General features: G+C 67.9%; 50 protein-coding genes (1 of these 50 cut by a window edge). 23 read left to right on the forward strand and 27 right to left on the reverse strand.

The features are described from left to right. The 4 genes from C7416_RS27000 to C7416_RS29025 all read left to right on the forward strand — a co-directional run. Window positions 1-285: DUF2345 domain-containing protein (locus C7416_RS27000; protein ID WP_146604309.1), on the forward strand; the 285-nt coding region annotated here is incomplete at its 5' end. A 13-nt stretch (window positions 286-298) separates the two neighbouring features. Then, on the forward strand, window positions 299-2,551 hold the full coding sequence (locus C7416_RS27005; RefSeq protein WP_111521722.1) for a M23 family metallopeptidase: 2,253 nt from the start codon (window positions 299-301) through the stop codon (window positions 2,549-2,551). Further along, the gene (locus C7416_RS29255) at window positions 2,539-3,210 is read left to right on the forward strand and encodes a hypothetical protein (protein WP_198035608.1); all 672 of its coding nucleotides are present in this window, start codon (window positions 2,539-2,541) and stop codon (window positions 3,208-3,210) included. The genes C7416_RS27005 and C7416_RS29255 overlap by 13 nt, the downstream gene beginning before the upstream one ends. Window positions 3,211-3,369: 159 nt before the next feature. Then, window positions 3,370-3,966, forward strand: coding sequence for a hypothetical protein (locus C7416_RS29025; protein WP_146604310.1), 597 nt, complete (start codon window positions 3,370-3,372; stop codon window positions 3,964-3,966). Between the two features lie 226 nt (window positions 3,967-4,192). On the opposite strand, the gene C7416_RS27015 is transcribed toward C7416_RS29025, so the two are convergent. Then, on the reverse strand, window positions 4,193-5,605 hold the full coding sequence (locus C7416_RS27015; RefSeq protein WP_111521724.1) for an amidohydrolase family protein: 1,413 nt from the start codon (window positions 5,603-5,605) through the stop codon (window positions 4,193-4,195). Window positions 5,606-5,609: 4 nt separating this feature from the next. After that, the gene (locus C7416_RS27020) at window positions 5,610-6,959 is read right to left on the reverse strand and encodes a nucleobase:cation symporter-2 family protein (protein ID WP_111521725.1); all 1,350 of its coding nucleotides are present in this window, start codon (window positions 6,957-6,959) and stop codon (window positions 5,610-5,612) included. Between the two features lie 370 nt (window positions 6,960-7,329). Between C7416_RS27020 and C7416_RS27025 the strand changes: the two genes are divergently transcribed. Continuing rightward, the gene (locus C7416_RS27025; RefSeq protein ID WP_111521726.1) at window positions 7,330-8,367 is read left to right on the forward strand and encodes an AraC family transcriptional regulator; all 1,038 of its coding nucleotides are present in this window, start codon (window positions 7,330-7,332) and stop codon (window positions 8,365-8,367) included. A 31-nt stretch (window positions 8,368-8,398) separates the two neighbouring features. Here C7416_RS27025 and C7416_RS27030 read toward each other — a convergent pair whose 3' ends face one another. Genes C7416_RS27030 through C7416_RS27050 form a run of 5 tightly spaced genes read right to left on the reverse strand, consistent with a single transcriptional unit; the run spans window position 8,399 to window position 13,829 of the window. Next, window positions 8,399-9,508, reverse strand: coding sequence for a CobW family GTP-binding protein (locus C7416_RS27030; RefSeq protein WP_111521727.1), 1,110 nt, complete (start codon window positions 9,506-9,508; stop codon window positions 8,399-8,401). A gap of 55 nt (window positions 9,509-9,563) precedes the next feature. Further along, window positions 9,564-10,160 (reverse strand): UbiX family flavin prenyltransferase, encoded by a 597-nt coding sequence (locus C7416_RS27035; protein ID WP_111521728.1) that lies wholly within the window; start codon window positions 10,158-10,160, stop codon window positions 9,564-9,566. Next, window positions 10,157-12,445: a xanthine dehydrogenase family protein molybdopterin-binding subunit gene (locus C7416_RS27040; RefSeq protein ID WP_111521729.1), complete on the reverse strand. Its 2,289-nt coding sequence runs from the start codon at window positions 12,443-12,445 to the stop codon at window positions 10,157-10,159. Before C7416_RS27040 ends, C7416_RS27035 begins: the two co-directional genes overlap by 4 nt. Next, window positions 12,445-12,957, reverse strand: a complete 513-nt coding sequence (locus C7416_RS27045; protein ID WP_111521730.1) for a (2Fe-2S)-binding protein — start codon at window positions 12,955-12,957, stop codon at window positions 12,445-12,447. The genes C7416_RS27040 and C7416_RS27045 overlap by 1 nt, the downstream gene beginning before the upstream one ends. After that, entirely contained in the window at window positions 12,945-13,829 is an 885-nt protein-coding gene (locus tag C7416_RS27050; protein WP_111521731.1) for an FAD binding domain-containing protein, read from the reverse strand. The genes C7416_RS27045 and C7416_RS27050 overlap by 13 nt, the downstream gene beginning before the upstream one ends. A gap of 223 nt (window positions 13,830-14,052) precedes the next feature. Between C7416_RS27050 and C7416_RS27055 the strand changes: the two genes are divergently transcribed. Continuing rightward, window positions 14,053-14,976 carry a LysR family transcriptional regulator gene (locus C7416_RS27055; protein ID WP_474078300.1) on the forward strand — a complete coding sequence of 308 codons (924 nt, stop codon included), beginning with the start codon at window positions 14,053-14,055 and terminating at the stop codon, window positions 14,974-14,976. Window positions 14,977-15,000: 24 nt separating this feature from the next. Here C7416_RS27055 and C7416_RS27060 read toward each other — a convergent pair whose 3' ends face one another. From C7416_RS27060 to C7416_RS27075, 4 genes are all read right to left on the reverse strand, one after another. After that, window positions 15,001-16,392 carry a nucleobase:cation symporter-2 family protein gene (locus C7416_RS27060; protein ID WP_111521732.1) on the reverse strand — a complete coding sequence of 464 codons (1,392 nt, stop codon included), beginning with the start codon at window positions 16,390-16,392 and terminating at the stop codon, window positions 15,001-15,003. A gap of 237 nt (window positions 16,393-16,629) precedes the next feature. Then, on the reverse strand, window positions 16,630-18,081 hold the full coding sequence (locus C7416_RS27065) for a UbiD family decarboxylase (protein WP_111521733.1): 1,452 nt from the start codon (window positions 18,079-18,081) through the stop codon (window positions 16,630-16,632). Between the two features lie 102 nt (window positions 18,082-18,183). Then, entirely contained in the window at window positions 18,184-19,098 is a 915-nt protein-coding gene (locus C7416_RS27070) for an amidohydrolase family protein (RefSeq protein ID WP_012354043.1), read from the reverse strand. Between the two features lie 44 nt (window positions 19,099-19,142). Then, the gene (locus tag C7416_RS27075) at window positions 19,143-20,045 is read right to left on the reverse strand and encodes an amidohydrolase family protein (protein ID WP_111521734.1); all 903 of its coding nucleotides are present in this window, start codon (window positions 20,043-20,045) and stop codon (window positions 19,143-19,145) included. A gap of 420 nt (window positions 20,046-20,465) precedes the next feature. Between C7416_RS27075 and C7416_RS27080 the strand changes: the two genes are divergently transcribed. After that, window positions 20,466-21,350, forward strand: a complete 885-nt coding sequence (locus C7416_RS27080; protein WP_111521735.1) for an endo alpha-1,4 polygalactosaminidase — start codon at window positions 20,466-20,468, stop codon at window positions 21,348-21,350. On the opposite strand, the gene C7416_RS27085 is transcribed toward C7416_RS27080, so the two are convergent. Both C7416_RS27085 and C7416_RS27090 read right to left on the reverse strand, forming a co-directional pair. Further along, entirely contained in the window at window positions 21,332-21,865 is a 534-nt protein-coding gene (locus C7416_RS27085; protein ID WP_111521784.1) for a M48 metallopeptidase family protein, read from the reverse strand. The genes C7416_RS27080 and C7416_RS27085 overlap by 19 nt on opposite strands. A 49-nt stretch (window positions 21,866-21,914) precedes the next feature. Next, on the reverse strand, window positions 21,915-22,139 hold the full coding sequence (locus tag C7416_RS27090) for a hypothetical protein (protein WP_010812270.1): 225 nt from the start codon (window positions 22,137-22,139) through the stop codon (window positions 21,915-21,917). 149 nt (window positions 22,140-22,288) lie between these two features. On the opposite strand from C7416_RS27090, the gene ettA reads away from it, so the two are divergent. Further along, window positions 22,289-23,956: an energy-dependent translational throttle protein EttA gene (ettA, locus tag C7416_RS27095; RefSeq protein WP_018005229.1), complete on the forward strand. Its 1,668-nt coding sequence runs from the start codon at window positions 22,289-22,291 to the stop codon at window positions 23,954-23,956. A 121-nt stretch (window positions 23,957-24,077) separates the two neighbouring features. Here the strand turns inward: ettA and C7416_RS27100 are convergent, their stop codons facing one another. Continuing rightward, a complete protein-coding gene (locus tag C7416_RS27100) occupies window positions 24,078-25,226 on the reverse strand; it encodes a metallophosphoesterase (RefSeq protein ID WP_111521736.1) in 1,149 nt (382 codons plus the stop codon). 240 nt (window positions 25,227-25,466) lie between these two features. On the opposite strand from C7416_RS27100, the gene C7416_RS27105 reads away from it, so the two are divergent. From C7416_RS27105 to C7416_RS27120, 4 genes are all read left to right on the forward strand, one after another. Beyond that, window positions 25,467-27,908, forward strand: a complete 2,442-nt coding sequence (locus C7416_RS27105) for a carbohydrate-binding family V/XII (protein WP_111521737.1) — start codon at window positions 25,467-25,469, stop codon at window positions 27,906-27,908. A 249-nt stretch (window positions 27,909-28,157) separates the two neighbouring features. Then, entirely contained in the window at window positions 28,158-29,363 is a 1,206-nt protein-coding gene (locus C7416_RS27110; protein WP_111521738.1) for an efflux RND transporter periplasmic adaptor subunit, read from the forward strand. Beyond that, the gene (locus C7416_RS27115; RefSeq protein ID WP_111521739.1) at window positions 29,360-32,548 is read left to right on the forward strand and encodes an efflux RND transporter permease subunit; all 3,189 of its coding nucleotides are present in this window, start codon (window positions 29,360-29,362) and stop codon (window positions 32,546-32,548) included. Before C7416_RS27110 ends, C7416_RS27115 begins: the two co-directional genes overlap by 4 nt. Beyond that, the gene (locus C7416_RS27120; RefSeq protein WP_111521740.1) at window positions 32,545-33,993 is read left to right on the forward strand and encodes an efflux transporter outer membrane subunit; all 1,449 of its coding nucleotides are present in this window, start codon (window positions 32,545-32,547) and stop codon (window positions 33,991-33,993) included. Before C7416_RS27115 ends, C7416_RS27120 begins: the two co-directional genes overlap by 4 nt. Window positions 33,994-34,104: 111 nt before the next feature. Here C7416_RS27120 and C7416_RS27125 read toward each other — a convergent pair whose 3' ends face one another. The 3 genes from C7416_RS27125 to C7416_RS27135 form a co-directional block, all read right to left on the reverse strand. Further along, window positions 34,105-35,463 (reverse strand): MATE family efflux transporter, encoded by a 1,359-nt coding sequence (locus C7416_RS27125; protein WP_111521741.1) that lies wholly within the window; start codon window positions 35,461-35,463, stop codon window positions 34,105-34,107. After that, window positions 35,456-35,980 carry a winged helix-turn-helix transcriptional regulator gene (locus C7416_RS27130; RefSeq protein WP_111521742.1) on the reverse strand — a complete coding sequence of 175 codons (525 nt, stop codon included), beginning with the start codon at window positions 35,978-35,980 and terminating at the stop codon, window positions 35,456-35,458. Before C7416_RS27130 ends, C7416_RS27125 begins: the two co-directional genes overlap by 8 nt. A gap of 132 nt (window positions 35,981-36,112) precedes the next feature. Beyond that, window positions 36,113-37,027, reverse strand: a complete 915-nt coding sequence (locus tag C7416_RS27135) for a LysR family transcriptional regulator (protein ID WP_111521743.1) — start codon at window positions 37,025-37,027, stop codon at window positions 36,113-36,115. Window positions 37,028-37,149: 122 nt separating this feature from the next. Between C7416_RS27135 and C7416_RS27140 the strand changes: the two genes are divergently transcribed. The 4 genes from C7416_RS27140 to C7416_RS27155 all read left to right on the forward strand — a co-directional run bounded on the left by C7416_RS27140 (window position 37,150) and on the right by C7416_RS27155 (window position 42,226). Continuing rightward, entirely contained in the window at window positions 37,150-38,643 is a 1,494-nt protein-coding gene (locus C7416_RS27140) for an acyl-CoA synthetase (RefSeq protein ID WP_111521744.1), read from the forward strand. A gap of 52 nt (window positions 38,644-38,695) precedes the next feature. Further along, on the forward strand, window positions 38,696-39,721 hold the full coding sequence (locus tag C7416_RS27145) for a Bug family tripartite tricarboxylate transporter substrate binding protein (protein WP_111521745.1): 1,026 nt from the start codon (window positions 38,696-38,698) through the stop codon (window positions 39,719-39,721). A 103-nt stretch (window positions 39,722-39,824) separates the two neighbouring features. Continuing rightward, on the forward strand, window positions 39,825-41,315 hold the full coding sequence (locus tag C7416_RS27150; protein WP_111521746.1) for a chloride channel protein: 1,491 nt from the start codon (window positions 39,825-39,827) through the stop codon (window positions 41,313-41,315). Between the two features lie 176 nt (window positions 41,316-41,491). Then, window positions 41,492-42,226 carry a hypothetical protein gene (locus C7416_RS27155; protein ID WP_111521747.1) on the forward strand — a complete coding sequence of 245 codons (735 nt, stop codon included), beginning with the start codon at window positions 41,492-41,494 and terminating at the stop codon, window positions 42,224-42,226. A 45-nt stretch (window positions 42,227-42,271) separates the two neighbouring features. On the opposite strand, the gene dapB is transcribed toward C7416_RS27155, so the two are convergent. After that, complete coding sequence (dapB, locus tag C7416_RS27160; protein ID WP_111521748.1) at window positions 42,272-43,081, reverse strand: 4-hydroxy-tetrahydrodipicolinate reductase; 810 nt, start codon at window positions 43,079-43,081, stop codon at window positions 42,272-42,274. A gap of 45 nt (window positions 43,082-43,126) precedes the next feature. Continuing rightward, a complete protein-coding gene (locus tag C7416_RS27165; RefSeq protein WP_010809873.1) occupies window positions 43,127-43,576 on the reverse strand; it encodes an Lrp/AsnC family transcriptional regulator in 450 nt (149 codons plus the stop codon). A gap of 130 nt (window positions 43,577-43,706) precedes the next feature. Between C7416_RS27165 and C7416_RS27170 the strand changes: the two genes are divergently transcribed. The 3 genes from C7416_RS27170 (at window position 43,707) to C7416_RS27180 (ending at window position 46,737) form a co-directional block, all read left to right on the forward strand. Further along, window positions 43,707-44,888 carry a saccharopine dehydrogenase family protein gene (locus C7416_RS27170; RefSeq protein WP_111521749.1) on the forward strand — a complete coding sequence of 394 codons (1,182 nt, stop codon included), beginning with the start codon at window positions 43,707-43,709 and terminating at the stop codon, window positions 44,886-44,888. Continuing rightward, window positions 44,885-46,402: an L-piperidine-6-carboxylate dehydrogenase gene (gene amaB, locus C7416_RS27175; RefSeq protein WP_111521750.1), complete on the forward strand. Its 1,518-nt coding sequence runs from the start codon at window positions 44,885-44,887 to the stop codon at window positions 46,400-46,402. Before C7416_RS27170 ends, amaB begins: the two co-directional genes overlap by 4 nt. Window positions 46,403-46,545: 143 nt before the next feature. Next, on the forward strand, window positions 46,546-46,737 hold the full coding sequence (locus tag C7416_RS27180) for a hypothetical protein (protein ID WP_111521751.1): 192 nt from the start codon (window positions 46,546-46,548) through the stop codon (window positions 46,735-46,737). A gap of 28 nt (window positions 46,738-46,765) precedes the next feature. On the opposite strand, the gene C7416_RS27185 is transcribed toward C7416_RS27180, so the two are convergent. The 6 genes from C7416_RS27185 to hemA form a co-directional block, all read right to left on the reverse strand. Beyond that, window positions 46,766-47,389, reverse strand: a complete 624-nt coding sequence (locus C7416_RS27185; RefSeq protein WP_111521752.1) for a UbiX family flavin prenyltransferase — start codon at window positions 47,387-47,389, stop codon at window positions 46,766-46,768. 8 nt (window positions 47,390-47,397) lie between these two features. Next, window positions 47,398-47,709: a Grx4 family monothiol glutaredoxin gene (grxD, locus tag C7416_RS27190; RefSeq protein ID WP_012354019.1), complete on the reverse strand. Its 312-nt coding sequence runs from the start codon at window positions 47,707-47,709 to the stop codon at window positions 47,398-47,400. Between the two features lie 121 nt (window positions 47,710-47,830). Further along, window positions 47,831-48,724: a peptide chain release factor N(5)-glutamine methyltransferase gene (gene prmC, locus C7416_RS27195; protein WP_111521753.1), complete on the reverse strand. Its 894-nt coding sequence runs from the start codon at window positions 48,722-48,724 to the stop codon at window positions 47,831-47,833. Between the two features lie 155 nt (window positions 48,725-48,879). Further along, window positions 48,880-49,209 (reverse strand): hypothetical protein, encoded by a 330-nt coding sequence (locus C7416_RS27200; protein ID WP_018005248.1) that lies wholly within the window; start codon window positions 49,207-49,209, stop codon window positions 48,880-48,882. Between the two features lie 191 nt (window positions 49,210-49,400). After that, a complete protein-coding gene (gene prfA / locus C7416_RS27205; protein ID WP_092317999.1) occupies window positions 49,401-50,483 on the reverse strand; it encodes a peptide chain release factor 1 in 1,083 nt (360 codons plus the stop codon). A gap of 99 nt (window positions 50,484-50,582) precedes the next feature. Next, window positions 50,583-51,887: a glutamyl-tRNA reductase gene (gene hemA / locus C7416_RS27210; protein ID WP_062801867.1), complete on the reverse strand. Its 1,305-nt coding sequence runs from the start codon at window positions 51,885-51,887 to the stop codon at window positions 50,583-50,585. A 167-nt stretch (window positions 51,888-52,054) separates the two neighbouring features. Between hemA and C7416_RS27215 the strand changes: the two genes are divergently transcribed. After that, window positions 52,055-52,300 carry a hypothetical protein gene (locus tag C7416_RS27215; protein ID WP_111521754.1) on the forward strand — a complete coding sequence of 82 codons (246 nt, stop codon included), beginning with the start codon at window positions 52,055-52,057 and terminating at the stop codon, window positions 52,298-52,300. Between the two features lie 72 nt (window positions 52,301-52,372). Here the strand turns inward: C7416_RS27215 and C7416_RS27220 are convergent, their stop codons facing one another. Beyond that, window positions 52,373-53,140 (reverse strand): 5'-methylthioadenosine/adenosylhomocysteine nucleosidase, encoded by a 768-nt coding sequence (locus C7416_RS27220; RefSeq protein WP_111521755.1) that lies wholly within the window; start codon window positions 53,138-53,140, stop codon window positions 52,373-52,375. Window positions 53,141-53,293: 153 nt separating this feature from the next. On the opposite strand from C7416_RS27220, the gene C7416_RS27225 reads away from it, so the two are divergent. From C7416_RS27225 to C7416_RS27235, 3 genes are read left to right on the forward strand one after another with little or no spacing between them, the layout of a single operon-like run. Further along, complete coding sequence (locus tag C7416_RS27225; protein ID WP_111521756.1) at window positions 53,294-54,340, forward strand: DUF2157 domain-containing protein; 1,047 nt, start codon at window positions 53,294-53,296, stop codon at window positions 54,338-54,340. Beyond that, window positions 54,337-55,452, forward strand: a complete 1,116-nt coding sequence (locus C7416_RS27230; RefSeq protein WP_111521757.1) for a DUF4401 domain-containing protein — start codon at window positions 54,337-54,339, stop codon at window positions 55,450-55,452. Before C7416_RS27225 ends, C7416_RS27230 begins: the two co-directional genes overlap by 4 nt. Beyond that, entirely contained in the window at window positions 55,449-55,946 is a 498-nt protein-coding gene (locus tag C7416_RS27235) for a GDYXXLXY domain-containing protein (RefSeq protein ID WP_111521758.1), read from the forward strand. The genes C7416_RS27230 and C7416_RS27235 overlap by 4 nt, the downstream gene beginning before the upstream one ends. Window positions 55,947-56,019: 73 nt before the next feature. Here C7416_RS27235 and ychF read toward each other — a convergent pair whose 3' ends face one another. Beyond that, a protein-coding gene (gene ychF, locus C7416_RS27240; RefSeq protein ID WP_111521759.1) for a redox-regulated ATPase YchF crosses the window boundary here: on the reverse strand, window positions 56,020-56,377 show its final stretch. It continues 734 nt past the right edge of the window; the window shows 358 of its 1,092 coding nt (coding positions 735-1,092); its start codon lies beyond the right edge, outside the window; it ends in the stop codon at window positions 56,020-56,022.

A 56,377-nucleotide genomic window follows, 5' to 3' on the forward strand; every position in this document is an offset into this window, starting at 1 on the left:
CTCCAGGCGCAGCATGATTTGCTGAAGCTGGCGGCGCGGGAGGACCTGACCATTGTCTCGGCCAACATGAATGTGGACTTTGCCGCGGCCAAGCGGATTCGCATTGCGACGGCTGGCGGGGCGTCCATCACCATCGAGGGCGGCAGTATCACCTTCGAATGTCCGGGGCCGATTACCTATAAGGCGGCGCAGAGGAAGTTTGAGGCAAGCATCCGCCATGACTACCCGCTCCCACTGGCCCCTGCGACTCCATGGGAGATACCCGATTCCTTCCCATACTCCTGAGCCGAATCACGCCATGATCATCAGCTATCCCATTCTTACAATGCCGCCGGCAGGCAACGCCATGGAGGAATCGGAGGACGCATGGTTGGCCCGCCTGCTGGCCGAGTCAGACGACCCGAAGGGCGCGTATCCGGCGCGCATGATCGGCAACACGTACTGTTGGCACGGCGGTCTACATATCGGTGCCAATTCGGCCACGCCGGTTCGTGCAATTGCAGATGGCACCATCGTGGCCTACCGGCTGGCGCCGAAGACAGAAATCTATGAAGGTCGGCCCTATGACACCAGTTTCGTACTGCTGCGCCATGAGACCGAGACAGGCGCCGCCACGCCAGTGGTGTTTTATTCGCTGTACATGAACCTTGCCGCCGCCGAGCATTTGCACGGCCGTACCGACACGCTGCCGGCGTGCTATCGAACCCGTACCAGTCCGGACGCGCGGGTCCCGGACGATCCAAAGAATGCCAAGATCTACCGGCGCGACATACTGGGCTATCCGGGAAGCCAGCATCAGACCGGGCGAAGTGGCTTCCATTTCGAAATATTCTGCACCGACGAGGCACTGGCGGGCTTTTTCCGCGACAGCGGCCGCATCACGGAAAACGGCAGCGCCGATATCTACGGCGACGTCCACTTCGTTATCCCCGAAGGCAAGTCATTCGTAGCGGCGCATCCGCGCTTGCCCAAGGGCAACGGGGTATGGCGGACAGCGGACAAGGATGGCAACCTGATGTTTCCGGCTGGCACAGCCGGGAGCAATACGGGGCAACAGCTCTACGTCAGTGTCCGCCTGGACAAGGACAAGCGTATAACAATCGCACGCATACGTACCGCGCAGGGGCAGTACCGCGAACTCGGCCGGGTCGAACAGCCGGGTTATGGCTACGCCATGCTGGCTCTCGCGGAGGCGCTGTATCCAGACAACCCAAGCGCCGGCCTGGAGTGGCTTACCTTCGGGCGTGTGCTGAGCGAAGAGCGCAGCCGCCACACCGACAATTGGCAATTAGTGCCCTATGCGCCCGGCTCGGTGGGCTATATAGACCTATCGCAAGCCGGCATCGTGCGGCTGTCTGACGCGGACTTCCCACATTGGCTGGGATGGAAGAAGGTCGAAGAAGGCGCAATGCTGACCCCGGCCGATGCTATCGTCGACGAACCGGCGACGCTACAGATGCTGAGTGGGAACGGCGATGCGGGTAAGGCGGCGCTGCGTCACCTGGTGGTCGAGCATCCGACTGAATGGGATGTCTCTGATTTGGACGCACGCTTTGCGCGCTTGCGTAAGCCGGGAATGCCCTTGGTATCGGAAGACAGTTGGCAGCGGTTCAAGGACCAGGCGCAGAAGCTCGCATTCTGGCAGCACACAGGACTGCCTCGTGCGGTATGGCATTTTCATCCGCTGCAGTTCATCCGTCATATGCGTCGGGCGATGTGGCTTAGTGTTGATGAGCTCAGGCAGGCCGTGCCGGCTAGGATGCTGCGAGGCATTGGGGCAGGAATTCCGGCCAAGATAGTTTATGAAGCAGCACAGGTTAGGGCCGGGACGTTGATCGCATCCCACTATAAGCAGTTGAACACCATGTGGCGAAAATATGGGGTAACTACGCGGCGGCGTCTTGCCGCCTTCTTAGGCAACTCGGTACAAGAAACGATCTGGCTGAGTACCTTCGTAGAGGTCGGTGGAAAGAACAACTGGTATGCGCCATGGTACGGGCGGGGAGCTTTGCAACTTACGCATCCAGGGAATTACATCGGGTATTGGAAGTTTCGGGGACGGAGCATTGATGCCTCGCTCAGTACGCTGCTCGCCACGGCTCACAAAAAGGCAAAAAAGCTACGGAGTAACGTGCCGCTTGGCGCTGTGGAGGCTCGCATACCAGACGCGGTGGCAAGGTGGCGTGAGGAGATAGTGGACAAGCATTATGAGGCGGCGGACAGCGCTGGCTACTATTGGCTATTGAACCGGGCTAACGAGGAGGCCGACGAGTACACCCCTAACAAGCGGCGGACCTTCAACATTCATCCCAGCAGCCGGCTTAAGAAACAAGAGCCGTATGTATTCTACGAGAACGTGTCGTTCCGGCGAGTGGCCTGCACCGTTAACCTGCCGGATCATTTGGGACGGGATAATCCATCGTTGAACGGCCTTGTGGATCGGTATCACGCCTACGCCTATGCACAAGTATTGCTGTTCGAGCATCCCACCTTTCCCGATGGTGCTGGCACGGAGCAAATCAAACCGGAGGACTATGGATGGAAAAAGTAAAGCTGCAAGACCGCCTAGCGCTGGCTAGACGTTGGGCCGTCCTTGCCTTGCTGCCTGCCGCACTGAACGCCCGCGCTGGCCCGGACAGTGACGCGACCCTGCCCGATGGCATGCAGCGCTACATAATCCCCATGAGCGGCTGTGCGGTCGAGTTCGTAGCCAAAGCCGGTGGCTATGCTGACCTTGCCGAGCCAAGTCCTGCTCTATTCGGCTATTTTCGACACGACAATCACTATCCGAATGATCGATATGCTAGTGATCTGCATTTCTCGATAAGTTGCCATCCTGGCAATGCAAAAGAGATATGCCCTAGGCTGATGGAGGCATACCGTGGGGTTGAAAAGGACTATGCGCGCGATATACAACTCAGACGACTTAGCGAGTTGAATCCACGTTATTACAGCGAGGCGTACATCCAGACATGGAGTGCAATAGCGCCGCCACGCCCGCGCACATTGGGCTTCTGCATAGGAGATGAGCATCGGGCAGTTATGAGTGAGAACGGCGATGTGCTGTTAGGCTACGACCCGCGCGAGATCATCGAAACGCGCGGCAAGCCGATCTTCAAACGATCGGAGCACGCGTTGCCCGACGTGCTAGCCATCATCCGGTCAATGCGGTTCGTACCTGATCCAGCACCAAACCAAGACATTCGGTAGACCTCGGAATGCATGAGATAGCTCAAAAAGCTCGCTGCGCATTGCACGATGGTGAATAATTTTTGCCAACCTTTCTGCCAGCCTGACTGCACAAGCCACGGTGCAAGACCAGGGTGCGTCTGTGCCGAAAGAAATGCAGCGCTACCCATGTTGATACATATGATCGCAGCGTTTGCTGCCTTTGGCGTGCTGCCTCTTGCCAATGCCGCTGTTGCATATGTTTTTGAGTTGGATGCGCAGAGGCAGAATGTCTCGATTTCTGGAAAGGCTGGAGTTCTCCGCGCTTGCCGGTTTCCTCGGCAGGTAGAATTAGCGAACGCTTCGTTTGACGGTTCGGCCCTGATTGTCTCTGCTACCGAGTATGTTCCTGTGCGAGCATTGCTTTTATGTGATCGCAATCCAGTTGACTTAAGACGCATACCATCAAGCGCGGGATCTTTGGTCGATGTGAATATCGAGCATGGACTATATTTGACGGTGGACGTTGTTTCGGCTTCGCCTTTAAGTTTTTTGGTGACCGTTGCAAGGATTGGCAGCTCGCGCAACATCATGAATATTCCAGGAGCGTATCATTCCACCTTGCCCTTAACTAAGCTCCAGGAGTACGGCTTTTCCTATGATGAGTCCCGTGCACGAGGGAAAGTTTCACCGGATGGCAACTATGTCGCACCGAATGGAGAAATAGATTGCAGTGCGCACGCATATCCGGGTGTTTGGGACATCAAAACCGTCGCGTGCGCGTCCCGGAAAGCGTAGATGCACAGGGCGATGATGATAGGAGCGAATGGTGCCGTTCGCTGTTCAGGAATACGGCACCGGTTTCCAAGAAGTCCAATGAGACGATACCGCGGTACAGCCCAACTCCGGGCCTTCGACACTCCCGCTTTGCCCCGGCTGCCATCCGGTCCCATCGGCGCACCGACCAGCGGGACCTCACAAGAGGGGCGGTAGCGTACGTGATGGTGTCGTGAGTTAAGACCGCTTAATCCAAAAGCGACACCAACGCCTCCCGCGCCTCCCTCCGCAACTTCTCCAAGTCCAGCCCCACCACCGCCCCATCCCGCACCACCTGCCGCCCCCGCACCAGCACATCCCGAACCGGCGTAGGTTCCCCCGCCGCGACCGGCGCCGTACCGATGTCATGAAACCCATGAAACCGCAGCCCGCTGACGTCATAAATCGCCAGGTCCGCCGATTGCCCCGGCGCAAGCGTGCCGATACCGGGCAGCCCCAGAACCTGCGCACCGCCTGCAGTGCCCCAATGAATCACCTCCTCGACTCGCGTTTGCGCAGCGCCGCCGAGGGCGCGGTGGACCAGCCAGGCGAAGTTGGCCTCATGCACCATGCTGCCCGACTCGTTGGAAGCGACGCCATCGACGCCGAGTGAGATCGGCACGCCCGCATCCGCCATCGCGCGCACCGGCGCGATGCCGCTGCCGAGCCGTGCGTTGCTGACGGGGCAATGCGCCATGCCGGTGTTGGTCACGGCCAGCATGCGTATTTCCTCCGGGTTGACGGTGACGAGGTGCGCGAACCAGACGTCGGGTCCCAGCCAGTCGTGGTCGGCGACGAACTGGACCGGCGTGCACTGGTATTTCTCGCGGCAGAACCTGACGTAGTTGTCGGTCTCGGACAGGTGCGAATGCAGGCGCAGGTCCATGCCGCGGCCAAAGGCGGCGAGTTCGCGCAGCAGGGCGGGCGGCAGCGAGAAGGTGGGGGTCGTCGGGGCCACCACCACGCGGCGCAGGCCGTCGGGGGCGGCGTCGTGGTAGCGCGCTTTCAGGCGTTCGATATCGGCGAGCATTTCGTCCAGCGTCTCGGGCACCAGCGCGGTGGCGCGCATGCCGGGATGATCGGAGGCGGACTGGATCGCGCCGCCGCGGCACAGCACCAGGCGCATGCCGAGCTCTTCGGCTACCTCGAACAGCACGTCGCCGGTTTCCGCGCCGTGGCCGTGGTGATACAGGTAGTGGTGGTCGGCGCACGTGGTGGTGCCGGACAGCAGCAGCTCCGCCATGCCCAGCCGCACCGCGGTGCGGAAAATCTCGGGCGTGAAGCGCGCGAGGCGCGGGTAGGCGACGGCCGCCAGCCATTGCTCCAGCCCGGCGTTCATGCCGCTGGGCACGGCCTTGAGCAGGTTCTGGAACAAGTGGTGATGGGTGTTGACCCAGCCCGGGTAGACCACGCAGCCGCTGGCGTCGAGCACGGCTTCGCCGTCATGGTGTGGCAGGCTGGCGCCGATCTCGGCGATGCGGCCGTCGCGGATGCGGATGTCGGCGGCGCCGGCGCGTGCGGCAGTGCCGGCACGGCCGGTCATCACGGCGGCGGCGTTGCGGACCAGCAGGGCGCCGGCGGGCGCGTTGGTGGCGGTGGTGGCGTTGGTGTTGTGCACCATGTTGTCAGACCCCTTGGACGTTGTCGGTACTGGCGGGCAGCTCGTCGGCTTCACGGGCTGGCAGGCCGTTGAGAATCAGGTTGAGGACCACGGAAACCACGCAGGCGATGATCACGCTGCTGTGGACGAAGGGCTGCAGGAAGCCCGGCAGCTTTTCCAGCATGCCGGGCAGCATCACCGGCATCATGGCGCAGCCGAGCGTGATGGAGACGATGGAGAGGTTGTTGGGGTTGCGCTCGTAGTCCACCTCGCCCAGCGTCTTGATGCCGGCGGCAACGACCACGCCGAACATCACCATGGTGGCGCCGCCCAGCGCCGCGGCGGGGATCGATGCAAACAGCGCGCCGATCTTGGGCACCAGCGCCACCGCGCACAGCATCACGCCGCAGGTTGCGACCACCCAGCGGCTGCGCACGCCGGTGACGATCACCAGTCCCACGTTCTCCATGAAGGCGATATACGGGAACGCCGCGAACATGCCGCCAATGGCGCTGGCCAGGCCGTTGGCGCGCAGGCCGCGGGTGGCGTCGCGCTCGGTCAGCGGGCGCTTGACGATGTCGCCGACGGCAACGAACAGGCCCATCGATTCGACCATCTGCACCACCATCACGATCACCATGGTGGTGATCGCGCCGATATTGAAGGTGGGCATGCCGAACGCGAACGGCGTCACCATGGTGAACCACGGCGCGCGCGCGACCTCATCGAAGCTGCCCATGCCCAGCATCCACGCCACCGCGCCGCCGGCCAGCAAGCCGATCACCACTGACAGGTTGCGCACCAGCTCGCCGCCGTGCCGGTTGATCAGCAGGATCAGTGCCACCACGCCGAAGGCGACCAGGAAAAAGATGGGCGCGCCGAAATCCGGCGCGCCCCTTCCGCCTCCAAACCAGTGAAACGAAACCGGGAACAGCGACAGGCCCACCGCGGTGATGGTGCAGCCGCTCACTACCGGGGGGAAGAAGCGCTTGAGCTTGCCGATGATGGGCGCAAGGAACATCGCGATCACGCCAGCGGCGATGATGGCGCCGCAGACGCCGTTGAAGCCCAACGTGGGATCGGTGCCAATGGCGATGACCGGGCCCACGGAGCTGAACGCCACGCCCTGCATCAGCGGCAGGCGCACGCCGAACTTCCAGAAGCCGACGGTCTGCAGCAGCGTGGCGATGCCCGAGGTGAACAGCGCGGTGCTGATCAGCATGGTGGTCTGCGCCGGCGTCATCTTGAGCGCGCCGGCGACGATCATCGGCACCGCGATGGCGCCGAGGTAGCTGACCAGCATGTGCTGGAAGCCAAGCGACGCCATCGCGCGTGCCGGCAGGATCTGGTCGACGGGGTGAACCGCTGGTTTCATGATGGGTCTCCTGCCGCGTACTTGGGGGAAAATGCGCCATGCCGGCGGCGGCTGGCTCGGTCTGTGGTTGCCGGGCTCGGTCCGTCACGGTGCCATGCGCGGCGCATGGCCCACGCATGCCTTGCACAGTAGTGCTGCACGGCATGCCGTCATAGCGTTATTGCGAAGGCTGTGGCACGGGGCCGCAAGCGGGCTTGCAAAATGCGCGCCGGAGGGATCAGGGGTTTCCCTTGGGTTGCGTGAGGGCGGGGTCGGCAATACGATGGATGCGCTGGTTTGCTCCCCTCTCCCGCAAGCGGGAGAGGGGAGCAAACAGTCGGATGTTGATGGAGCGGTAGCCGTTGATCCGTTCACTTTTTTTTCCAACGCCATGTCACCCACTGCCGGATGGTTTGCCGCACCCTCCCGTTCGCCCCTTGGCCGCGGCGGTGACCTCGATCGCATCCAGTCGCTGTCCGGCCGCGTGTTCGGCCCCACGCGCCTGCGTGCGGCGGAGGACGATGCGGCGCTCGATGCGCGCATCGATACCAGCACCATCGGCCGGCTGACGCTGGTGACCATCGCCTACAACCAGGCGGTGCAGATCGAGCCGCAGCCGAACAAGGACGAGTTCGTGATCCAGACGGTGCTGGCCGGCACCTGCCGCGTGGAAACGCCACGTGGCGCGATGCTGATGCCGCCGGGCGCGACCTTTGTGTTCTCGCCGACCGTGCCGACCACGCTGTCGCTGGATCCCGGCTGCGAGCGCTTCAGCGTGGTGATCCGGCGCCAGCTGATCGAAGAGGCATTCCGCCAGCAGTTCAGCTTCGAGCCGCCGGCGCCGATCGAGTTCGACATGCAGCCAGTGGTGGACGATGGCCGTGCCGAGCGCTGGCAGGCGCTGGTGGGCTACCTGCGCGCGGAAACGCGGGTGCGGCGCGAAGGCAGCGGTGTGCCGGCGGTCGATGCCAGCATCGAGCGCATCGTGCTGTCGACGCTGCTGCTCGATCGCTTTGCCGCCGACGCCAATATGCTGCCGCGCCGCTTCGAGGCGGTGCTGCCGGATTACGTGCGCCACGCCATTGCCTACCTGCGCGCCAACCTGGACCAGCCGCTGACGCTGGAGCAGATCGCCGCGCATTGCGGCGTGTCGGCGCGCACGCTGCAGCTGGGCTTCCGCAAGAGCAAGGACACCACGCCGATGGAGTATCTGCGGCTGCTGCGCCTGCATGGCGCGCGCGCCGACCTGCAGCGCCTGCATGGCGCGCGCGCCGACCTGCAGCGCGCACGGCCAGAGCAGGGCATGGTTGGGGCGATCGCGCTACGGCACGGCTTTACCCACCTGAGCCTGTTCTCGCGCGAGTACCGGCGCGAGTTCGGCGAGCTGCCGTCGCAGACCTTGCGCGCGGCAGCATCGCAGCGGGACTGACGGCAAGCCAGTCCCGCCGCCGACAGCGCGATCAGGCGGCCTGTGCCACCGGCAGGCACACCTTCAGCAGCGTCTGCAGTCGCAGCTTGTCGAGATGGCGGCCGATGAACACGAACTTGCTTTGCGGGGGTTCCGTGCCCCAAGCGTCGGCGGGATGGAAGTCCATCAGCCGGTGCACTGCCTGCAGCACGTAGCGGCGGTCATCGCCTTCAACCGCGACGATACCCTTCATGCGGAACACATCGTCGCCCTGTGCGGCCAGCAGCGCCTTCAGGCCATGCTCGAGGCGCTGGCGGTCGAATGGCTGGTCGAACACCAGCGACACCGAGGTCACCGACGGATCGTGGCGGTGGCCGTGACTGTCGTCATCGTGCGCGTGGTCGCAATGCTCGTCGCATACGTGGTCGTGATGCTCGTCGTGCCGGTCATGCGCGTGTCCGGCGTGCTCGTGCGCATCGTGGTCATCGTGCGCATCCGCCTGGATCGTGCCCGGCGTGAACCCGCCGATGCCCAGGATCTTGCCCAGGTCCACCTGCGCGAAGTTGGAGCGCAGGATCTGCGCGCCCTCGTTCAGGCGGTGGATGCGCGCTTCCAGCCGGTCGAGCTGCGCGGCGTCGACCAGGTCGGTCTTGTTCAGGATCACGCGGTCGGCGGCGACGATCTGGTCGACGGCCTGGTTGTCGAAGCCGGTCAGCTGGGGGTCGTCGAGATGGCTCTCGATATGCACCGCATCGACCAGCGTCAGGATGCCGTCGAGCGTGACCTGCCTGGCGACTTCGTTGTCCATGAAGAAGGTGGCGGCCACCGGGGTCGGGTCGGCCAGGCCGCTGGTCTCGACCAGGATATGGTCGAAGCGCTCGGGGCGCTCCAGCAGCTTCTGCAGGATGCGCACCAGGTCCGTGCGCACGTCGACCACGCAGCAGATGCAGCCGTTGGTCATCTGGTAGATCTCTTCGTCCGAGGTCATCACCAGGTCGGAGTCGACGTCGACCTCGCCGAACTCGTTCTCGATCACGGCGATGCGATGGCCGTGCTTCTGCGTCAGGATGTGGTTGAGCAGCGTCGTCTTGCCCGAGCCGAGGAAACCGGTAAGGATGGTGACCGGGACGGGCGGCTGTTGTGCGACGGCAGGTGCGTTCATGTTCTCTCCTGATTAGGGTGCTGCGTTCCCCGCGAGCGCGAGGCGGAAGTTCTTGTCAAGCGGTGGCGACGTGGGGGCGCAGGCCTTGCCAGCGTGTCACCAGGCCGTCGTGCGGTACGTCGAACAGGTCCAGCACCCGTCCCACGGTGTGGTCGACGATGTCGTCGACCGACTGCGGATGCGCGTAGAAGGCCGGCACCGGCGGCAACACGATGGCGCCCATCTCGGTCACCGTGGTCATGTTGCGCAGGTGCACCAGGTGGAAGGGGGTCTCGCGCGCCAGCAGCACCAGCCGGCGGCGCTCCTTGAGCATCACGTCGGCGGCGCGGGTGACGAGGTTGTCGGCCAGGCCGGTGGCGATGGCGGCCAGCGTGCGCATGGAGCAGGGCGCCACCACCATGCCGTCGCAGCGGAACGAGCCGCTGGCGATGGTGGCGCCGATATCGCGCACGTTGTGCACCACGTCGGCCATGGCCTCGATCTGCGGGCGCTGCAGGCCCAGCTCATGATGCGCGGTCAGCAGCCCGGACGGCGAGCACACCAGGTGGGTCTCCCAGCCGTCCAGCGCCGCCAGCGCCTGCAGCATGCGCACCCCGTACACCGCGCCGCTGGCGCCGGTGATGGCGACCACCAGGCGTTGCCTGCGGCTCATGCGCGCCCGCCTTCCCGCGCCGCCTTGTCCGCCAGCGCCTGCAGCACCTGCTCGGGCTTGATCGGGTAGTGGCGGAAGCGCACGCCGATGGCATCGAACACCGCGTTGGCAATCGCCGGCCCGATCGCGACAATCGGGTCTTCGCCCACGCCCTTGGCGCCGAACGGGCCGCCGGGATCCGGCGCGGCTTCCAGGATCACGGTGCGGATCTCGGGCATATCCATCGCCAGCGGCATTTTGTAGTCGACGAAGTTGGCGTTGAGCGAGCGGCCTGTGCGCATGTCGATCTGGTAGTCCTCGTACAGCGTGTGGCCGATGCCCTGCTGGATGCCGCCTTCGATCTGGCCCGCGGCCGCGACCGGATGGATCACCTTGCCGACATCGTGCACCGGGACCACCTGGCGCACGGTGATAAAGCCGGTCTCGGTATCGACCGCGACTTCGACAAAATGCGCGGCGAACGAATACGACTTGGTCGGGTGATAGGTGGCGGTGCCGACCAGCTGCGCGGCGGGAATGCCCTTGCGCGGCATCACCGCCTCGCGCACCGTCAGCGTGGGGCCGTCGCGGTCGCGCACGGCGATGATGCCGTCGTCCAGCGTGAGCGCTGTAGGCTCGCACTCCATCAGCTTTGCGGCGCGCTCGAACAGCTGGCGCTTGATCTCGCTCGCCGCCATCTGCGCCGCCTTGCCGACCATGTAGGTGGTGTGGCTGGCGAAGGCGCCGATGTCCCAGGGCACCACGTCGGTGTCGCCATGCACCACCGATACCGCTTCGAACGGCAACGTCAGTTCTTCCGCCACGATCTGCGCGAGGGCGGTGTGCGCGCCGGTACCCAGCCCGGCCGCGCCGGTTAGCAGCACCACGGTGCCGTCCTCGTTCATCTTGATGATGGCGTTGCCCTGTTCCTTGATGCCGGGATAGGCGCTGCTGCCGTGCATCTCGCAGCCCAGGCCCCAGCCGGTGCGGACCGGACCGGTGGTGTTGCGCGGGCGGCGGCGCAGCGCGGGCCAGTCGAGCAGTGCCATGCCTTTCTCGATGCAGGCCTCAAGGCCGTGACCGATCAGCGGATGGTTCGACGGCGCGATATCGCCTTCGCGCACGGCGTTCCTGAGCTTGAGCTCGGCGGGGTCCATGCCCAGGTGCGCGGCGGCCTCGTCCATCTGCACGTCGAGCGCGTAGTAGGTCTGCACCACGCCGTAGCCGCGGAAGGCGCCGGCGATGGGGCTGTTGGTGTAGACGCAGCGGCCCTCGAGCAGCACGTTGTCGCAGCGGTACAGCGATACCAGCGCGGCGGTGCCGACATTGGTCACGCCGGGGCCGTGCGAGCCGTAGGCGCCGGAATTGAACACCACCTTGGCCTGGCGCGCGGTGATGGTGCCGTCGTTGCGGAAGCCCTGCTTCAGCCAGATCTTTGCCGGATGGCGGGTGCGGCCGCCGAGGAAGGTTTCCTCGCGGGTGTATTCCATGCGCACCGGCCGGCGTGTCTCGCGCGCCAGCAGCGCGCACAGGAACTCGTGCTGGAACAGGTCCTGCTTGGCGCCGAAGCCGCCGCCCATGTGGTCGACCAGCACGCGCACCTTGTGCAGCGGCAGCCCCAGCACCTCGGCCATGATGCCGCGCACCATGAAGGCGGTCTGGGTCGAAATCCACACCGTCAGGTTGCCGTTGCCGTCCCAGCTGCAGGTGAGCACGTTGGGCTCCATGTAGGCCGGCGTGGGGCGGCCGCCCTCGTAGATGCCTTCGAGGATGAAGTCGGCCTCGGCAAAGCCGGCTTCCACGTCGCCGCGGCTGACGATCACCGGCGGCAGCACCAGGTTGCCGCCGGGCTCGCGCTCATGGATGCGCGGGGCGTCGGAGCGCTCGGCGTCCTCGGTGGTGAAGACGGCTGGCAGCGTGTCGTACTCGACCTCGATCAGCTCGAGCGCGCGCTCGGCGATCTCTTCGCTGACTGCGGCGACCGCGGCCACGCCTTCGCCCCAGTAGCGCACCTTGTCGTCCAGGATGTACTGGTCGCAGGTCACCGACGCCGAGCGCGGGTGCGGCGAGCCGGCATGCAGCACGCGCGGCACGTTCTCGTGCGTCAGCACGGCCTTGACCCCGGGCAACGCCAGCGCGCGTGACGTGTCGATGCGGCGGATGCGGGCGTGGGCGACGTTGCTGCGCTTGATCTTTCCATACAGCAGGCCGGGGAAGGGCATGTCGGCAACGTACCTGGCGTTGCCGGTGACCTTGTCGAGCAGGTCGGTGCGCTTGACGCTGTGTCCGATCACGGCGTGGGTCATCATGCCTCCTCGCTGGCGCGGGTACGGTGCTCGCATCCGGCCGGGTCCATGGCCGCGGCGGTCTGCTCGATGGCCTCGATGATCTTGGTGTAGCCGGTGCAGCGGCAGATATTGCCGGCAATGGCAAAGCGGATTTCGTCGCGCGTGGGATGCGGGTTCTCGTCCAGCAAGGCCTTGGCCATCACCACGAAGCCCGGCGTGCAGAAGCCGCACTGCGCGGCGCCGCAGCGCATGAACTGCTCCTGCAGCGGGTGCACGGCGTCGGACGCGGGCTGCACGCCTTCGATGGTGGTGATGTGGCAGCCGTGCGCTTCGGGCGCCAGCACCAGGCAGCTGTTCATCGGCCGGCCGTCGATGATGACGGTGCATGAGCCGCATTCGCCCACGTCGCAGCCCTTCTTGGTGCCGGTCAGGCCGGCGTCGTGGCGCAGCGCGTCGAGCAGCGTGCTGTGGGGTTCGACTGCCAGCTCGCGCGGCTCGCCGTTGATGACGAGTTCGATCATTTTTCGCATGATGCTCCGCGCAGGGCGGCCTCCAGGGCTTGTTCGAGGGCGCGGCGGGTCAGCACGCTGACCATCTGCCGCCGGTAGGCTGCGCTGGCGCGCACGTCGCTGATCGGACGGGCCTCGTCCATGGCGGCGTGTGCGGCCTGCAGGACCAGGGCGTCGGTCATGCGCTGGCCGCGCAGCAGCTGCTCGGCGCGCAGCGCGCGCACGGGCGTGGGGCCGACCGCCGCCAGCACAATGCCGGCGTCGGCGCAGTGGCCGTGCTCCAGCGTCAGCGATACCGCCACGCCGACCGTGGCCAGTTCCATCTGCACGCGGCGGCCGTGCTTCAGATAGACCTTGCCGGTGTTGGCGCGCGGTGCCGGTACGGTGATGCGGGTGACGATCTCGTCCGGCGCGATGGCGGTCTTGCCGACGCCGGTGACAAAGTCCTCGATGCGCAGTTCGCGCGAGCCCGACATGCCGTACAGGTGCACCGAGGCGCCATCGGCGACCAGCGGTGCAATCGAATCCGCCGATGGCGACGCGCGGCAGACATTGCCGACCACGGTGGCGCGATGGCGCACCTGGATCGACGCGAAGTCGGTCACCGCCTTCGCCAGGCCGGCGTAGTGGCGCTGCACGAAGGCGGAGGTCTCGACCGCGCGCGTGGTCACCAGCGCGCCGATGCGCAGGCCGTTGACCGGATCGAAGGTCAGCACGTCCATGCCCGGGATCTTCTTGATGTTGATGACCTGCTCGGGCTTGCGCACGGACTCCTTGATCTGCACCAGCAGATCGGTGCCGCCGGCCAGCACGTTGGCCTTGCCGCCGCACCGGTGCAGCATGGCCGAGGCTTCGGCCAGCGTCGCCGGTTCGAAATACTCAAACGCTCTCATTGCTCCTCCTGGTCTGTGCCATCGGCGGCTGCCGGTGTTGCCGGGGTCGTGCGGGGCGCGCGCCGTTGAATCCATCATGGGCGGCAGCCCTTCATCGGTAAAGGCCCGCAAACGGATTAATTGATCGTGTTACCCTCTGAATCAGACGCGCCGCGAGAGCGCTGGCTCTTCGCCGCACACCGCGCCGCAGAGCGCGCACCCCGAGATCCCGGAGGTAGACAACGTGCCCAACCTCAGCAACATGAACGTGTCGCTGCGCCAGCTGCGCGCGTTTATCGCCGTGGCGCAGGAGCGCCACTTCACCCGCGCCGCCGAAAGGCTGGACCTGTCGCAGTCGTCGGTCAGCGCGCTGATCCACGAGCTGGAAGCCAACCTCGGCCTGAAGCTGTTCGACCGCCACACGCGCCAGCTGCACATCACGCAGGCCGGCGCGGAACTGCTGCCGCTGGTGAAGAAGGCGGTGGCCGATATCGACAGCGTGATCGAGAATTCCAGCGAGCTGCGCACGCTGGGGCGCGGACGCGTGTCGATCGCGGCATCGTCGATCCAGGCGGCGCTGATGCTGCCGCGCGTGATCCGCGAGTTCTGCGTCAGCCATCCGGGCGTGAAGGTGGAGCTGCACGATGTTTCCGAGCATGAAGTGACCAAGATGGTCAGCTCGGGCGAAGTCGACTTCGGCATCGGCACCATCCCAGAGGGCCAGCCCGACCTGAGCGCGCACCGGCTGCTGGACGATGCCTTCGTCATCGTGATGCCCGCGCACCATCCGCTGCGCCGGCGCAAGACGCTGCGCTGGGAGGACGTGGCCGGGCTGCCGGTGATCGGGCCGCACAAGGGCAACCCGATCCGCGACTGCCTGGACACCGCGCTGGCCGCGCGCGGCATCACGCTGCAGCGGGTGCACGAGGTGTTCCTGCCGCTGACCATGGTCGGCATGGTCGACGCCGGACTGGGCATCGCCGTGATGAGCGCGGCGGTGACGCGGCTGACCACCGCGCTGGGGCTGGCCACGGTGATGCCGACCGATCCGGTGATCCACCGCGAGATCTCACTGCTGGTGCATGCGGACCGGTCGCTGTCGCCGCCGGCGCAGGCCTTCCGCGACCTGCTGATGCGCTACCGCGCCAGGCTGGCCGAAGCCAGCTGACGGAGCCTGACTGCAGCAACTACCTCATGCCGGTTCCTTGGCCAGCCCGTGGGGCTGGGGGGCCGGCGAACGCGCGTTGAACAGCAGATTCAGCAGCACCGCGGCCAGCGTGCCCAGCAGGATGCCGTTCTGGCAGAACTTGGCCAGCAGCTCCGGCATCTGCGCGAAGAACTTGTCCGACACCAGCGGGATCATGCCCAGCGCCACGCTGACTGCGACGATGTAGGCGTTCTTCTTGTTCTCGACAAAGTCCACATGGCCGAGGATGCGCACGCCCGTGGCCGCCACCATGCCGAACATCACCAGCGCCGCGCCGCCCAGCACGTATTGCGGGATCGACGCCGCGAAGAAGGCCAGCTTGGGCAGGCAGCCCAGCACGATCAGGATGCCGCCGGCGGTGGCGCAGACCCAGCGGCTGCGCACGCCGGTGACCTGCACCAGCCCGACGTTCTGCGCGTACGAGGTGTAGGTGAAGGTGTTGAACACCGCGCCCACCAGCGCGCCGACGCCGTCCGCGCGCAGGCCGCGCGCCAGGTCTTCGGAGTCGACCGGGCGGCCGACGATCTCGCCCAGCGCCAGGAACTGCCCCACGCCTTCGATCATGATCACGATCATCACCACGCATAGCGTGACCGCGGTCATGGCGTCGAAGGTGGGCCAGCCGAAGTGGAAGGGCGTGATGAATTCAACCCAGTGGGCGTTGTGCAGGCCGTCGAAGCTAACCTTGCCCAGCGCCAGCGCGATCACGAAGCCCACCGCAATCCCGATCAGCACCGCCACGTTGCACAGGAAGCCGCGCGCGAACGCGACCAGCGCCAGCACCGTGCACAGCACCGCGGTGGCGATGGCGATGTTCACCGGCAGGCCGAAGCTGGGATTGGGCACCGGACCGGCCGCGGTATTGATGGTGGGATTGCCACCCGCCGCCCAGTTGATGCCGACCCGCATCAGCGAGACCCCGATCACCAGCACCACGGTGCCGGTCACCACCGGCGGGAACCAGCGCACCATCTTGCCGACATAGGGCGCGGCAAAGTAGGTGAAGACGCCCGCCACCATCACCGCGCCGAACACCGCCGGCAGGCCCAGCGACGGATTGGAGCCGGTGGCGATGATCGGTGCGATCGCGGTAAAGGTGACGCCCATCATCACCGGCAGGCGGATGCCGACCTTCCAGATGCCGATGCTCTGGATCATCGTCACCAGGCCGCAGCAGAACAGGTCGGCGGCAATCAGGAAGGCCACCTGGTCCTTAGGCAGCTTGAGCGCGCCGCCGATGATCATCGGCACGGCAATGGCGCCGGCATACATCACCAGCACATGCTGCAGGCCCAGCGCCAGCAGGCGCGGCGGGGGCAGGACCTCGTCGACGGGATGCGCGGCGGCATTCCCTTGCGTAGGCAGGGTGGGGTTCATGCTGTCTCCTTTGGTCGGTATCACGCCGGTTGCGCATTGCGCTAACGTGTCGCCAAGGTGCCGGCGCTTCCTCTTGCGGGATGGTCTTGCCATCCTCTCGTGCGAAGCCCGCGCCTGTCCTGTCTTGTCAGTCCAGCATGACAGCGGCGCAGGGAAGGTACAACGTTCGCGGTGGATTTATCGATCGGGTGAAACGATGAATCCACCGTTTTCAGCGGGTTATCCCTGAGCCGCGCCTCACGGCACGTGGGATGCCGCACGCTCCAGGCGCGCCAGCAGCGCGGCCGCGCGTGTCATCGCGGCAGGGTCGATGCGCGCGCGAATGCCGTCGAAATTCGGCCCGCGCGTCGCATCCAGCCCCATGCGTGACGTGGTGCCGACACCGGATGCCGACGGATCGAGCGCGCTGCCGGGCAGGCCGTCGACCACCACCACGTCCAGGTGCGGCTGCAGGTGCGTGGCCATGGCCCACAGCACCTCCTCGTCGCGGGTGATGTCGACGTCCTCGTCCACCGCCACCACCGTCTTCAGGTACGGATCCCAGCCCAGCAGGCCCAGCATCACCTGGCGGGCCTCGCCCGGGCGGCTCTGGCGCAGCGCCACGTAGGCGTGGAAATGCGTGCCGGAGCTGGGGTAGTGCACCGCGGTGACGCCGGGAAAGCGCTCGCGCAGCTTCTCCACCATCTCGGATTCGCGCGGGATCCGGCCAAGGTTCAGGTGCTCGGCCGAGTTGCCGCCGACCACGTCGACCAGCCACGCGTCCGTGCGCCGCATCACGCTCTGCACGCGCAGCAGGTTGTTGGTCGAGCGGTCCGATGAGTAGCCGGTGAACTCGCCGAACGGGCCTTCGTCGACGCGGGCCTCGGGATCGATCACGCCTTCGAGCACGATCTCGGCATGCGCCGGCACCAGGATGCCGTGGCGCGGCGTGCGTACCACTTCCAGCGGCGCGCCGAACAGGCCGCCGGCGACATGGCGCTCGTCCACGCCGAACGGCAGCCGCGCGGCGCCGGCCAGCATGAACAGCGGATGCGCCCCGATCACCATGGCCACCGGCAACGGGCGGCCCAGTTCGGCGGCGCGCTGCTGCATGCGCCACAGGTGGCCGCGCGAATGCAGGCTGGTGGCGATCTCGGTCGGCGAATGCAGCATCGAGCGGTGGTAGCTGGCGTTGCCGATGCCGCTGTCGGGGTCTTCCGCGATCAGGATCGCGTTGGTGATGTAGGGACCGCGGTCGGTGGCGAAGTGCCGGATTGCCGGGATCGTGCGCAGGTCGATGTGCTGCGTCTCGACGTGGCCGGTGACGGCGCCGCTGTCCAGCACGCGCGGCGCGACCATGCGGCGGCTGCGGGCCTGGTACTCGGCATGGATGCCGGCGGGCGGCACGCCGCCCAGCATGCGCCCCACGCGCTCGCGCGAGGCGAACAGGTTGGTGGCGAGCGATGTCCCGAGGCCTTCTACATGGTCGAAGAGAAGGGCCGGATGGCGGCCCTGCGCCGCCAGCGCCCACACCAGGGCGGTCGGGTCCTGGTCGGCGCCGACCCGCTCGCGGATCTGCAGCACGTCTTCGGGAAAGGCCTCGCGGTAAGCGGCCAGGAACTGGTGGAAGTCCTGCGAGGTGTCGTGGAAAGGCTGGCGCGCCGGCGTCGCCGGGGTCGCGGGAACGAAGGGCGCTGCGGGTGAGTTCATGGATCGGCTCCTGGGGTCAGGGTGGGCCAGGGCGAAGGCTGCCCCGGCGGCCGGGAATGTTCCCGGCCGCCGTGCCGTGCCTGCCTGCCGAACAGCTAGCGACTACCGGGTGCTGGCGTAGGTATCCTTCAGCCGCGCCAGCGCTTCTTCCTGCGTCCTGGGCGGCGCGGTGGGTTCGATGCCGACCAGCCGGGCGATGTTGTTGCCCATGTAGTCCTCGAGCCCATCCTCGTCCAGGTCCATGCCCTGCGGCGCGGGGCCGCACAGCATTTCCAGCTCGCGCAGCCACATGCCGGGCTCGTTGGGCGGCGTGTCGGTGCCGAACACGATCTTGTCGCGCGGCAGCTGGCGCGCGAACTCGACGATGCGCGACTGGAAGCACCAGCCCGATTCGCAGTAGACGTTGGGCGTGTCCATCGCCATCCAGAACGCCTCGAACGAATAGTTGCCGCCGGTCTGGATGCCGAAATGCCCGATGATGAAATTGACCATCGGGAATTCGCGGATGATCGGGTAGAACATGGTCGGGATCGTGTACGGGCCGTCGCCGGTGTGGATCAGCACCACCACGTTGTACTTGGCGCAGACCTTCATCGCCGGGCGCAGCCAGTCGAGCGCGCGGTCGGGCCGGTAGCCGTGCATGTTGGCATGCAGCTTCAGCATCTTGAAGCCGTACTCCTTGACGTGGAATTCCAGCTCCAGCGCACCTTCTTCCGGGCCCCAGCGCGGGTTGAAGGTGAAGTTGCCGATAAAGCGGTCGGGGTATTTCTGGCACAGCTCGGCGATATACGCCATGTAGTCGCGGATGCCTTCGCGGCCGCGGCGGTTGCCGTCGCGGTAGCCGGTGTTGCCCGGCGGCGGCTGGATAAAGCCCATGTCGATGCGGCGCGGCTTGCCGTTGATCATGTAGGGGCCGTCCATCATCTTGAGCATGCGTTCGCCGTTGAAGGGCTCGCCGGTGTGGCGCCAGGCTTCGTCGACCAGGTTGGTCGGGTGCAGGTGGGTGTCGATAATCATGTCGGGTGCTCCGGAGTCCGTTGTCGTTGGCGCGGGTGCGGACCTTATGCGGCCAGGCGCGCTTTCGCTTCTTCCAGCGTGCGCGGCACCGGCGTCGGCTCGAGGCCGATCATCCGGGCGACGTTGTTGCCGAGGTAGTCCTCGAGCGTGTCTTCATCCAGGTTCAGCCCCTGGGGCGGCTCGAAGCACAGCACCTCCAACAGGCGCAGCCACATGCCGGGTTCGTTGGGCGGGGTGTCGGAACCGAACAGGATCTTGTGCTTGGGCAGCACCTTGGCGAACTCGACGATGCGCGACTGCAGGCACCAGCCCGACTCGCAGTACACGTTGGGCATGTCCATCGCCATCTGGAACGGCTCGAAGCAGTAGACGCCGCCGGTCTGCACGCCGAAGTGGGCCATGATGAAGTTCACCGTCGGGAACTCCTTCATCATCGGCACCCATTCGGTCGGGATGCTGTAGGGACCATCGCCGGTATGCAGCTTGACCAGCACGCCCAGTTCGGCGCATTTCTGCAGAGCCGGCCGCAGCCAGTCGAGCGCGCGGTCCGGCCGGTAGGCGTGCATGTTGGCCTGGAACTGGACCATCTTGAAGCCCAGCTTCCTGACGTAGTGCTCGATCGCGTTGACGCCGTTCTGCACGCCGCAGCGCGGGTTGTAGACGAAGCAGCCGATAAAGCGGTCCGGGTACTTCCGCACCATCTCGACCGTGTACGCCATGTACGCGTCGATCGATTCGCTGCCCGACTTCACGCCGTCGGTGTAGGTGTAGATGGTGTTGCCCTGCGGCGGCTGGATAAAGGCCTTGTCGATGCGGCGCGGCTTGCCGTTGATGGTAAATGGGCCGTCCATCATCTGGATCAGGCGCTCGCCGGTGAACGGGTCGCCGTCGTGGCGCCAGGCCAGGTCCACCAGGTTCGTCGGATAACAGCTGGTGTCGATGATCATGGGAGATCCCCTAACAATGACTAGGTTGGACACGCATGCGGCGGGCGCGCGCGAACAACGCCGCGGGGCCGGCCTTGCATGCTGCGATCGGGAGTCTTTGTCAGGGGAGCGTCTGGACCATTGCGCCACCGACGAAACACTCCGTCAGTGAGCAATCTCCAGTTGGACGTCGCGGCATTGCACCGCTGCTGTCCAATCGACCGCTTCTACCCACGCGCTCTTTATACATAGCGCCTCGGCATGGGTCAAGCGCATCATGTGTTGCGCCGCACGAACAGTGGGGCCGGCCTGCATTCCGGACCAGGCCCTGAATCCGCTACATTGCGGGGACCGCAGCGGCAGGCCCGGCCGCCGCGGCATATCGACAACAGGGCCGATCGCTTCGAACGGGGTTCATCACAGGGAAGGGGAGAAGAACATATGCATGGCAACGATGCGAAGCAGGCCGCGGCGCTGCTGTCGGTTGCGCTGAGCCTGGCACTGGGCGGCTGCGGTGGCGACGGCGGACAGACCGAGATGGTGTCGCCGACGGCCGCGGCCACGACGCGGTCCATCACCGAAGCGACCACCAGCGCCACCACGCGCTGGGCCCCGGCGCTCACCGATACCTGGCAGATCCAGCTGACCGGCAGGCTCAATACCAGCTATGCGGTGACCGCCTATGACTTCGACCTGTTCGACACGCCGCAGGCCACCATCGACGCGCTCAAGGCGCAGGGCCGGCGCGTGATCTGCTACTTCTCGGCGGGCAGTTCCGAGGACTGGCGTCCCGACTTCAACCAGTTCACCGAGGCGGACCAGGGCGCCCCGCTGTCGGGCTGGGCCGGCGAGCGCTGGCTGGATACGCGCTCGGCCAACGTGCGCCGCATCATGCAGGCGCGCATGGACCTGGCGGTCAGCAAGGGCTGCGATGCGGTCGATCCGGACAATGTCGACGGCTATACCAACAGCCCCGGCCTGCCGCTGACGGCCGAGACCCAGCTCGACTACAACCGCTTCCTGGCGGCGGAGGCGCATGCGCGCGGGCTGGCGGTGGGCTTGAAGAACGACGTGGCGCAGGTGGCCGAGCTGGCCGCGAGCTTTGACTTCGCCATCAACGAGCAGTGCTTCCAGTACCGCGAGTGCGGTGCCTATACCGCGTTCACGGGGCAGGGCAAGCCGGTGTTCCAGATCGAATACGCCACCAAGTACCGGGACGCCGCCACGCGCGCCGGGCTGTGCGCCAAGGCCCAGGCGGCCAACCTGCGCACGCTGGTGCTGCCCAGGACGCTGAACGGGTCGTTCCGCTACGCCTGCGACGCCTGAGCGCGAGGATCGATGCCGCCGGCGGGGGCTGCGCGTTCCAGCTCCCGCCAGGCCAGGTAGAGCCGCGTATCGAACTCGAGCTGGTGGTAGCGCGGCTCCATGTATTCGCAGAGCCGGTAGAAGGCCTTCTCGTGCTCGCTTTCCTTCAGGTGGGCAAGCTCGTGCACGACGATCATGCGAAGGAACTCCGGCGGCGCCTCCTTGAACAGCGAGGCGACGCGAATCTCTTTCTTGGCCTTGAGCTTGCCGCCCTGCACGCGCGAGATCGCGGTGTGCAGGCCGAGCGCGCGCTGGGCGGAATCCAGGCGCGCATCGAACCCCACCTTGTGCAGCGGCGGCGCGCTGCGCAGGTATTCCTGCTTGATCTCCGTGGTGTATTCGTACAGCGCGCGGTCGGTCTGCACGGTGTGGCGCCCCGGGTAGCGGCGGGCCAGATGGTCGCCGAGCCGGCCGGCGGCGACCAGTTCGCGCACCTGCTCCAGCACGCCGGGCGGATAGCCGCCCAGGAAGCGCATCGGGTCCTTGCCGGCGGGACGCCAGCTCTCGTTCACCACGGTGGCCGGCTCAGTGGTGGTGGTGATGGTGGTGCATCCAGCTGTTGTCGAGCGAATTGACGAAGGACTCGACCGCGTCCTTGTCGCCGGTGGCATGGCGCATCATTTCGCCGCACTTGCAGAAACCCTGGTACGGGGTGATGTGCGAGCACGCCGACGTCTTCTGGAGGTACAGCGTGACGGGTTTGGTGCACTTCTTGCACTTGAACTTCAGGGTCAGGGCGGGTTTGCTCATGGCGATGGCTTGAAAAATCAGCGGAAAGACGAACCTGGTATTGTACCGGCGCAGGCCAAAGCTGGCCGGGCCCGGGCTGCGCGCGCCGGCGTGCCTGATACACTCCGCCATTCCCGCACCTACTCCAGCACCATCACCAACACGCACCCATGGCACAGTACGTTTTCACCATGAATCGCGTGGGCAAGATCGTTCCGCCCAAGCGTCACATCCTGAAGGACATCTCGCTGTCGTTCTTCCCGGGCGCCAAGATCGGCGTGCTCGGCCTGAACGGCTCGGGCAAGTCCACGCTGCTCAAGATCATGGCCGGCCTCGACAAGGAAATCGAGGGCGAGGCCACGCCGATGCCGAACCTGAACATCGGCTACCTGCCGCAGGAGCCGCAGCTCAACCCCGAGCAGACCGTGCGCGAGTCGGTGGAAGAAGCGCTGGGCGGCGTGTTCGAGGCGCGCAAGAAGCTCGATGAAATCTACGCCGCGTACGCCGAGCCGGACGCCGACTTCGACGCGCTCGCCGCCGATCAGGCCAAGTACGAAGCCATCCTGGCCGCCAGCGACGGCAACAACGTCGAGCTGCAGCTGGAAATCGCCGCCGACGCGCTGCGCCTGCCGCCGTGGGACGCGAAGATTGAGCACCTGTCCGGCGGCGAAAAGCGCCGCGTGGCGCTGTGCCGCCTGCTGCTGTCGCGCCCCGACATGCTGCTGCTGGACGAACCGACCAACCACCTCGACGCCGAATCGGTCGACTGGCTGGAGCAGTTCCTGACGCGCTTCCCCGGCACCGTGGTGGCCGTGACCCACGACCGCTACTTCCTCGACAACGCCGCCGAGTGGATCCTGGAACTGGACCGCGGCCACGGCATCCCCTGGAAGGGCAACTACAGCTCGTGGCTGGACCAGAAGGAAGCGCGCCTGAAGCAGGAAGAGGCCAGCGAATCGGCGCGCCAGAAGGCGCTGCACAAGGAACTGGAGTGGGTGCGCCAGAACCCCAAGGGCCGCCAGGCCAAGTCCAAGGCGCGCCTGGCGCGCTTCGATGAGCTGAACAGCCAGGAATACCAGAAGCGCAACGAAACCCAGGAAATCTTCATCCCGGTGGGCGAGCGCCTGGGCAACGAAGTGATCGAGTTCGACAACGTCAGCAAGGGTTTCGGCGACCGCATGCTGATCGAAAACCTGAGCTTCAAGGTGCCGCCGGGCGCCATCGTCGGCATCATCGGTCCGAACGGCGCCGGCAAGTCGACCTTCTTCAAGATGCTGACCGGCAAGGAGCAGCCGGACAGCGGCGAGATCAAGATCGGGCCGACCGTGAAGATGGCCTTCGTCGACCAGAGCCGCGACGCGCTGGACGGCACCAAGACCGTGTTCGAGGAAATCTCGGGCGGCGCCGACGTGCTGACCGTGGGCCGCTACGAAACCCCGTCGCGCGCCTATATCGGCCGCTTCAACTTCAAGGGCGGCGACCAGCAGAAGCAGGTCGGCACGCTGTCGGGCGGCGAACGCGGCCGCCTGCACATGGCCAAGACGCTGATCGCCGGCGGCAACGTGCTGCTGCTGGACGAACCGTCCAACGACCTCGACGTGGAAACGCTGCGCGCGCTGGAAGACGCGCTGCTCGAGTTCGCCGGCTGCGTGATGGTGATCTCGCACGATCGCTGGTTCCTGGACCGGATCGCCACCCACATCCTGGCGTTCGAGGGCGACTCGCATGTCGAGTTCTTCCCCGGCAACTACCAGGAATACGAGGCGGACAAGAAGAAGCGCCTGGGCGAGGAAGGGGCCAAGCCGAAGCGGATCCGGTACAAGCCGATCGTGCGGTGAAGCACCCGCCGGTAGCGATAAGCACTCCGCTTCAAGCAAAGCAAAAGCCCCGACTCAATTGAGCGGGGCTTTTTGCTGCGCACTGACCGCGCGCAAAGGCTTCGTCTCCTGCGGCAGTGTCCTAGTTGGCTCGCACCAACCTCACCCGCGTAATCTCTGACGGCGCCCCGAACCGCTTCGGCGGGCCCCAATATCCAGTACCACGGCTGATATAGATCCACAGCGATCCATGCCGCACCAGGCCGGCGGTGTACGGCTGCTGCATCGGCACGAACAGGTTCCACGGCCAGAACTGGCCGCCATGGGTATGGCCCGACAGCTGCAGGTCGAAACCCGCTTGCGCCGCCGCGGGCGCGGTGCGTGGCTGGTGGGCCAGCAGCACGCGCACGCCGGCGTCGGCGGGGGCGCCGGCGATGGCGCGCTGCGGGTCGCTGCGGTGGCTTTCGTGGAAGCGGCCGGCGGAGTAGTCGGTGACGCCGCCCAGCACCAGCGCGTTGCCGTCGTGCCGCAGCACCACGTGCTCGTTCATCAGCACGCGCACGCCCAAGCGGCGCAGTTCGTCGATCCACGGCTGTGCGCCGGAATAGTACTCGTGGTTGCCGGTGACGAAGTAGGTGCCGTGGCGCGCCTGCAGCCGGGCCAGCGGTGCGGTGTGGGCCGACAGCTCGCGCACGGTGCCGTCGACGAGGTCGCCGGTGATGGCGACGGCGTCGGCCTGCAGGCTGTTGACGCGGTCGACGATGCGGTCAAGGTAGGGCCGCTTGATGGTGGGGCCGACATGGATGTCGCTGATCTGCGCGATGGTGAAGCCGTGCAGCGCATCGGGCAGGCCCTGCACCGGCACGTCGACCTCGACCACGCGCGCCAGCCGGCGCGCATTGACATAACCCGCCAGCGTGACCAGCAAGGCCAGCAGCGGCACTGCCACGGCGCTGCCGGCAGCCAGGACGGGCGCGCGCCAGCCCAGCAGTTGCCCCGCCAGCCAGGCGGCGGCGAGGGCCACGTCGCGAACCAGCGTCAGCACCAGCAGCGATGAGAAGAATCCCATGGCAAGCATGCCGATCCAGGACACCAGGTCCGACCAGGGCTGGCTGACGCGCCGCGCCAGCAGTCCGGCCGGCAGCAGCGCGCAGGACAGGGCCAGCCAGGCTACCGCCAGCGCCTTGACCACCATCGGTACTGGCATCGCCGGCAGCAGGCGCAGCCCGATATAGCCGTGCAGCAGGGCCGTGACGAACGCAGCGGTCAGGATGGTGGTGCGTGGAGGCATGGGCGGGGATGCAGGGTGGAGTGAACAGAGATGAGGCCGTGCCGGGACGCTTCAAGGGCGCCCCGGTCCACGGCCTGGTGCCGGCGGCTGATCTGTCTTTTTTCTGGCGCATCCTGAATGTTTTCAAATCGGATTGTTCGTGTTGACGGGCTACTCTAGATTCGCCCAATGGGCCGCCTGTTGTGCAGCATCCTGCCCGCGTGCCGGCAGCCGGCAGGTGGCGCCCTACCGGAGAAACCCATGTTGTTTCGGATAAATCAGACCAGCAAGCAGACCAGCGCGCTGGTCGCGGCGGCCTGGCTGGCACTGGCCCCGCTCGCCGCGCAGGCCGCCACGCCGGCCAAGTCGTCGTCGGCGGCGGCGGCGGCGGTCGCCACGGCACCCCTGACCTGGCCGCGCAATTTTGATGCGGCCACCGACCATGTCGAGCTGTACCAGCCCCAGATCGAGACCTGGGACGGCAACCGCCTGTCCGGGCGCGCCGCCGTGGCGGTGGGCGACAAGGCGGGCGCGCCGACCTACGGCGTGGTCCATTTCTCGGCCACCGGCGATATCGACAAGCCCTCCGGGCTGGTGCAGCTGAGCCGGATCACGGTCGACAGCGTCGAAGTGCCGACGCAGCCCGACGCCGCTGACCGCGTGCGCCAGGCGCTGGTGTCGCGCCTGCCGGCCAACGGGCTGACGGTGCCGCTGGACCAGCTTCAGGCCAGCTATGCGGTGTCGCAGCAAATCGCGAAAGCCGGCCGCGTCGCGGTGCGCAATGAAGCGCCGCAGATCTTCTTTGCAACCACGCCGACGCTGCTGGTGCTGGTTGATGGCGAGCCCGCCTGGCGCACCGTGCCCGGAACGGCGTACGAGCGCGCGCTGAACAGCCGCGCGCTGCTGCTGCGCGCGCCCGGCGGCGAGCTGTTGCTGAAGGCGGCAGGCTATTGGTATCGCTCCGAATCCGCCGGCGGCGCCTGGGAGGTGCTGACCACCGTGCCCAAGGCGCTGGAGAGCGCAGCCGCCAAGGCGGCCGCCAGCATGAAGCCCGATGCGATGCTGCCCGCCGATGGCAAGCGCCCGGCCCGCGCCCCGGCCATCCTCTTTGCCACCCAGCCGACCGAGCTGGTGGTGACCAGCGGCGCGCCGCAGATGGCGCCGGTCAGCGGCGTCGGCCTGCTGACCATGGCCAATGCCGACCATGCGGTCTTCGTCGATCCGGCCGCCAACCAGTATTACGTGCTGGTCTCGGGGCGCTGGTTCCGCGCGCCGATGCTGACCGGGCCGTGGCAATACGTGCCAGGCAGCCGGCTGCCGGCGGACTTCGCCCGCATCCCGCCCACCGATCCCAAGGCCAATGTGCTGGTCTCGGTGCCGGGCACGCCGCAGGCGCGCGAGGCCGAGATCGCCGCCACCATCCCGCAGACCGCCACGGTGTCGCGCAGCAAGGCGAGCCTGACGGTCGCGTATGACGGCGTGCCGCGTTTCGTGCCGATCACCGGCACTTCGCTCAGCTACGCGGTCAATACCGGCACGCCGGTGATCGAGGTCGATGGCAGCCGTTACTACGCGGTAGCCAACGGCGTCTGGTTCACCGCGCCGGCGCCCGCCGGCCCGTGGCAGGTTGCCACCGAAGTGCCGTCGGCGATCTATACCATCCCGCCGACCTCGCCGGTGTACTACGTCACCTACGTGCGCATCTACGCGGTCACGCCGCAGACCGTGGTGGTGGGCTACACGCCCGGCTACATGGGCGTGGTGGTGAGCGCCGACGGCACCGTGGTCTATGGCACAGGCTATGTCTATCCGCCCTACGTGGGCGCGGTCTACTACGGCTATCCGGTTACCTATGGCTACGGCGCCGGCTTCGGCATCGGCGTGGCCGAGGGATTTGCCTTCGGCTTCGCCGCGGGCGCGTTCTGGGGGGCGGCGTCGCCGTACTGGGGCCCGTACTGGTGGGGCGGCCCGTACAACTGGAACTACGTCAACGTGAACCAGGCCAACTTCTACGGCCGCTGGGGCCAGGGCACGGTCACCCATGCGCAGGGCTGGAACGCCTGGACCGGCACCGAATGGCGCGGTACCGCCGGCGCCGGCTACAACCCGGCCACCGGCGCGCGCTACCAGGGCAGCCGCGGCGCCGCGTTCAATCCCTATTCCGGCAACTATGCGGCTGGGCACCAGGGCGCCTTCGCCAACCCGTCGACCGGGCGCGAAGGCGCGACGCGCGGCGGCGTGGCCGGCAACACCTACACCGGCGACTATGCCGCAGGACGGCAGGCGGCGGGGTACAACGCCCAAACCGGCCGCGTCGGCGCCGCCGAGGCCGGCATCGCCGGCAACACCCAGACCGGCCAGCATGCCGCGGGCAGCCGCGGTTTTGTGGCCAACCCGGACAAGAACAACGCGGTGGTATGGAACAACGGCAACGTATATGCCGGCCACGACGGCTCCGTGTACCAGCACACCGACAACGGCTGGCAAAAGCACACCCCCGGCGGCTGGGAGCCGGTACAGCCCGGCAACGAGGTCACCGGCCGGCTGGACCAGCAGCGCCAGGCGCGCGAGTTGGGCCAGCAGCGCTTCAGCGCTGCCGCGCAGCAGTGGCAAGGGCGCGGCGGCATGGGTGGCGGCATGGGGGGCGGATTTGGCGGCCGAGGCTTGCGCGGCGGTGGCTTTCATGGCGGGTTCCGGCGCTGATCGCCGCTGCGGCGAGCGCTGTCCGGACACTGCACGGCGGGCGCAGAACAAAGCGATGGCGCGCGCGTGACGCGGCTCGAAAGGACTTAATACGTGCGCAAGAAAGATTGAATTGGCGCTGACTGGGCCCGGCCTTACTCTGCCGGAGGAAAGGGGTGGGGAAAGGTGCACCCGATGGGCCTGGCAACTGCAACGCCGGTCGCTTCGGCCGCGCTACGGCAACGCAACAAATCTCTGGTGGGGGGTCCTGTGAAAAGCGTGTTCAACTGGCGCGGCGCGCTGTGGCTGCTTCCTGTCCTGGCACTGGCCGGATGCGGCAAGGAGAAAGCCGCGCCGGCCGCGCCGCCCGCGGCCGAGGTCGGCGTCATGACAGTGGCGCTGCGCGATGTGCCGATCGTCTTCGACTTTGTCGGGCAGACGCAGAGCTCGCAGCAGGTGGAAATCCGGGCGCGGGTGAATGGCTTCCTGGACAAGCGCGTCTATACCGAAGGCGCACTGGTCAAGGCCGGCGAGACCCTGTTTCTGATGGATCGCAAGCCGTTCGAGGCGACCCTGCAGGCCGCGGAGGCAGAGCTGGCGCAGCAGCAGGCGCGCCTGGTGACGGCCCAGGCCGACCTCAAGCGCGTGCGCCCGCTGGCCGAGCGCAACGCCCTCAGCCAGCGCGACCTCGATGACGCCACCGGCAAGGCCCAGGCCGCCGCCGCCGCCGTGGAAGGGGCACGTGCCAACGTGATCAGTGCGAGGCTCAACCTGAGCTATACGACGATCAAGTCGCCAGTGGCGGGGCTGTCCAGCTTTGCCAAGCGGCAGGCCGGCTCTTATATCGACACCACCAATAGCCTGCTTACCTATGTGGCCAAGCTGGATCCGATGTGGGTCAATTTCAGCCTGTCCGAGAACGAAGTCCTGAAGATGCGCACCGACCGTGAATCGGGCGCCATCAGGTTCCCGGAGCAGGATGCGTTCGATGTCGTGGTCGTGCTGGCGGACGGCAAGTCATTCCCCAACCACGGGCGCATCGCCTTTGCCGACGCGTCGTTCAGCGCGGATACCGGCACCTACCTGGTCCGCGCCGAGGTCTCCAACCCGGAAGGCGTGCTGCGGCCCGGCCAGTTCGTGCGCGTGAAGGTGCATGGCGCGAAGCGCGCCAAGGCCATCGCCGTGCCTCAGGAGGCGATCGTGCAGACCCAGCGCGGCCAGGCGGTATGGGTCGTCGGTCCTGACAACAAGGTGCAGCAGCGGGTGGTGGACGTGGGCGAGTGGACCGGCGACAACTGGGTGGTGCGATCGGGGCTGAAGCCGGGTGAACGGGTCGCCGTGAGCGGCACGTTGCGGCTGGCGCCCGGGGCGCCGGTCAAGGCGGTGCAGGCCGGGCCCGCCGCAGCGCCCGCCGCGGCCAGCGGCGTGGCGGCCGCGCCGGCGTCCGCCGTCGCCACCGCGGGAGGCAAGCCATGAAGCTTGCCCATTTTTTTATTGATCGGCCGATCTTTGCGTCGGTGGTCTCCATTGTCATCACCGTGGGCGGGCTGGTGGCGCTGACCAAGCTGCCGATCGCCCAGTTCCCGGACATCACGCCGCCGTCGATCACCGTCACCACCAGGTACCCCGGCGCCAGCGCGGAAGTGGTCGCGCAGAACGTCGCCGCGCCGATCGAGCAGCAGGTCAACGGCGCGGACCGGATGATGTACATGAACTCGACCAGTTCATCGACGGGTGACCTGACGCTGACCACGTACTTCGAGATCGGCACCGATCCGGAACTGGCGCAGGTGGACGTGCAGAACCGCGTCAACCTGGCGCTGCCGACGCTGCCGGAGGCCGTGACCTCGCAGGGCGTATCGGTGCAGAAGCGTTCTTCGGCGTTCATGATGGTGATCGCCATCTATTCGCCGGACGCCAGCTACGACCAGACCTTCGTCGGCAACTACGCCAACATCTACGTGCTGGACGCGCTCAAGCGCATTCCGGGCGCCAACCAGTCGTCCATCTTCGGCAGTCCGGACTACGCCATGCGCATCTGGCTCAAGCCGGACCGCATGGCTTCGCTGGGCATCACCACCGAGGATGTGAAGAATGCGGTGGCCAACCAGAACCAGCAGTTCTCCGCGGGTCGCATCGGGCAGTCACCCACCGACGGCGCGGTCCAGCTGACCTTTCCGATCGCCACCAAAGGCCGCATGACCGAGCCGGCCGAGTTCGACAACATGATCCTGCGCGCGCAGTCCGGCGACGTCGCGCTGGTGCGCCTGAAGGACATCGGGCACGCCGAACTTGGCTCCAAGGACTACTCGCTGCGCAGCCGCTACAAGGGCAAGACGGCCACGCTGATGGCGGTCTACCAGCAGCCCGGCGCCAACGCGCTGGACGTTTCCAAACAGGTGCGGGCCACGCTGGCGGAACTGAAGAAGAGTTTCCCGCCGGGACTGGAATACGAGATCGCACTGGACACCACCTCCTTTGTGCAGGAGTCGATCGACGAGGTGGTGCATACGTTGCGCGACGCCGTGATCCTGGTGATCCTGGTGGTCTACCTGTTTCTGCAGAGTTTTCGCGCCACCCTGGTGCCGATCCTTGCCGTGCCGGTGTCGATCATCGGCGCCTTTGTCGGCATGAGCGCATTCGGCTTCTCGGTGAACATGCTGACCTTGTTCGGCATGGTGTTAGCGATCGGCATCGTCGTGGACGATGCCATCGTGGTGATCGAGAACGTCGAGCGCAACATGGTCGAGTTCAAGCTGCCGCCCAAGGAGGCTGCCAAGAAGGCCATGGACGAAGTCAGCGGCCCGGTGGTCGCCATCGTGCTGGTGCTGCTGGCCGTGTTCATCCCGGTGGCATTCCTGTCGGGCATTACCGGCCAGCTCTACAAGCAGTTTGCCATCACGATCGCGGTGTCGGTGGTGCTTTCGGGCGTGGTCGCGCTGACGCTGTCGCCCGCGCTGGCAGCCATCCTGCTCAAGCCCGGAGAACACAAGAAGAACCGTTTCTTCACCTGGTTCAACAATTCGTTTGACCGGCTGGTGGCCAGCTATGACAGGTCGCTGCAGGTCGTCATCAAGCGTACCGTGATGTCGATTGCAATCATCCTCGCGATGATCGCCGTCAGCGTGCTGATGTTCACGCGCATTCCGGGGTCGTTCCTGCCGGTGGAGGACCAGGGCTACCTGTTCGGGGCCGTGGTGATGCCGGATGCCGCCAGCCTGGACCGCACCGGCAACCTGTCGTCGCGCGCGGAAGCATGGCTGGCCGGGCAGCCCGGCGTGTCCTCGGTGGCAACGGTGGACGGCTACAGCCTGATCGATTCCCAGAACAAGGCCAATGCAGGCACGCTGTTCGTCACGCTCAAGGGCTTCGATGAGCGCGGCGACGGCGAGAGCGCCGAGGACCTGATCCTCAAGGCCAAGAAGGAGTTCTCCACCTACCAGGACGGCGCGGTCATCCCCATCAACCCGCCTTCGATCCCGGGCCTGGGCACCACCGGCGGCTTCGAGTTCTGGCTGCAGAGCACGGCGGACGGTACCTACCAGCAGCTCGAGGAGAAGGTGCATCAGTTTATTGCCAGGGCGCGCCAGCGGCCGGAGCTGACGGGCGTCAACTCCACCATCAATTCGCGCTCGCGCCAGTTCATGGTGGAGGTGGACCGGGAACGCTCGGAAACCCAGGGCGTGCCGGTCGAGGCGGTGTACTCCGCGCTGCAGACCATGTTCGGTTCGCTCTACGTGAGCCAGTTCCCGAAGAACAGCCGTCTGTTCCAGGTGATCCTGCAGGCCGAGCCGAAGTACCGCTCGCGTCCCGAGGACCTGGACAATGTCTATGTGCGCAACCACAAGGGCGAGATGGTGCCGATCAAGGCGGTGACCACCACGAAGTACGTCCCTGGCGCCGACATCGTCACGCGCTTCAACAACTTCCCCGCGGCCAAGATCATGGGCGACGCGGCGCCGGGCTACAGCTCGGGGCAGGCCATCGCGGCCATGGAGGAAACCGCCCAGGAGGTGCTCGGCATCGGCTACGCCTATTCCTGGAGCGGGCAGGCCTATGAAGAAAAGACCGCTGGATCCACGGCGGTCTATGTCTTCGCCTTTGCCTTGCTGATGGTGTTCCTGATCCTGGCGGCGCAGTACGAGAAATGGTCGTTGCCGATCGGCGTGCTGCTGGCGGTGCCGTTCGCCTTGTTTGGCGCCTTGCTGGCCATCCTGATGCGCGGCATGCTCAACGATGTCTATTTCCAGATCGGGCTGACCGTGCTGATCGCGCTGGCGGCCAAGAACGCCATCCTGATCTTCGAGTTCGCCGTCGAAATGCGGCAGAAGGAAGGCCTCAGCGCCTATGACGCGGCCATTCACGCCGCCAAGCTGCGCCTGCGGCCGATCATCATGACCTCGCTGGCCTTCATCCTGGGCTGCGTGCCGCTCGCCATCGCCAGCGGCGCCTCGGCGGCGAGCCGGCAATCGCTGGGCACGGGCGTGATCGGCGGCATGCTCGGGGCCACGGTGATCGCGCTGTTCTTTATCCCGATGTTCTTCTGGGGGCTGGAGGTGCTGGCCGAGCGCAAGCCCAGGGAAAAGGCGGCGGGCGGTGCGGCGCCGACCCCGGGCGACGGCCCGCCTCCAGCCAGGCCACCGGCCGGAGAACCATCATGAGCCCGCGTGCGTGGATGCTGGGAGCGTGCGCGGCGGCCGTGCTCGGCGGCTGCGCCATCGGCCCTGATTACCAGCGGCCGGCGACGCCGGATGTGGCCCAGTACCGCATCGACACCGGCCCGCTGGCGATCGCCGCCGACAGCGACTGGTGGAACCAGTTCAACGATCCGGTGCTGACCGCGCTGGTGGACGAGACCCTTGCCAGCAACTTTGACGTGCGCATTGCGGCCGCGCGCATCGACGAATTCCGCGGCCAGCTGATGGTGGCGCGCTCGGGCTTCTTTCCGCAGGTGAACCTGTCGGCATCGGCCGCGCGCCAGCGCCTCGGCACGTTCAACGGCACGCCCTTCGCCGGGCTCGACGGCCCGCGCAACACCTACCAGCTGCTGGCCAACGCGAGCTGGGAACTTGACTTGTGGGGCCGCATCCGCCGCCAGGCCGAGGCGGCCGAGGCGAGCCTGTGGAACGCGGAATATGCCCGCCGCGGAGTGGTGCTGTCGCTGGCGGCGTCGGTGGTCCAGGGCTATGCGACGTTGCGGGGGCTCGATGCGCAACTCGACGTCGCAAAGCAGACGCTGGCTTCGCGCGGAGACGGGCTGGATATCTTCAGGCAGCGGTACCAGGGCGGCGTCATTTCCCAGATGGAGCTGGCGCAGGCGGAGAACGATTTCTACGTGGCTGAGGCCACCATCCCGCCGCTGCGCACCGCCATTGCGCAGACCGAGAACGCGCTGTCGGTGCTGATGGGGCGCGAGCCCGGGCCGATCGAGCGCGGCAAGGCGGTAACCGCCTTGCAGGCGCCGTCCATCGGCGCCGACATGCCTGCCACGTTGCTGTCGCGGCGTCCGGACGTGCTGCAGGCCGAGCAGTCGGCCATCGCGGCAAACGCGCAACTTGGCGCGGCGCAGGCACTGTACCTGCCGGCGGTCAACCTGAGCGGCTTGTTCGGAGCCATCGCCAGCACGCCGGGGGCGCTGTGGCACAGCGCTTCGCAGGTGTGGGGATTCGGCGCCGGCCTGACCCAGCCGGTGTTCCAGGGCGGCGCCATCCGCGGGCAGGTGCAGACGGCCTCGGCGCAGCGCGACCAGGCCATGCTGGCCTACCAGCGCACGGTGCTGGAGGCACTGGCCGACGTCAACACCGCGCTGGCCAACGGCACCGAGACGCGCACCCGCCTTGGCAGCCTGCGCGAGCAGGAAAAGAGCCTGACGATCTATGCGGACCAGGCCTTCGCGCGCTATGAAGGCGGCTATTCGAGCTACCTTGAAGTGACCAATGCCCGCGAGAAGCTGTTCAACGCACAACTGGCGGTGATCCAGGGCCAGGTGGACACGCTGACCAGCACCGCCGCGCTGTACAAGTCGCTGGGCGGCGGCTGGCCGTCGGTGCCGCAGGCTGTGCGCGAGGCTGGAATGCAGGGAGATGCGAAGGTGCTGGCGAGATAGCAGGAGCTGTCTACGTGTGCGCACCTCTGCAGTCTGACCTCACCTGACGCAGGCGCTGCCATCTCCTGCACACGCGAGATGGCAGCAAACCGACAGGGGTTGGCGCGCATGCTACCGTGCCGACCATTCTCCTTGCCTTACCCCCAGCGCCGTCACCACGCCATACGCCGTGATCCCCAGCGCCACCCCAAGGAAGTGGCCGTCCAACCCCATCCCGAACACATTGGCCAATAACCAGCCGCCGCCCGCGGCCAGCGCGATCCGGCACAGCCCGGCCGCCACCGGCCAGCGCATCCGGCCCGCGCCCATCGAGGCGAAGTACAGCGCCATGCCCAGGCCGAAGCCGCCGAATGCCGGCCCCACCCATGACAGCGCGCGCGCGGCGATGGCGATCACTTCGGGGTCATGGGTGAACAGGCTGGCAAAGCGCACCGGCGCCATGCCGACGGCGGCGCCGGCGGTGCCGGCGATGGCCAGCGCCAGCAGTGCACCCACCCAGGCTGTGCGCCGCGCCGTATGCCAGTCGCCGGCGCCGACGGCGCGGCCGACCAGCGCCGTCAGCGCCGAGCCCACGCCGAACGCGAGCGGGATCATCAGGAATTCCAGCCGCGCCGAGATGCCGTAGGCCGCCACCGCGGCGGTGCCATGGTGACGCAGCTGCGCGGTGACCAGGATGGTGGTCAGGTTGGCGACCGAGGCCAGCGCGCACGCCACCAGTCCCACCGACAGGATGCGCGCAAACAGCGGCCACGACAGCCGCACCCGCAGCACCGGCACGAAGCCCGCGCCGCCGCGCGCGACCACGATCGCCATCGCCAGCGCCGCGGCCCACGACACCGCCGCCAGCGCCGCGCCGATGCCGGCCAGGCCCATGCCGGCGGGCTCGGCCAGCAGCCACGACAGCGCCGGGAACGCGATCCACATCAGCGCCAGCACGCGCGCCGCCAGCGCGTGGCGGCCGCCGCCGCGCAGCACCGACGCCAGCGTGTTGGCCAGCCAGGCGGGGACCGCACCCGCGCCGAACAGCCAGATCGCATAGGTGGCGGCCGCTTCGGCGGCGGTGGCGCCGGCGACCGCGCCCAGCACCGCGCGCGGGAACCCGGCCAGCGCCACGGCGAACGCCAGGCCGGCGATCACGGCGATCCACAACGCATGCATCACCAGTGCCGAGGCATCGTCACGCTTGTTGGCGCCCAGCGCGCGCGCGATCGCCGCGACCACGCCGCCGCCCATGGCGCCGGTCGACATCTGCTGCAGCAGCAGTGCAAACGGCAGCACCACGGCCCAGCCGGCCAGCGCCGCGGTGCCCTGGCGCGCGGCCAGCCAGGTTTCGATCAGCTGGGCCGCCGCCTGCAGCAGGGCAATCAGCGCGGTGGGCCCGGCCAGCTTGCCGATGCGGCGGGCGATTTCGGTGGCCGGCACCGCGTCGGCGGGCAGGGTGCCGGCAGGCAATGCGCGCGTGTCAGTCATGGCGGGTCTCCGGAGCGGCTTCCGTGACCCCGGCGGCCTCGGCATCACCGAAGCGCCGGCGCAGGAAGCGCCCGGCGCCCGGGCCCGGCAACACGCGCACGTCGTCCAGCGTGATCGCGCTGCCGTCGGCGCGTGTCAGCGTGGGCTCGGCAATCTCGGTGCCGGTGCGGCGGTCCTGCAGCAGCGTCAGCGGTCCCTTGTCGTCGGTCATCCAGCGGTCGGCCCACGCCTTGAGCGCGACGTAGGCCGGGAAGAAGTCGCGGCCCTTGTCGGTCAGCTGGTAGACATGACGCGCGCCGGCCTCGGGCATGACGCGCGCCAGCAGCCCGTGCGCCACCAGCGTCTTCAGGCGCGCGCTAAGGATATTGGGGGCGATACCCAGGTTGCGTTCGAACTCGTCGAAGCGGGTGCTGCCGTAGAAGGCCTCGCGCAGCACGAGGATGGCCCAGCGTTCGCCCAGCACGGCCATCGAGCGCGCCACGGGGCAGGGCATCGCGGTGAAATCGGTAGGGGGCATGGGTCTCCGCCGTTGTGTGCTGCTTGCTTTCGGTTTGCAAGCTGGCTGCAGCATAGCTTGCAAATCGAAAGTTTGCAGGCGGGCCGATGCCATGACCTGCGAAAGCGTGCGTTCACCGGCCAGCGGTGCCGGCTACTTCACCGCGTCGCGAAATACCTCGAGCTTCTCCAGTTCCTCGCGCAGGAAACCGATCAGCGCGCGCGTCGCCATCGACGGATGCAGGTTGGGCGTGGTGATGATGAACAGCTTGTTGCCCAGCCCCTCCGGGCGCCAGTCCGGCAGCACCGGCACCAGATGGCCGGCGCGCACCTCTTCCCAGCCGATATAGACCGGCAGCATGCCGATGCCATGGCCTTCGCGCACGGCTCGTGCCAGGAACAGGAAGTGTTCGGACTGCAGCGTGGGCGTCAGCGCCACGTCCACGCGCTGCCCGTCGCGGTACAGCGACAGCGGGAACTGGCGGGGCGGGTAGGGCGGGCACAGGAAGCTGCAGCCGGCCAAGTCCGGTGGCACCTGCACCGGCGCAATCCTGGCGAGATATTGCGGCGATGCATACAGTTGCCAGCGGATATCGCAGATTTCACGCGCCACGTGGTCCAGCGGCGGCGCCGAGGTGACCTTCAGCGCCACGTCGATCTCGGCCGCGATCAGGTCGTTGACGCGGTTGGCAAAGAACACCCGCAGCGTGATGCCGGGATGCTTGTGCGCGAACTGCAGCAGCAGCGGGGCGATATAGGCGTCGCCCAGCCCGGTGGGCACGCTCACGCGCACATGGCCGCGCAGGGTCTTGCCCAGGCTGTCGATCTCGGCCTGCGCCGACGCCACTTCCTGCAGCATGCGCACGCCGTGCTGGTACAGCGCATGGCCGGGTTCGGTCAGCTCCAGCCGGCGCGTGGTCCGGCGCAGCAGCTGCGCGCCCGCCTGGTGTTCCAGCTCGCGCAGCTGGCGGCTGACCTGCGACCGCGTAACGCCGCGCCGGCGCCCGGCTTCGGCCAGGTTGCCGGCATCGACGATGTCGACGAAGGCCTGGATCAGGTTGAGGTCCATCGGGGATTGTCTGCAGCATTGTCACGTCTGGCGCAACATTGTGATTCCACCTGGCCTGATTGTCGATGCGGGGCTACGCCGATACAGTGGTCGGCTGACAAAACCCAGCTTGGAGACAGCGGATGGCCACGGACCTTTGGTATCAAGACATGCACCGCAGCGGCGAGGACCTGCTGGCGCGCGGCGCCCGCCTGGCCGGCGGCCTGCGTGCGCTCGGCGTGCAGGAGGGCGACGTGATCGCGGTACTGCTGCGCAACGACCCGGTGTATGCCGACGTGGTCCATGCCTGCCGCATCGCCGGCTGCTACTACTGCCCCATCAACTGGCACTTCACCGCCGAGGAAGTGCGCTTCCTGCTGGGCGACAGCGGCGCCAGGGTGCTGCTGGCGCAGGATGACCTGCTGCCCGCGGTGCGCGACGCGGTCCCGGCCGCCATGCCGGTGCTGTCGGTGGGCGGTCCCGCCGCGGGCGCGACTGAATATGAAGCGTGGCTCGCGCAGCAGCCCGCCTATGACGGCCCGCGCGTGGCGCCGCGCGGCCATATGGCGTACACCTCGGGCACCACCGGCCGGCCCAAGGGCGTGGTGCGCCAGGCGCTGCCGCTGGACGGGCTCGAGCAACAGCTTGCGCGCATGCGTTCGGTGGTGCGCCAGACCTACGGGCTGGAGCCGGGCTGCCGCGCGCTGATGTCGGCGCCGCTGTACCACAGCGCGCCGGGCTCGTTTATCCAGAACGCGCTGCAGATGGCCGAGCGCCTGGTGCTGACGCCGCGCTTCGATGCCGAGCAGGTGCTGGCACTGGTGGAGAAGCACCGCATCGACGTGCTCTACCTGGTGCCGATCATGTACGTGCGCCTGCTCAAGCTGCCGCCCGAGGTGCGCGCCAGGTACGACCTGTCGTCGATCCGCTTCGTCGCCTCGACCGGGTCGCCGTGCGCGCCCGAGGTCAAGCGCGCGATGCTGGAGTGGCTGGGCCCGGTGATCCATGAAACATACGCCTCCAGCGAAGCCGGCATGATTACCGTGGCCACGCCCGCCGATGCCGCCGCGCGGCCGGGCACCGCCGGCAGGCCGGTCGACGACGCGCAGCTGCGCATCCTCGACGAGCACGGCCGCGAGTGCGCGCCGGGCGAAATCGGCCTGGTCTACGTGCGCCAGCCCGCTTACCCCGACTTCACCTACCGCAACAATGAGGCCGCGCGCGCCGCCATCGACCGCGACGGGCTGGTGACGCTGGGCGACATGGGCTATGTCGATGCCGACGGCTACCTGTTCATCTGCGACCGCGCCTCGGACATGGTGATCTCGGGCGGCGTCAACATCTACCCGGCGGAGATCGAGCACGAACTGGTGCGCTATCCAGGCGTGGCCGACTGCGTGGTGTTCGGCATTCCCGACGCGGAATACGGCGAGCGTCTGCTGGCCATGGTGCAGCCGATGCCGGGCGCCGAGCTCCGCGAGGCCGAGGTGATCGACTGGCTGCGCCAGCGGCTGTCCGGCTTCAAGGTGCCGCGCAGCATCGTGGTCGAGGCGCAACTGCCGCGCGATGAAACCGGCAAGCTGGCCAAGCGCCGGCTGCGCGACCGATACTGGGAAGGCCGCCAGCGCCGCGTCTGAGCGCACCGGTGGGACTGCGAAGCACAAGCCGATAACGACAGGAGGAGACGCGATGCAGAACAAACCGACCAAGACCACCGGACGCAAGCCACGGCGCGCCTGGCTCGCCGCGATCGCGGCCGGCGCGGCGGGCGCAGGATTTGCGCTGGCAATCTGGAGCGGCGCCGCGCAGGCGGCCTATCCCGACCGCCCGCTCAAGCTGGTGGTGCCGTACACGCCGGGCGGCTCGACCGACCAGTTCGGCCGCGCGCTGGCCGACGGCATGTCGCGCCAGCTGGGCCAGACCGTGGTGGTGGAAAACCGCCCCGGCGCGGCCACCATGATCGGCACCACCAGCGTGGCGCGCGCGCCGGCCGACGGCTACACCATGGTGCTGGCGACCAACGGCAGCATGGTGCTCAACCCGATGCTGTACAAGAAGATCCAGTACGATCCGCCCAAGGATTTCCGCATCTTCAGCATTGGTGCCGAGGCGCCGCTGGTGGTGGTCACCAACACCAGCGTGCCGGCCGGCAATATCCGCGAGTTCGCGGCCTACGCCAAGGCCCAGGGCGGCAAGCTCAACTACGCCTCGGTGGGCCTGGGCAACGCGCTGCAGCTGGCCACCGAGATGCTCAAGACCGAACTGGGCATCGGCGTCACCCACGTGCCGTACAACGGCAGCGCCCCGGCGCTGGCGGCGCTGCTGGCCAACGACGTGCAGCTGATGGTCGATGTGGTCAGCACCTCGCTGCCGCATATCAAGGCGGGCAAGCTCAAGGCGCTGGCGGTGACCGGGCGCAGCCGGCTGGATGTGCTGCCGAACGTGCCGACCGTGGCCGAGAGCGGTTATCCCAACTTCCAGGCCGCCACCTGGTTCGGCCTGGCCGTGCCCGCGCAGACGCCGCCCGAAGCGGTGGCCAGGCTGCAGGCCGCCGCCGACCACGTGCTGAAGGACCCGCAGTTCCGCGCCACCTTCAGCGCCCTCGGGCTGCTGGTGCAGCCGCCGCGCACCCAGGCCGAGATCGACCGCTATCTCGAGGCCGACCGCGCCCACTGGGGCAAGGTGATCAAGGCGAACAACATCTCGCTGGACTGACGCGCCGGCCGGGCGCGGCGGGACGAACTGGCGATGGGCGTATAGTTCCAGCTCATCACGGCGGCGGGGCGCGCCCCGCCGGATGCCTGCGCCCGCCCCAGCCATGACCGATCGCGACCCCAACGATCCCAAGCCTGCCTCGTCGTCGTCCGCCACGCCTGGCGACAGCCCGGATCCCCAGGCTCAGCCCGACACCGGCGCGCCGCCGTCCGATCCCCACCTGCTGAACCAGATCAGCCGCCGCGCGCGCGTGGCGGCGTGGCGCAAGTCGCGCCAGGCCGGGCGCATCTCGCGCACCACGCTGCGCTATGCCGTGTTCATGTTCGGCGCGGGCTGCGTCGGGTTGTTCTCGCTGGTGTTCGCGTGGATCGCCGAGGTCGCGCTGCACTGGAACCGCCAGCTGACCCAGGCCACGCCGTGGCTGGCATTCGTGATGCTGCCGTTCGGCCTGGCCGCGCTGCGCTGGCTGACCATCCGGCTGGCACCGCAGGCGCGCGGCAGCGGCATTCCGCAGGTGATCGCGGCGGTCACGTTGCCGCCGTCGGGCCCGGCACAGACGCTGCTGGTGTCGTTGCGCCAGTCGATGTGGAAGGTGGTGCTGACCGCGGCCGCGCTGCTGGCCGGCGCCTCGGTCGGGCGCGAGGGCCCGTCGGTGCAGGTCGGTGCGGCGGCGATGCTGGCGTGGGGCCGCTGGTGCCAGGAGAAGCTGCGCTTTCGCATCGGCTTCCATCCCAATGCGCTGATCGCGGCCGGCGCGGCCGGCGGGCTGGCGGCGGCGTTCAACACGCCGCTGGCCGGGGTGGTGTTCGCGATCGAGGAACTCGGCCGCGGCACCGCGGTGCGCTGGGACCGCCTGGTGCTGTCGGGCGTGCTGACCGCGGGTTTCCTGTCGCTGGCGGTGCTGGGCAACAACCCGTATTTCATGGTCAAGGTGCCGATGCTCGGCCTGCATGAGGCCTGGGGTCCGGTGCTGCTGTGCGCGCTGGTCACTGGCGTGCTGGGCGGCGTGTTCGCCAAGGCGCTCAAGGGCGGCGTGCCGGCGCTTTTGCCGCCAGCGTGGCGCGACTGGCCGGGGCGCCATCCGGTATGGACCGCGTTCGGCTGCGGGCTGGTGGTGGCGATCCTCGGCTGGGCCACCGCGGGCGCGACCTTCGGCACCGGCTATGAGCAGGCCGCGGCGCTGATCAACGGCGAATCGCAGGCCACGTTGTGGTTCGGCCTGGCCAAGCTGGCGGCGACCGTGGTGTCGTACTTCGCCGGCATCCCGGGCGGGATCTTCACGCCCGCGCTGGCGATCGGCGCGGGCATCGGCGAGAACGTCGCGCATTTCGTCGGCGGCATGGCCGAGCCGCGCGTGCTGGCGCTGGTGTCGATGGCGGCGTTCCTGGCCGCGGCCACGCAGGCGCCAATCACCGCCAGCGTGATCGTGATGGAAATGACGCGCACGCAGGACCTGACGGTGTTCCTGCTTGCGGCGTCGCTGCTGGCATCGTTCATCTCGCGGCAGTTCTCGCCGCACCCGTTCTACCACCAGGTCGGCCACACCTTCCGGCGCGAGGCGCTGGCGCTGACGCGCAAGGCGCCGCCGGGGTAATGCCGGCGCCGTGGGCCGGTGGGCAAGTGGCGGCGGCGCCGGCGTCATCGGGTAAGCTAGCGCACGCCCCTATGCCGTCGCGGCCAGATGTGAGTGGTTCGTCACGATCGCGCGCCGCGCAGGAACAACCCGGCGGGGGCGGGCTCCAACCCGGAGCCTTACACCAGGAGTCCGTCTTGAAATTTCCCGTTGCCGGGCTGGCGCTTGCCGGCCTGCTGGGCGCCGCCGGCGCCCATGCTGCTACCCCCGCTGCACCCGCCGCCACCCCCGCCTCCGCACCGGCTCCCAAGCCCTCGGCCCAGGCCGAAAACAGCGCGCTGGCGCCGCTGCTGGGCATGCTGGAAATCGGCAACCCGCTGCCGGCGCTGCCCGACTGCGCCGACAAGCGCACGCCCGACGGCCGCGATGTCACCGGTTTCTGCGTCGAACTGAAGGGCGATGGCCTGATGCGCCAGGTTGGCGTGCCGCGCGCGCAGCGCCCGGCGTTCATGGATGGTCCCTACGTGGTGGCCTTTGTCGACCGCAATGCGCTGGTCGGCCTGATGGTGCCGACCGCCGGCGCCAATTCGCAGCAGGCCGCGGCCGACAGCATCAGCGCGCTGTACGGCAAGCCCTTCCGCCAGGAGCAGGAGGACATGCGCGACAAGGTCGGCAAGACCGTCAAGACGCTGCATGCCGGGTGGATGCACAAGCCGCTGACGGTGGAGCTGTACGCGATGCCGGAAGACCCTAACACCGGCACCATCGAGATGCTGCTGCCGCAGGCGCGCGCGCTGATGGCGGACAAGGACGCCGAGGTCGACAAGCAACTCAACCCGCCTCCGGCACCGGCGGCCAAGGGCGGCAAGGCCGCCGCGGCCAAGCCCGCGCCGAAGGCGCCGGCCAAGCCGGAAAAGCCCGGCAGCTGGTAACGGCACAGGCAGGCGGCGCAGCGCACGCGTGCGCCGCCGGCTGCCTCACAGTCCTTCCATGACCTTGTCCAGCCCCCGCACCACGCCGCGCACGGTGTGGACCTTGCGGATCGCCAGCAGCGCGCCGGCAACATAGGGCTTGGAGCCGTCGCCGGCCTCGTGCTTCAGGTGCAGGCGCTGGCCGTCGGCGCCGAAGATCACTTCCACGCCCAGCTGGTACCCCGGCAGCCGCACTGCATGCACCTGCGTGCCGGACATGGTGGCGCCCCGGGTTTCCTTTGGGCCGTTGACCTGGTCGACCGGCACCGCCTGCGCGGCGGCCTTGACCTGGCCGAGCCGGTACGCCAGCTCGCGCACCGTGCCGGAGGGCACGTCGATCTTGCCGGCCTTGGCGTAGTCGATGATCTCCCAGTGTTCCAGGTGGCGCGCTGCCATCTCGGCAAACTTCTGCAGCAGCACCACCGTGATGGCGAAGTTGCCGCAGGCGAGCACGCCGCGCTCGGCCTGGCGCGCGGCGGCGTCGATCTCGGCATAGTCGTCGTCGCTCAGCCCGGAGGTGCCGACCACCACGTGCGCACCGTGCGCCAGCGCCTGCAGGATGTTGTGCTTGGCGATGCCGGGTTTGGTGTATTCGACGTAGACGTCGTACGGCGTCTGGCCGAGCGCTTCGATGCTGGCGGCGGCCACGCCCGGCGTATCGGCGTGGCCGGTCAGCTGCGCCAGGGTCTGGCCGGCGGCGCCGCGCGACAGGCCCGCCACCAGGGTCATGTCGCCCGCATGGGCCACGCCGCGCGCCAGTTCGCCGCCGGCCCAGCCGGTCACGCCGCCCACGGCGACACGGATCGGGTTATTCATGTTCTGTTGCTCCGCTAAGGCTGATGGGACTGGCAGCATACCGCGTCAGCCGGCGGCGCGCCGGCGGTCGAGCTTGCGCGCCAGCACGATCGAGGTGGTGGTGTGGTTGACGCCGTCGAGCATGCCGATCTCGTCGAGCAGCCGGTCGAGCCGGTCGTGCGTGTCGCAGCGGATCGCCACCAGGTAGTCGACCGGGCCGCTGACGGAATTGACCTCTTCGATCTCGGGCAGCCGCTGCAGCGCGCGCAGGATCGCGGGCGCGGCCTTGGGCTGCACCGACAGGCCGCAATAGGCCAGGATGGCGTTGTCCTCCATGCGCTGGCCCAGCCGCACGCCGTAGCCGGCGATCACGCCGCTGCGCTCCAGCCGCGCGATGCGCGCCACCACCGTGGTGCGCGCGATGCCCAGGTGCCGGGCCAGGTTGGCGGCGCTTTCGCGCGCGTTGGCCTGCAGCAGCGACAGCAGGTGGCGGTCGGTGGTATCGAGTTCGGTCATTGCGTCGGGATGCCTCGTCGTTTCGTTTGATTATGGCGGTTTTTCGTCGTTCTTGTGCCTTCATTGTGCCTGCAGGGCTATCCATACTCCAGTCAACGGGAATCCTCTTTTTCTTGTGGACGGAGACACCATGCAAGCCTCGAGTCTCGGCCGGCAGGCCCCGCGCGACCTGCCCAAGGCGGCCCGCCCGCTGCACGTGACGGTGCTGGGCGCCGGCAAGATCGGCCGCACCATCGCGGCCATGCTGCACGACAGCGGCGACTACCGCGTCAGCGTGGTCGACCATGACGCGCGCCGCCTCGATGGCCTGCCGCGCGGCGTGCTGGCGCGCGCCGGTGATCCCACCGAGCCGGGCACCTGCGCCGCGCTGCTGGCCGGCGCCGACGCCGTGCTCAACGCGCTGCCGTTCCATGCTGCGATCAGCGTGGCCTCGGTGGCGGCGCGGCTGGGCGTGCATTATTTCGACCTGACCGAGGACGTCGCCGCCACCCAGGCCATCCGCCAGCTGGCGCAGGGCGCGCGCTCGGTGCTGATGCCGCAATGCGGGCTGGCGCCGGGCTTTATCGGCGTGGTGGGCCACGACCTCGCGCAGCGCTTCCTGCGCGGCGGCGGCGAGCTGCTGGACCTGCAGATGCGGGTGGGGGCGCTGCCGCGCTATCCGAGCAATGCGCTCAAGTACAACCTGACCTGGAGCACCGAGGGACTGATCAACGAATACTGCAACCCGTGCGAGGCCATCGTCGACGGCCGGCGCGTCGAACTGACGGCGCTGGAAGGGCTGGAGAGCTTTGCGCTGGACGGCATCGAATATGAAGCCTTTAATACATCGGGCGGCCTCGGCACGCTGCCCGAGACGCTGGCCGGGCGCGCACGCCATGTCGACTACAAGTCGATCCGCTATCCCGGCCACTGTGCGCTGATGAAGCTGCTGCTCAACGACCTGCGCCTGCGCGAACGCCGCGACTGGCTGCGCGATATCTTCGACCGCGCCATTCCGCTGACCGAGCAGGACGTGGTGATCGTGTTCGCCACCGCCACCGGCTATCCGGCCGGCGGCGAACGCGGGCGCGGTCCGCTGACCCAGGCTTCGTTCTCGGCGCGCATCGGCGGGGTCGACGGCGCCGAGGGGCACGTCAACGCGATCCAGCTGACCACGGCCGCGGGCATCTGCACCGCGCTTGACATGGTGGCCAGCGGCGCGCTGCCGCAGGCGGGCTTCGTACGGCAGGAGTCGATGCCGCTCGACGCCTTCCTGGCCAACCGCTTCGGCCGCCACTACACGCAGCATCCGCTCCAGGAGAGCCTCGTATGAAAGCGCAAGAGTTTGCCGCCTGCTGGGATTCGCTGGGCCTGCCGCGGCCGTGGCGTGAGGGCACGCCTGCCGGCGCCGTGACGGTGCGCTCGCCGGTCGACGGCGAGGCCATCGGCCACGTGCCGCCTTGCACGCCGGCGCAGGCCGACGCGCTGATCGCGCGCGCGCACGCGGCGCAGAGCACCTGGGCGCTGCTGCCGGCGCCGGCACGCGGCGAGATCGTGCGGCGTTTCGGCGAGGTGCTGCGCGAACACAAGGCGGCGCTGGGCCGGCTGGTGTCGCTCGAATCCGGCAAGATCCTGCAGGAAGGGCTGGGCGAGGTGCAGGAGATGATCGACATCTGCGACTTCGCGGTTGGCCTGTCGCGCCAGCTGCACGGGCTGACCATCGCCTCGGAGCGCCCGCAGCACGCGATGCGCGAGACCTGGCATCCGTACGGGCTGTGCGGCGTGATTTCGGCGTTCAACTTCCCGGTGGCGGTGTGGGCGTGGAATGCAGCACTGGCGCTGGTATGCGGCAACGGCGTGATCTGGAAACCGTCGGAAAAGGTGTCGCTGTGCGCGCTCGCCGCGCACGGCCTGCTGGAGCGCGTGCTGGCCGCGGCGGCGCCGCAGCACGGCGGCATCTCGGCGGTGCTGCCGGGCGGGCGCACCCTGGGCAGCCACCTGGTCGAGCACCCGGCGGTGCGGCTGGTCAGCGCCACCGGCTCGACCCGCATGGGCCGCGAGGTCGGCATCGCCTGCGCCGGGCACTTCAAGCGCTGCATCCTGGAGCTGGGCGGCAACAACGCCGCCATCGTCGCGCCCTCGGCCGATATCGAGTTGGCGGTGCGCGCCATTACCTTTGCCGCGGCCGGCACCGCGGGGCAGCGCTGCACCACGCTGCGCCGCTGCTTTATCCATGCCGACCTGATGGACACCATGGCGAGCCGGCTGATCACGGTGTTCGACCGGCTGCCGGTCGGCGATCCGCTGGAAGACGGCACGCTGGTCGGCCCGCTGATCGACAGCGCCGCCGGCGACGCCATGGCCAACGCGCTGGCGGCGTGCCGGGCGCAGGGCAATATCGTCACCGGCGGCGAGCGCCTGCTGGCAGACCGCTATCCGCATGCGTACTACGTGCGGCCCGCGCTGGTGATGACCGACGCGCAGCACGACACCATGCTGACCGAGACCTTCGCGCCGATCCTGTACCTGATGCCGTACACCTCGCTGGATGAGGCCATCGCGCTGAACAATGCCGCCGCGCACGGGTTATCGTCGTGCATCTTCACCGAATCGATGCGCGAGGCCGAGCGCTTCCTGTCGTCGGCGGGCAGCGATTGCGGCATCGCCAACGTCAATATCGGCACCAGCGGCGCGGAAATCGGCGGCGCCTTCGGCGGCGAGAAGGCGACTGGCGGCGGGCGCGAATCGGGCTCGGATGCGTGGAAGGGCTATATGCGCCGCGCCACCAACACCATCAACTACGGCGATTCGCTGCCGCTGGCACAGGGCATCCGCTTCGAAATCTGACCGCATCCAGGGGGCCGCGGCATGGCGCGTAGGGAACGGTAACAAGCGTTACACGGCTTTGACGCCGTATTACGCGTTCCGCCCGTATAACGTCAGCAAGGCAGGCACATGCCCGTTGCGACCCCAAGGATGAAATGATGAGAATGCTGACGATTGGACTGGCTGCCGGTGCGGCATCGGTGACCCTGTTGGGCGGCTGCGCCGTCTATCCCACGCCCGCCGGCCCGGCGGTCGGTCCGGCGCCGGTGTACGTGGCGCCCGCGCCGGTGGTGGCGCCGCGTCCGTACTACTACGGCGGCTATGGCTACTATGGCCGCGGCTATCGTCGCTGGTAATCCCTGCCGGTAACCGAGGCGGCCGGACTCAGTTCCCGCTCGCGTCGCCGGTGCGGGCATTCAGCCCGCCCCAGCTGGGCGCGAGGGTCTGGCCGATCTGCGGCAGGTCCACCAGGTCGAGCACGCGCCCTACCGTATGGTCGACCAGCTCGGCAATGCTCTGCGGCTTCTGGTAGAAGCCCGGCACCGGCGGGAACACGATCCCGCCCATTTCCGTCACCGCCGTCATGTTGCGCAGGTGCGCAAGGTTCAGCGGCGTTTCCCGCACCATCAGCACCAGCTTGCGGCGCTCCTTGAGCGTGACGTCGGCGGCGCGCGTGATCAGGTTGTCCGAGAAACCATGCGCGATCGCTGCCAGCGTGCGCATCGAGCATGGCGCCACCACCATGGCCTGGGCACGGAACGAGCCGCTGGCGATGGTCGCGCCGATGTCGCGCACGTTGTGCACCACGCTTGCCAGCGCTTCGACCTCGGCGCGGCCGATGTCCAGCTCGTGCTGCAGGTTCATCACGCCGGCCGGCGAAATCAGCAGGTGGGTTTCCACCGCGGGCGCCGCGCGCAGCACCTGCAGCAGGCGCACGCCGTAGATTGCGCCGGTGGCGCCGGTGATGGCGACGATCAGCCGTTGCGGTGTGCCGCCAGCCCCGGACATGGCGCAGCTCAGCCCTTCAGCAGGGTTTGCAGTTCGCCGTTCTGGTACATCTCCATCATGATGTCCGAGCCGCCGATGAATTCGCCGTTCACGTAGAGCTGGGGAATGGTGGGCCAGTTGGCGTATTCCTTGATGCCCTGGCGGATGCCTTCGTCGTCCAGCACGTTGACCGTGGTCGGCGCATCGACGCCGCAGGCCTTCAGGATCTGGATGGCGCGGCCCGAGAAGCCGCACATCGGGAATTGCGCGGTGCCCTTCATGAACAGGACTACGGGGTTGCCCTTGACGATTTGGTCGATCTGTTGCTGCACGTCGCTCATGGTTTGCTTTTCAGTGGGGCGAGGCCGTGTCGCGGGCGCCGCCTGGGGAGAATGGAATACCGCGCGGCCGGGCCGCACGGCGGGAATCTGATGCCGATTTTACCGGAATCGCCGCGGCGATTCAGGGTGCCGCGGCCGTGCCTGCGGGCTGCGCGCCCGGCCAGCGTCCGCCGGTGCAGCGCTCCAGCCCGGCCAGGTCGCGCGCGGTGAAGACCTCGTCGAAGCCGCCGGCTTGCAGCAGCTGCCGCGTGGCCGCGGCCTGGTCGTAGCCGTGTTCCATCAGCAGCCAGCCGCCCGGCAGCAGCCGCGCGCCGGCGCCGCCGACGATGGCGCGCAGGTCGGAGAGGCCGTCGTCGTGGTCGGTCAGCGCGTCGATCGGCTCGAAGCGCAGGTCGCCTTCGGCCAGGTGCGGATCGCCGGCGGCGATATAGGGCGGGTTGCTGACGATCAGGTGGAAGCGCAGCTCCGGCGGCAGCGCCGCGTACCAGTCCGAGACCAGGAACTCGATATGCTCGGCGCCCAGCGCGCGGGCATTGTCCTGCGCCACCATCAGCGCACCAGGCGAGATGTCGGTGGCCCAGACCCGCGCGTCGCGCCGCTCGCGCGCCAGCGTCACGGCAAGGATGCCGGAGCCCGTGCCGAGGTCCAGCACCTGGGGCTGCGGCACCGCCGCCAGCCGCGCCAGCGCGGCTTCCGCGGCGACCTCGGTATCGGGACGCGGGATCAGCACATCGGGCGTGACGCGGAACTTGCGGCCGAAAAATTCACGCTCGCCGATCAGGTAGGCCATCGGCTCGCCCGCCAGCCGCCGCGCCAACAGCGTGGCAAAGGCGTCGCGCTGGGCGATGGTGAGCACGTCGGTGTCGCGCGTGATCAGCTGGGTGCGGCTCAGGCCGGTGACATGGGTCAGCAGCATGCGCGCTTCCAGTGCAGGCAGCCCGGCCATGGCGGCCAGGGTCTGCGCCTCGCGCAGCGTGGGGGTGGCCGGCAGCGCGGTGGAGTCGGGGGTGGACATCGCGTGGGTAAAAGACGGTTCTGGTGCCGGCTATAAAAAACCCCACCGGTGCGGGACCTGGCGGGGCTTTGGGGCGGTGCTCTGGTGAAACTTCCGGCTTCGTGCCAGTGTACCGCTCATCGGCGGCGGCAGGCGTAATGCCCCCGCCGGGGCGATTACTTATTGACGGCGTCCTTGGCCTTGTCGGCGCCGGCGTTGACGGCATCCTTGGCGGCCTGCTTGGCATGCTCCATGGCGTTGCCGGCGTCTTCCTTGGCCTTCTCGGCGGCAGCCGAAGCATTCGAGGCGGCGTCGCTGGCTGCAGCCTTGGCGGCATCTGCGGCGTTGCTGGCGGCAGCGGCGGCATCGCTTGCGGCGGCCTTGGCGGATTCCGCGGCGCTCTGCATCGCGCTCTCGGCGTTCGAGGCGGCGGGCGGCGCTTCTTCCTTCTTGCTGCAAGCGGCCATGGCCGCGGTGATCATCAACAGCGCGAGCAGTTTTTTCATGATTTCGTCCTAGCTATGTTCTCGGGAGTGACTACCCGGCACCATTCTCCGTTTGCCGGTCGAAATCGATTATAGACAGCGACCTTACCCCCGCCAGTGCTGTTTCAAGCATTTACAACAGATACAAAGACATCGGCGACTTTACGCGGTGTTCATCACCGAAGCCTCGACCGGATGTCACAAAGTAGCGCTCAGGCGTCTTCGCCCAACGCCGCCAGCTGGTCGGCCTGGTGCTCGGCGGACAGCGCCGACAGCAGCTCGTCCATGTCGCCGTCCATGATCATGTCGATCTTGTAAAGCGTCAGGTTGATGCGGTGGTCGGTCACGCGGCCCTGCGGGAAGTTGTAGGTGCGGATGCGGTCGCTGCGGTCGCCCGAGCCGATCAGGTTGCGCCGAGTGCTGGCCTCGCGCGCCTGCGCGGCGCGCGCCTGCATGTCCTTGATGCGGGCGGCGAGCACCTTCATCGCCTTGTCCTTGTTGCGGTGCTGGCTGCGGTCGTCCTGGCATTCGACCACGATGCCGGTGGGCAGGTGGGTCAGGCGCACCGCGGAATCGGTCTTGTTGACGTGCTGGCCGCCCGCGCCCGAGGCGCGGAAGGTGTCGATGCGCAGGTCGGCCGGGTTGATCTCGACCTCGCCGACCTCGTCGGCCTCGGGCATCACGGCCACCGTGCAGGCCGAGGTATGGATGCGCCCCTGCGCCTCGGTGGCCGGAACGCGCTGCACGCGGTGGCCGCCCGATTCGAACTTCAGCCGCGAAAACGCGGCATCGCCGGCGATCCGGATGATGACTTCCTTGTAGCCGCCCAGGTCCGATTCGGACTCGCTCATGACCTCGACCTGCCAGCGCTGCCGTTCGGCATAACGCGTGTACATCCGCAGCAGATCGGCGGCGAACAGCGCGCTTTCCTCGCCGCCGGTGCCGGCGCGGATTTCCAGCAGCAGGTTGCGGTCGTCGTTGGGGTCCCTGGGCAGCAGCAGGCGCTGCAGACTGGCCTGCAACGCTTCCAGCCGGTCGCGCGCGGCGGCGATCTCGTCGGCGGCGAAGTCCTTCATCTCCGGGTCGTCGAGCAGTGCCTGCGCGGTGGCGAGGTCGTCCTGGGCCTGGCGGTACTGGCCGTATTGCTCGGCCACGGGCGACAGCTCTGCATGCTCGCGGCTGAGCTTGCGGTACTGGTCGATATTGGCGGTCGCGTCTTCGCGCGCGAGCAGGGCGTTGACTTCGTCGAGTCGCTCGGCCAGTTGGTCGAGCTTGGCAAGCATGCTGGCTTTCATCGGGGCGGACAGGGAATGGGGTGGGCCGGGCCGCGCGCGCAATGGCAGGGGCGACGGCGAGGGCGTGCCGGGCGCGGCGCGCCGGCAAGGCGAGCGCGGCTAGCGCTCGGAATGGCTGCTGTGGCGGAACAGGCCCGGCACCAGGCGCAGCAGCGCCTCGCGGTCCTCGCCCTGGGTGTGGTTGAGCGCGTGCGTGGGGCCGTGCAGGAACTTGCGCGTGAGCGCGCCGGAGAGTGCCTCGAGCACGGCCTGCGGATCGTCGCCGCGCGCCAGCATGCGGCGCGCGCGCTCCAGCTCGGCCTGGCGGATGGCTTCGCCGCTGCTCTGCAGCTCACGGATGACCGGCACCACGCTGCGGGTTTCCAGCCAGTGCATGAAGTTCTGCACGCGGCTTTCGATGATGGCTTCGGCCTGCGCCACAGCGGCCTGGCGCAGCGCGTTGCCTTCGCGCACGACCGCGCCGAGATCGTCGACGGTATAGAGGAAGACGTCGTCCAGGCGCGAGACTTCGGGCTCGACGTCGCGCGGCACGGCCAGGTCGACCATCATGATGGGCCGGTGCTTGCGCCGCTTGACTGCGCGCTCCACCGCGCCCAGGCCGATGATCGGCAGCGAGCTGGCGGTGCACGACACCACGATGTCGAACTCATGCAGGCGCTCGCCCAGGTCCGACAGGCGGATCGCGTTGGCGGTCAGGCCCTGGCCGCTGAGTTGCTCGGCCAGCTTCTCGCCGCGTTCGACGGTGCGGTTGGCGACCACGATCTGGCGCGGCTGCTGCGCGGCAAAGTGGGTCGCGCACAGCTCGATCATTTCGCCGGCGCCGATAAACAGCACGCGCTGGGTCGAGACGCTTTCAAAGATCCGCTGCGCCAGCCGCACCGCGGCCGCGGCCATCGACACCGAATGCGCGCCGATCTCGGTCTGGCCGCGCACTTCCTTGGCCACCGCGAAGGTACGCTGGAACAGCTGGTTCAGGTACGTGCCGAGCGAGCCGGCTTCGCCGGCGGTGCGCACCGCGTCCTTGAGCTGGCCCAGGATCTGGGTCTCGCCCAGCACCATCGAATCGAGCCCGCTGGCCACGCGGAAGGCATGGCGCACGGCTTCGGACTGCGGCAGCGCGTACAGGTGCGGCGCCAGTTCCGTGGCCGGCACGTTGTGATGCTGCGACAGCCAGCGCAGGGTGTGCTCGAAACCATCGGTGCCCGGCGTCAGCACGTCGGTGGCACAGTAGATTTCGGTGCGGTTGCAGGTGGACAGGATCGCGGCTTCGGTGCCGCTGCGCCCCGACAGGTGGGAGCGCAGCGCCCCAAGAGCCGGCTTGATCTGCTCGAGCGGAAACGCCACCCGCTCGCGCAGCGAGACGGGTGCCGTGGTGTGATTGATGCCGATCGCGAGCAGTTGCATTGTTGGGGACTGGTGCGGTCCGGAGCGTGGCCGGACCGGATGTCATTATACCGCCGGGACCGATCATTGCAGTCGCCCGCCGCGGTGGGTGGCAGGGGCGCCGGATTGCAGTATCGTTACGCCGCAGCCGGTTGCCGGCTGTGATGCGGACAACACAGGAGAAGCGGATGCTGGGCACCTTGATCGTGGGTTTGCTGGTCGGACTGGCGGCACGCCGGCTGCACCCGGCAGGGCGCGTGGTGACCCTGCCGGCCGCGCTGGTGCTGGGCGCGGCGGGTGCGGCGGCGGCCTTCTACAGCGGCCGCGCGCTGCATTGGTTTGTCGACGGCCAGCTCGGCAGCTGGCTCGCGGTGATCGCCGGGGCGGCGCTGCTGGTCGGGTTCTGGGGCACGGTGCGGCCGCGCGGTCGGTAAATACTGAACCGACTTTCCGGTCAGGAATCTGCACGCGGCTTGATCCCGGTCAGTCGGCCGCGATGCCTGGCGTCAGGCCCTCGCGGCCAGCAGGCGGCGCAGCACCCCGCTGGAATAGTGGCTGGCTACGTCGGTCAGGAATGCCGAGAAATCCACATGCGCGGTGTCGTCGGCGCGGTCCGAGATGGTCCGCATCACCGCATAAGGCACGCCATATTCATGGCAGACCTGCGCCACCGCGGCGCCTTCCATCTCCACTGCGAGCAAGCCGGGCAGCCGCTCGCGCAGCTCCGCCACCGCGGCGGGCGAGCCAATGAACTGGTCGCCGCTGGCGATCATGCCCCGATGCAGGGTCGGCGCCGCGACGCCAAACTTCTCGCGCACCGCGCGCGGCACGTCGACGGCCAGGTCGTCTCGCAGGAAGCCAGCCGCGGCGGCATGCAGCTCGGCCGTCAGCGCCGCATCGGCCGGGAATTCGGCGCGCTCCAGCAGCGGCACCTCATGGCGGCCGAAGAACGGGCGCGCGTCCAGGTCATGCTGCAGGGTGCGGTCGGCGATGACGATGTCGCCCACCTGCGTGGCCGCGCCGATGCCGCCGGCCAGGCCGGTAAAGACGATCTGCGTGGCCCCCAGTTCGCGGATCAGCGTGACCGTGGTGGCCGACGCCGCCACCTTGCCCATGCGCGCCAGCACCAGCACGCACGGTTGCCCGTACAAATGGCCGCTGTAGTAGTCGCGCATGCCGATGGTGCGTACGGTGGCGCGGCTGTCGTCATGGCGCATGGCGGCGACGAGGCCGTCGACTTCATCGTGGATGGCGGCAAGGATTCCGAGGGTCATGGGGCGTGGGCAAATGGGACAAGGGCCACAGCATACCGGCCCGCGCAGGCAGGGCCTAGATGGCGCGCGAGCGCACGCCCCCTCCCACGCAACAGGTGCGGCCCACGTATCACTTTGCTAAAGTCGCCGTCATTCCAGCACGCAAGGGCGAGCATGCAAGCAACCCGCATCGGAGCAAATGGCCCGGACCGCGAAGCCGTTGGCGAGCGGCGCGCCATCCGCCAGGCACTGGCCCACTGGCGCGCGTTGGGCCGCCTGGCGCCGGCCGCGGTCGCAGCGCCGTGGGCGCGCACCGAACCGGTCGCCGGTGACTGGCGCCGCTGGCTCGACACCGCGCTGATGGCGCTGGGCACCGCGCTGCTGTGCGCCGGCGTGATCGTGTTCTTTGCCTTCAACTGGCAGGACCTGCACAAGTTTTCCAAGTTTGGATTGCTGGCCGGCGCGATCACGCTGCTGGGAGGCTTTGCCTGGCTACGCGCCGCGGGCGATGCCGCCGGCCGGGCCGCGCTCGGCGGCGCGCAGGTGGTGGCGGGCGTCCTGCTGGCGGTGATCGGCCAGACCTACCAGACCGGCGCCGACCCCTGGCAGCTGTTCGCGCTGTGGGCGCTGCTGGCGCTGCCGTGGGCGCTGGCGGCGCGCGCGGCGCCGCACTGGTGGCTGGTGATCGTGGTCGGCAACCTGGCGCTGCTGCGGTACTTCAGCCTGCGCTTCGGCGTCGACGGCGTGTTCTCGCTGCTGTTCGATTCGCGCCACGTGCGCACCGCCACGCTGGCGTTGCTGGGCGCGGTGGCGCTGCAGCTGTTGCTGTGGCAGCTGCTGTGCGCGAAGGCGCCGTCGCTCGGCTTCCGCGGGCTGACCGGCGGCCGCATGCTGGCGGCGCTGGCTTGCCTGCATGCCGGCTCGCTCGGGCTGGCCAGCGTGCTGCGCAGCGACTTCGACGGTGCCGCCTTCGCGCTGGCGGTGCTGGCGCTGGCCGCGCTGGTCTGGTGGTTCCGCTGGCACGTGTTCGACATCGTGGTGCTGAGCCTGGCCTGCCTGACCGGCATCGTGCTGGCCGTGGCCGCGATCGCCAAGGTGCTGTTCGAGGGCAAGGACGATTTCGGCGCTTTCCTGTTGCTCGGCCTGCTGACCATCGGCCTGGCCGCCGCCGCGGCCGCGTGGCTGATGCGGGCCTGGCGCAGCCAGCTGGAGCAGGCATGAGCAACGTACTGCAGACCGAGCAACGGCTCTGGCAACAACTCGCCGCACGCGGCGAGGTACAGGGCGAGGCGCCCGCGCATCCCCATACGCCGTGGGCGGTGCGCTGCCTGATGGGCGCGGCGGGCTGGCTCGGCGCCTTGTTCTTCCAGTTCTTCCTGGTCGGCACGGTCTTCGTCGCCGCGCGCGAGAACGGCGTGGCGATGGCCGTCACCGGGCTGGCCATGATTGCGCTGGCGGCGCTGCTGTACTGGCGCGGCGGCGGCATCGCCGCGGGGCAGTTCGCGCTGGCGGTCAGCCTGAGCGGGCAGGGCATGGCCGTGTTCGGCCTGACCGAGGCGCTCGGTTTCACGCGCGTGGTCGAGAGTGCCGGCTTCTGGGCCGCGCTGGCGCTGTTCGAGGCCGCGCTGGCGTGGCTGGTGCCCAACCGGCTGCATCGGCTGCTGTGCGGGCTCGGCGCGTGGATTGGGCTGGCCGGCGCGGTGCATCTCGCCATCGCCGGCAGCAAGCCGGACGACTGGCTGCTGCTGACGTGGTCACTGGGCTGGCTGGTGCCACTCGGCGCCGCGCTGGCGGCCGGTTTCACGCTGGCCGAAGCGCGCCTGTGCGCGGACGGCCGCCATGCGCTGCTGGAACCGTTGGCCGACGCGACCCTGCTGTTCACGCTGGCGGCGGCGCTGGTCGTCACCGGCATGAGCCATCCGCTGGCCTGGCTGGAGGGGCCGGAAGCAGTGCGCATTCCGCTGGCGCACTGGGCCGCGGGTGGTCTGACCACGCTGATGCTGGCCGGCTTCGCGCTGGCCGAATGCCGCCGCCTGACGCTCGGCCCCGCGATGCAAGGCGCCGTGCTCGGCGGACTGGTGGCGTTCGGCGCCCTGATGGCGGCCGCGCCGGCGGTGGTGGCCGGCGTGCTTGCGCTGGGGCTGGCGCTGCGCCGGGCCTCGATGCCGTGGCTGGGGCTGGGCGTTACCAGCATCGCCATCGGCTTCATCTGGTACTACTCGGCGCTGCACTGGACCTTGCTGGCCAAGTCCGCCACGCTCGCCGCGGCCGGCGTGCTGCTGCTGGCCGGGCGCCACTGGCTGCTGCGCCGCGCACAGATGGAGGCCGCATGAAACGCTGGATCCTGATCGCCTGGGCGCTGACGCTGGCGCTGGCCGCCGTCGGCATTGCCGGCAAGGAACGCCTGCTGGCGCGCGGCGATACCGTCTTCCTCAAGCTCGCGCCGGTCGATCCGCGCTCGCTGATGCAGGGCGACTACATGGCGCTGAACTTCGACATCGGCAACCAGATCCGGGCCGCCCGGGCGCAGGACCGGCAGCTCCCGCGCGACGGCGTCGCCGTGATCCGGCGCGACCCGCAGGGCGTTGCCAGCTTCGTGCGCGTGCACCGCGCCGAGCCGCTGGCGCCGGGCGAGCAGCTGCTGCGCTACCAGACCGCGCGCTCGCGCTGGGGCGGCATGCAGGTGCAGGTGTCGACCGACGCGTATTTCTTCCAGGAGGGGCAGGGCAAGCGCTTCGCGCAGGCCGAGTATGGGGAATTCCGAGTTGGCGCGGACGGGCAGGCGCTGCTGGTGGGCTTGCGCGGCAAGGGGATGGAGCAACTGTGACGCGGGCGTTAGGTACGCCGCACCAGTGAAAAAGCCCGCATCGCTGCGGGCTTTCTCATGGGTCTGGTGGCAATCAGACGTTGAACAGGAAGTTCATCACATCCCCATCCTTCACCACATACTCCTTCCCTTCCGCCCGCATCTTGCCGGCTTCCTTGGCGCCGGTCTCGCCCTTGAAGGCGATGAAGTCGTCATAGGCGATGGTCTGCGCGCGGATAAAGCCGCGTTCGAAGTCGGTGTGGATCACGCCGGCGGCCTTGGGGGCGGTGTCGCCCACGTGGATGGTCCAGGCGCGCACTTCCTTGATCCCGGCAGTGAAGTACGTCTGCAGGCCCAGCAGCTTGAAGCCGGCGCGGATCACGCGGTCCAGGCCCGGCTCTTCCATGCCCAGGTCGGCCAGGAACTCGGCCTTGTCGGCGTCGTCGAGGTCG

The sequence above is a fragment of the Cupriavidus phytorum genome (assembly GCF_003254285.1).
Lineage (GTDB): Bacteria > Pseudomonadota > Gammaproteobacteria > Burkholderiales > Burkholderiaceae > Cupriavidus > Cupriavidus phytorum.

Coding starts and splice junctions, on each gene's coding strand:
- C7416_RS27005 (WP_111521722.1), top strand. CDS start 299: ATGATCATCAGCTATCCCATTCTTACAATGCCGCCGGCAGGCAACGCC.
- C7416_RS29255 (WP_198035608.1), top strand. CDS start 2,539: ATGGAAAAAGTAAAGCTGCAAGACCGCCTAGCGCTGGCTAGACGTTGG.
- C7416_RS29025 (WP_146604310.1), top strand. CDS start 3,370: ATGATCGCAGCGTTTGCTGCCTTTGGCGTGCTGCCTCTTGCCAATGCC.
- C7416_RS27015 (WP_111521724.1), bottom strand. CDS start 5,605: ATGGTGCACAACACCAACGCCACCACCGCCACCAACGCGCCCGCCGGC.
- C7416_RS27020 (WP_111521725.1), bottom strand. CDS start 6,959: ATGAAACCAGCGGTTCACCCCGTCGACCAGATCCTGCCGGCACGCGCG.
- C7416_RS27025 (WP_111521726.1), top strand. CDS start 7,330: ATGTCACCCACTGCCGGATGGTTTGCCGCACCCTCCCGTTCGCCCCTT.
- C7416_RS27030 (WP_111521727.1), bottom strand. CDS start 9,508: ATGAACGCACCTGCCGTCGCACAACAGCCGCCCGTCCCGGTCACCATC.
- C7416_RS27035 (WP_111521728.1), bottom strand. CDS start 10,160: ATGAGCCGCAGGCAACGCCTGGTGGTCGCCATCACCGGCGCCAGCGGC.
- C7416_RS27040 (WP_111521729.1), bottom strand. CDS start 12,445: ATGACCCACGCCGTGATCGGACACAGCGTCAAGCGCACCGACCTGCTC.
- C7416_RS27045 (WP_111521730.1), bottom strand. CDS start 12,957: ATGCGAAAAATGATCGAACTCGTCATCAACGGCGAGCCGCGCGAGCTG.
- C7416_RS27050 (WP_111521731.1), bottom strand. CDS start 13,829: ATGAGAGCGTTTGAGTATTTCGAACCGGCGACGCTGGCCGAAGCCTCG.
- C7416_RS27060 (WP_111521732.1), bottom strand. CDS start 16,392: ATGAACCCCACCCTGCCTACGCAAGGGAATGCCGCCGCGCATCCCGTC.
- C7416_RS27065 (WP_111521733.1), bottom strand. CDS start 18,081: ATGAACTCACCCGCAGCGCCCTTCGTTCCCGCGACCCCGGCGACGCCG.
- C7416_RS27070 (WP_012354043.1), bottom strand. CDS start 19,098: ATGATTATCGACACCCACCTGCACCCGACCAACCTGGTCGACGAAGCC.
- C7416_RS27075 (WP_111521734.1), bottom strand. CDS start 20,045: ATGATCATCGACACCAGCTGTTATCCGACGAACCTGGTGGACCTGGCC.
- C7416_RS27080 (WP_111521735.1), top strand. CDS start 20,466: ATGCATGGCAACGATGCGAAGCAGGCCGCGGCGCTGCTGTCGGTTGCG.
- C7416_RS27085 (WP_111521784.1), bottom strand. CDS start 21,865: ATGCGCTTCCTGGGCGGCTATCCGCCCGGCGTGCTGGAGCAGGTGCGC.
- C7416_RS27090 (WP_010812270.1), bottom strand. CDS start 22,139: ATGAGCAAACCCGCCCTGACCCTGAAGTTCAAGTGCAAGAAGTGCACC.
- ettA (WP_018005229.1), top strand. CDS start 22,289: ATGGCACAGTACGTTTTCACCATGAATCGCGTGGGCAAGATCGTTCCG.
- C7416_RS27100 (WP_111521736.1), bottom strand. CDS start 25,226: ATGCCTCCACGCACCACCATCCTGACCGCTGCGTTCGTCACGGCCCTG.
- C7416_RS27105 (WP_111521737.1), top strand. CDS start 25,467: ATGTTGTTTCGGATAAATCAGACCAGCAAGCAGACCAGCGCGCTGGTC.
- C7416_RS27115 (WP_111521739.1), top strand. CDS start 29,360: ATGAAGCTTGCCCATTTTTTTATTGATCGGCCGATCTTTGCGTCGGTG.
- C7416_RS27120 (WP_111521740.1), top strand. CDS start 32,545: ATGAGCCCGCGTGCGTGGATGCTGGGAGCGTGCGCGGCGGCCGTGCTC.
- C7416_RS27125 (WP_111521741.1), bottom strand. CDS start 35,463: ATGACTGACACGCGCGCATTGCCTGCCGGCACCCTGCCCGCCGACGCG.
- C7416_RS27130 (WP_111521742.1), bottom strand. CDS start 35,980: ATGCCCCCTACCGATTTCACCGCGATGCCCTGCCCCGTGGCGCGCTCG.
- C7416_RS27135 (WP_111521743.1), bottom strand. CDS start 37,027: ATGGACCTCAACCTGATCCAGGCCTTCGTCGACATCGTCGATGCCGGC.
- C7416_RS27140 (WP_111521744.1), top strand. CDS start 37,150: ATGGCCACGGACCTTTGGTATCAAGACATGCACCGCAGCGGCGAGGAC.
- C7416_RS27145 (WP_111521745.1), top strand. CDS start 38,696: ATGCAGAACAAACCGACCAAGACCACCGGACGCAAGCCACGGCGCGCC.
- C7416_RS27150 (WP_111521746.1), top strand. CDS start 39,825: ATGACCGATCGCGACCCCAACGATCCCAAGCCTGCCTCGTCGTCGTCC.
- dapB (WP_111521748.1), bottom strand. CDS start 43,081: ATGAATAACCCGATCCGTGTCGCCGTGGGCGGCGTGACCGGCTGGGCC.
- C7416_RS27165 (WP_010809873.1), bottom strand. CDS start 43,576: ATGACCGAACTCGATACCACCGACCGCCACCTGCTGTCGCTGCTGCAG.
- C7416_RS27170 (WP_111521749.1), top strand. CDS start 43,707: ATGCAAGCCTCGAGTCTCGGCCGGCAGGCCCCGCGCGACCTGCCCAAG.
- amaB (WP_111521750.1), top strand. CDS start 44,885: ATGAAAGCGCAAGAGTTTGCCGCCTGCTGGGATTCGCTGGGCCTGCCG.
- C7416_RS27180 (WP_111521751.1), top strand. CDS start 46,546: ATGCTGACGATTGGACTGGCTGCCGGTGCGGCATCGGTGACCCTGTTG.
- C7416_RS27185 (WP_111521752.1), bottom strand. CDS start 47,389: ATGTCCGGGGCTGGCGGCACACCGCAACGGCTGATCGTCGCCATCACC.
- grxD (WP_012354019.1), bottom strand. CDS start 47,709: ATGAGCGACGTGCAGCAACAGATCGACCAAATCGTCAAGGGCAACCCC.
- prmC (WP_111521753.1), bottom strand. CDS start 48,724: ATGTCCACCCCCGACTCCACCGCGCTGCCGGCCACCCCCACGCTGCGC.
- C7416_RS27200 (WP_018005248.1), bottom strand. CDS start 49,209: ATGAAAAAACTGCTCGCGCTGTTGATGATCACCGCGGCCATGGCCGCT.
- prfA (WP_092317999.1), bottom strand. CDS start 50,483: ATGAAAGCCAGCATGCTTGCCAAGCTCGACCAACTGGCCGAGCGACTC.
- hemA (WP_062801867.1), bottom strand. CDS start 51,887: ATGCAACTGCTCGCGATCGGCATCAATCACACCACGGCACCCGTCTCG.
- C7416_RS27215 (WP_111521754.1), top strand. CDS start 52,055: ATGCTGGGCACCTTGATCGTGGGTTTGCTGGTCGGACTGGCGGCACGC.
- C7416_RS27220 (WP_111521755.1), bottom strand. CDS start 53,140: ATGACCCTCGGAATCCTTGCCGCCATCCACGATGAAGTCGACGGCCTC.
- C7416_RS27225 (WP_111521756.1), top strand. CDS start 53,294: ATGCAAGCAACCCGCATCGGAGCAAATGGCCCGGACCGCGAAGCCGTT.
- C7416_RS27230 (WP_111521757.1), top strand. CDS start 54,337: ATGAGCAACGTACTGCAGACCGAGCAACGGCTCTGGCAACAACTCGCC.
- C7416_RS27235 (WP_111521758.1), top strand. CDS start 55,449: ATGAAACGCTGGATCCTGATCGCCTGGGCGCTGACGCTGGCGCTGGCC.